This window comes from Duganella sp. Dugasp56 (assembly GCF_047304105.1).
Taxonomy (GTDB): domain Bacteria; phylum Pseudomonadota; class Gammaproteobacteria; order Burkholderiales; family Burkholderiaceae_D; genus Rugamonas; species Rugamonas hordei.
This window is the reverse complement of the sequence record NZ_JBGLYQ010000016.1, coordinates 57,375-114,267: the sequence shown is the minus strand read 5'-3', so window position 1 is coordinate 114,267 and position 56,893 is coordinate 57,375. Positions and strand designations below refer to the sequence as shown.

The 56,893-nt window shown below is 64.8% G+C and carries 47 protein-coding genes and 2 pseudogenes (2 of these 49 only partly in view); 22 read left to right on the top strand and 27 right to left on the bottom strand.

The annotated features are described in order from the left end of the window. Together ACCD07_RS13445 and kbl are read right to left on the bottom strand one after the other, a co-directional pair. Positions 1-55, bottom strand: partial view of an NAD-dependent epimerase/dehydratase family protein gene (locus ACCD07_RS13445; protein WP_176650592.1) — the start only. The gene continues 914 nt to the left of window position 1, outside the view; the window shows 55 of its 969 coding nt (coding positions 1-55); it begins with the start codon at positions 53-55; its stop codon lies beyond the left edge, outside the window. Positions 56-81: 26 nt separating this feature from the next. Further along, a complete protein-coding gene (kbl, locus tag ACCD07_RS13440) occupies positions 82-1,287 on the bottom strand; it encodes a glycine C-acetyltransferase (protein ID WP_353398393.1) in 1,206 nt (401 codons plus the stop codon). A gap of 170 nt (positions 1,288-1,457) precedes the next feature. Between kbl and ACCD07_RS13435 the strand changes: the two genes are divergently transcribed. Next, positions 1,458-2,033, top strand: a complete 576-nt coding sequence (locus tag ACCD07_RS13435) for a helix-turn-helix domain-containing protein (RefSeq protein WP_176650590.1) — start codon at positions 1,458-1,460, stop codon at positions 2,031-2,033. 4 nt (positions 2,034-2,037) lie between these two features. Here ACCD07_RS13435 and ACCD07_RS13430 read toward each other — a convergent pair whose 3' ends face one another. From ACCD07_RS13430 to ACCD07_RS13410, 5 genes are all read right to left on the bottom strand, one after another. Further along, positions 2,038-3,240: an ammonium transporter gene (locus ACCD07_RS13430; protein WP_353398390.1), complete on the bottom strand. Its 1,203-nt coding sequence runs from the start codon at positions 3,238-3,240 to the stop codon at positions 2,038-2,040. 169 nt (positions 3,241-3,409) lie between these two features. Continuing rightward, entirely contained in the window at positions 3,410-5,923 is a 2,514-nt protein-coding gene (locus ACCD07_RS13425) for a zinc-dependent metalloprotease (RefSeq protein ID WP_413447606.1), read from the bottom strand. Next, entirely contained in the window at positions 5,920-8,091 is a 2,172-nt protein-coding gene (locus ACCD07_RS13420; RefSeq protein ID WP_413447605.1) for a prolyl oligopeptidase family serine peptidase, read from the bottom strand. Before ACCD07_RS13420 ends, ACCD07_RS13425 begins: the two co-directional genes overlap by 4 nt. Before the next feature lie 92 nt (positions 8,092-8,183). Beyond that, complete coding sequence (locus ACCD07_RS13415) at positions 8,184-10,592, bottom strand: putative bifunctional diguanylate cyclase/phosphodiesterase (protein WP_413447604.1); 2,409 nt, start codon at positions 10,590-10,592, stop codon at positions 8,184-8,186. Positions 10,593-10,606: 14 nt separating this feature from the next. Further along, entirely contained in the window at positions 10,607-11,248 is a 642-nt protein-coding gene (locus ACCD07_RS13410) for a methylamine utilization protein (protein WP_413447603.1), read from the bottom strand. A 238-nt stretch (positions 11,249-11,486) separates the two neighbouring features. On the opposite strand from ACCD07_RS13410, the gene ACCD07_RS13405 reads away from it, so the two are divergent. Continuing rightward, positions 11,487-13,238, top strand: a complete 1,752-nt coding sequence (locus ACCD07_RS13405; RefSeq protein WP_413447622.1) for a GGDEF domain-containing protein — start codon at positions 11,487-11,489, stop codon at positions 13,236-13,238. 10 nt (positions 13,239-13,248) lie between these two features. Here the strand turns inward: ACCD07_RS13405 and ACCD07_RS13400 are convergent, their stop codons facing one another. From ACCD07_RS13400 to ACCD07_RS13370, 7 genes are all read right to left on the bottom strand, one after another. Beyond that, the gene (locus tag ACCD07_RS13400) at positions 13,249-14,634 is read right to left on the bottom strand and encodes a tetratricopeptide repeat protein (protein WP_413447602.1); all 1,386 of its coding nucleotides are present in this window, start codon (positions 14,632-14,634) and stop codon (positions 13,249-13,251) included. A gap of 128 nt (positions 14,635-14,762) precedes the next feature. After that, complete coding sequence (locus ACCD07_RS13395) at positions 14,763-15,545, bottom strand: metal ABC transporter permease (protein ID WP_413447601.1); 783 nt, start codon at positions 15,543-15,545, stop codon at positions 14,763-14,765. After that, positions 15,542-16,450 carry a metal ABC transporter substrate-binding protein gene (locus ACCD07_RS13390; protein WP_413447600.1) on the bottom strand — a complete coding sequence of 303 codons (909 nt, stop codon included), beginning with the start codon at positions 16,448-16,450 and terminating at the stop codon, positions 15,542-15,544. The genes ACCD07_RS13395 and ACCD07_RS13390 overlap by 4 nt, the downstream gene beginning before the upstream one ends. 10 nt (positions 16,451-16,460) lie before the next feature. Then, positions 16,461-17,924 (bottom strand): hypothetical protein, encoded by a 1,464-nt coding sequence (locus ACCD07_RS13385; protein ID WP_413447599.1) that lies wholly within the window; start codon positions 17,922-17,924, stop codon positions 16,461-16,463. 74 nt (positions 17,925-17,998) lie between these two features. Next, positions 17,999-18,355 (bottom strand): hypothetical protein, encoded by a 357-nt coding sequence (locus ACCD07_RS13380; RefSeq protein ID WP_353398368.1) that lies wholly within the window; start codon positions 18,353-18,355, stop codon positions 17,999-18,001. A gap of 55 nt (positions 18,356-18,410) precedes the next feature. Then, on the bottom strand, positions 18,411-19,031 hold the full coding sequence (locus ACCD07_RS13375) for a PolC-type DNA polymerase III (RefSeq protein ID WP_353398365.1): 621 nt from the start codon (positions 19,029-19,031) through the stop codon (positions 18,411-18,413). A gap of 9 nt (positions 19,032-19,040) precedes the next feature. Beyond that, on the bottom strand, positions 19,041-20,291 hold the full coding sequence (locus tag ACCD07_RS13370; protein WP_413447598.1) for an Hsp70 family protein: 1,251 nt from the start codon (positions 20,289-20,291) through the stop codon (positions 19,041-19,043). 199 nt (positions 20,292-20,490) lie between these two features. Between ACCD07_RS13370 and ACCD07_RS13365 the strand changes: the two genes are divergently transcribed. The 6 genes from ACCD07_RS13365 to ACCD07_RS13340 all read left to right on the top strand — a co-directional run bounded on the left by ACCD07_RS13365 (position 20,491) and on the right by ACCD07_RS13340 (position 27,772). Continuing rightward, on the top strand, positions 20,491-21,609 hold the full coding sequence (locus ACCD07_RS13365; RefSeq protein ID WP_176650578.1) for a LacI family DNA-binding transcriptional regulator: 1,119 nt from the start codon (positions 20,491-20,493) through the stop codon (positions 21,607-21,609). Then, on the top strand, positions 21,606-23,789 hold the full coding sequence (locus tag ACCD07_RS13360; RefSeq protein WP_413447597.1) for a UvrD-helicase domain-containing protein: 2,184 nt from the start codon (positions 21,606-21,608) through the stop codon (positions 23,787-23,789). Before ACCD07_RS13365 ends, ACCD07_RS13360 begins: the two co-directional genes overlap by 4 nt. 116 nt (positions 23,790-23,905) lie before the next feature. Next, a complete protein-coding gene (locus ACCD07_RS13355; protein WP_353398359.1) occupies positions 23,906-24,433 on the top strand; it encodes an OmpA family protein in 528 nt (175 codons plus the stop codon). 60 nt (positions 24,434-24,493) lie between these two features. Next, on the top strand, positions 24,494-25,819 hold the full coding sequence (locus tag ACCD07_RS13350) for a chloride channel protein (RefSeq protein WP_413447596.1): 1,326 nt from the start codon (positions 24,494-24,496) through the stop codon (positions 25,817-25,819). Between the two features lie 62 nt (positions 25,820-25,881). After that, the gene (locus ACCD07_RS13345; protein WP_353398353.1) at positions 25,882-27,321 is read left to right on the top strand and encodes a catalase; all 1,440 of its coding nucleotides are present in this window, start codon (positions 25,882-25,884) and stop codon (positions 27,319-27,321) included. Between the two features lie 223 nt (positions 27,322-27,544). Then, positions 27,545-27,772: a hypothetical protein gene (locus ACCD07_RS13340; RefSeq protein WP_176650573.1), complete on the top strand. Its 228-nt coding sequence runs from the start codon at positions 27,545-27,547 to the stop codon at positions 27,770-27,772. Between the two features lie 14 nt (positions 27,773-27,786). Here the strand turns inward: ACCD07_RS13340 and ACCD07_RS13335 are convergent, their stop codons facing one another. Continuing rightward, the gene (locus ACCD07_RS13335) at positions 27,787-28,539 is read right to left on the bottom strand and encodes a Crp/Fnr family transcriptional regulator (RefSeq protein ID WP_413447595.1); all 753 of its coding nucleotides are present in this window, start codon (positions 28,537-28,539) and stop codon (positions 27,787-27,789) included. 274 nt (positions 28,540-28,813) lie between these two features. Between ACCD07_RS13335 and ACCD07_RS13330 the strand changes: the two genes are divergently transcribed. Then, positions 28,814-29,653 carry a transposase gene (locus ACCD07_RS13330; protein ID WP_413447594.1) on the top strand — a complete coding sequence of 280 codons (840 nt, stop codon included), beginning with the start codon at positions 28,814-28,816 and terminating at the stop codon, positions 29,651-29,653. A 50-nt stretch (positions 29,654-29,703) separates the two neighbouring features. Here ACCD07_RS13330 and ACCD07_RS13325 read toward each other — a convergent pair whose 3' ends face one another. Further along, positions 29,704-31,776 carry a TonB-dependent receptor family protein gene (locus tag ACCD07_RS13325; RefSeq protein ID WP_413447593.1) on the bottom strand — a complete coding sequence of 691 codons (2,073 nt, stop codon included), beginning with the start codon at positions 31,774-31,776 and terminating at the stop codon, positions 29,704-29,706. 85 nt (positions 31,777-31,861) lie between these two features. Between ACCD07_RS13325 and ACCD07_RS13320 the strand changes: the two genes are divergently transcribed. The 3 genes from ACCD07_RS13320 to hmpA all read left to right on the top strand — a co-directional run bounded on the left by ACCD07_RS13320 (position 31,862) and on the right by hmpA (position 35,852). Continuing rightward, positions 31,862-32,218, top strand: coding sequence for a DUF2946 domain-containing protein (locus ACCD07_RS13320; protein WP_353398341.1), 357 nt, complete (start codon positions 31,862-31,864; stop codon positions 32,216-32,218). Positions 32,219-32,298: 80 nt separating this feature from the next. Further along, a complete protein-coding gene (locus tag ACCD07_RS13315; RefSeq protein ID WP_413447592.1) occupies positions 32,299-34,569 on the top strand; it encodes a TonB-dependent receptor in 2,271 nt (756 codons plus the stop codon). Positions 34,570-34,670: 101 nt separating this feature from the next. Beyond that, complete coding sequence (gene hmpA, locus ACCD07_RS13310) at positions 34,671-35,852, top strand: NO-inducible flavohemoprotein (RefSeq protein ID WP_413447621.1); 1,182 nt, start codon at positions 34,671-34,673, stop codon at positions 35,850-35,852. Here the strand turns inward: hmpA and ACCD07_RS13305 are convergent. Further along, positions 35,770-37,566, bottom strand: coding sequence for a putative bifunctional diguanylate cyclase/phosphodiesterase (locus ACCD07_RS13305; RefSeq protein WP_413447591.1), 1,797 nt, complete (start codon positions 37,564-37,566; stop codon positions 35,770-35,772). The genes hmpA and ACCD07_RS13305 overlap by 83 nt on opposite strands. 139 nt (positions 37,567-37,705) lie before the next feature. Between ACCD07_RS13305 and ACCD07_RS13300 the strand changes: the two genes are divergently transcribed. Further along, a complete protein-coding gene (locus ACCD07_RS13300; protein ID WP_413447590.1) occupies positions 37,706-38,416 on the top strand; it encodes a Crp/Fnr family transcriptional regulator in 711 nt (236 codons plus the stop codon). Beyond that, positions 38,413-39,048 carry a Crp/Fnr family transcriptional regulator gene (locus tag ACCD07_RS13295; protein WP_176650565.1) on the top strand — a complete coding sequence of 212 codons (636 nt, stop codon included), beginning with the start codon at positions 38,413-38,415 and terminating at the stop codon, positions 39,046-39,048. The genes ACCD07_RS13300 and ACCD07_RS13295 overlap by 4 nt, the downstream gene beginning before the upstream one ends. Here ACCD07_RS13295 and ACCD07_RS13290 read toward each other — a convergent pair. Both ACCD07_RS13290 and ACCD07_RS13285 read right to left on the bottom strand, forming a co-directional pair. Continuing rightward, a complete protein-coding gene (locus ACCD07_RS13290; protein WP_176650564.1) occupies positions 39,040-39,252 on the bottom strand; it encodes a 2-hydroxymuconate tautomerase family protein in 213 nt (70 codons plus the stop codon). The genes ACCD07_RS13295 and ACCD07_RS13290 overlap by 9 nt on opposite strands. A gap of 10 nt (positions 39,253-39,262) precedes the next feature. Beyond that, positions 39,263-39,994 (bottom strand): SDR family NAD(P)-dependent oxidoreductase, encoded by a 732-nt coding sequence (locus tag ACCD07_RS13285; protein ID WP_413447589.1) that lies wholly within the window; start codon positions 39,992-39,994, stop codon positions 39,263-39,265. Positions 39,995-40,125: 131 nt separating this feature from the next. Here ACCD07_RS13285 and ACCD07_RS13280 point away from each other — a divergent pair, with 131 nt between their 5' ends. After that, positions 40,126-41,040, top strand: a complete 915-nt coding sequence (locus ACCD07_RS13280) for a LysR family transcriptional regulator (protein ID WP_176650562.1) — start codon at positions 40,126-40,128, stop codon at positions 41,038-41,040. On the opposite strand, the gene ACCD07_RS13275 is transcribed toward ACCD07_RS13280, so the two are convergent. Further along, positions 40,952-42,019: a LysR family transcriptional regulator gene (locus tag ACCD07_RS13275; RefSeq protein WP_413447588.1), complete on the bottom strand. Its 1,068-nt coding sequence runs from the start codon at positions 42,017-42,019 to the stop codon at positions 40,952-40,954. The genes ACCD07_RS13280 and ACCD07_RS13275 overlap by 89 nt on opposite strands. Positions 42,020-42,048: 29 nt before the next feature. Here ACCD07_RS13275 and ACCD07_RS13270 point away from each other — a divergent pair, with 29 nt between their 5' ends. Then, positions 42,049-42,432 carry an NmrA family NAD(P)-binding protein gene (locus tag ACCD07_RS13270; protein ID WP_413447587.1) on the top strand — a complete coding sequence of 128 codons (384 nt, stop codon included), beginning with the start codon at positions 42,049-42,051 and terminating at the stop codon, positions 42,430-42,432. Beyond that, positions 42,429-42,944: an NmrA family NAD(P)-binding protein gene (locus ACCD07_RS13265; protein WP_413447586.1), complete on the top strand. Its 516-nt coding sequence runs from the start codon at positions 42,429-42,431 to the stop codon at positions 42,942-42,944. The genes ACCD07_RS13270 and ACCD07_RS13265 overlap by 4 nt, the downstream gene beginning before the upstream one ends. Before the next feature lie 43 nt (positions 42,945-42,987). On the opposite strand, the gene ACCD07_RS13260 is transcribed toward ACCD07_RS13265, so the two are convergent. The 4 genes and pseudogenes from ACCD07_RS13260 to ACCD07_RS13245 all read right to left on the bottom strand — a co-directional run bounded on the left by ACCD07_RS13260 (position 42,988) and on the right by ACCD07_RS13245 (position 45,611). Next, positions 42,988-43,818 carry an alpha/beta hydrolase family protein gene (locus ACCD07_RS13260; protein ID WP_413447585.1) on the bottom strand — a complete coding sequence of 277 codons (831 nt, stop codon included), beginning with the start codon at positions 43,816-43,818 and terminating at the stop codon, positions 42,988-42,990. Between the two features lie 81 nt (positions 43,819-43,899). After that, positions 43,900-44,222 (bottom strand): annotated as a pseudogene (locus ACCD07_RS13255) (monooxygenase family protein). 74 nt (positions 44,223-44,296) lie between these two features. Then, the gene (locus tag ACCD07_RS13250) at positions 44,297-44,722 is read right to left on the bottom strand and encodes a GNAT family N-acetyltransferase (protein ID WP_176650559.1); all 426 of its coding nucleotides are present in this window, start codon (positions 44,720-44,722) and stop codon (positions 44,297-44,299) included. A gap of 28 nt (positions 44,723-44,750) precedes the next feature. Beyond that, positions 44,751-45,611 (bottom strand): LysR family transcriptional regulator, encoded by an 861-nt coding sequence (locus ACCD07_RS13245; protein ID WP_176650558.1) that lies wholly within the window; start codon positions 45,609-45,611, stop codon positions 44,751-44,753. Between the two features lie 78 nt (positions 45,612-45,689). Here ACCD07_RS13245 and ACCD07_RS13240 point away from each other — a divergent pair, with 78 nt between their 5' ends. Continuing rightward, complete coding sequence (locus ACCD07_RS13240) at positions 45,690-47,111, top strand: MFS transporter (RefSeq protein WP_413447584.1); 1,422 nt, start codon at positions 45,690-45,692, stop codon at positions 47,109-47,111. Between the two features lie 22 nt (positions 47,112-47,133). Here the strand turns inward: ACCD07_RS13240 and ACCD07_RS13235 are convergent. Further along, positions 47,134-48,576: pseudogene (locus ACCD07_RS13235) on the bottom strand (RecQ family ATP-dependent DNA helicase); the annotation flags it as partial. A gap of 135 nt (positions 48,577-48,711) precedes the next feature. On the opposite strand from ACCD07_RS13235, the gene ACCD07_RS13230 reads away from it, so the two are divergent. The 4 genes from ACCD07_RS13230 to ACCD07_RS13215 all read left to right on the top strand — a co-directional run bounded on the left by ACCD07_RS13230 (position 48,712) and on the right by ACCD07_RS13215 (position 55,008). Continuing rightward, positions 48,712-49,062, top strand: a complete 351-nt coding sequence (locus tag ACCD07_RS13230) for a PilZ domain-containing protein (RefSeq protein ID WP_413447583.1) — start codon at positions 48,712-48,714, stop codon at positions 49,060-49,062. A gap of 102 nt (positions 49,063-49,164) precedes the next feature. Next, positions 49,165-52,371: an efflux RND transporter permease subunit gene (locus tag ACCD07_RS13225; protein WP_413447582.1), complete on the top strand. Its 3,207-nt coding sequence runs from the start codon at positions 49,165-49,167 to the stop codon at positions 52,369-52,371. A gap of 1 nt (position 52,372) precedes the next feature. Then, entirely contained in the window at positions 52,373-53,626 is a 1,254-nt protein-coding gene (locus ACCD07_RS13220) for an efflux RND transporter periplasmic adaptor subunit (RefSeq protein ID WP_413447581.1), read from the top strand. Beyond that, positions 53,623-55,008 (top strand): efflux transporter outer membrane subunit, encoded by a 1,386-nt coding sequence (locus ACCD07_RS13215; protein ID WP_413447580.1) that lies wholly within the window; start codon positions 53,623-53,625, stop codon positions 55,006-55,008. The genes ACCD07_RS13220 and ACCD07_RS13215 overlap by 4 nt, the downstream gene beginning before the upstream one ends. A 19-nt stretch (positions 55,009-55,027) precedes the next feature. Here ACCD07_RS13215 and ACCD07_RS13210 read toward each other — a convergent pair whose 3' ends face one another. Both ACCD07_RS13210 and ACCD07_RS13205 read right to left on the bottom strand, forming a co-directional pair. Continuing rightward, positions 55,028-56,440, bottom strand: a complete 1,413-nt coding sequence (locus ACCD07_RS13210; RefSeq protein ID WP_413447579.1) for a PA domain-containing protein — start codon at positions 56,438-56,440, stop codon at positions 55,028-55,030. Further along, a protein-coding gene (locus tag ACCD07_RS13205; protein ID WP_413447578.1) for a choice-of-anchor J domain-containing protein crosses the window boundary here: on the bottom strand, positions 56,437-56,893 show its 3' end. It continues 656 nt past the right edge of the window; the window shows 457 of its 1,113 coding nt (coding positions 657-1,113); its start codon lies beyond the right edge, outside the window — the gene reads right to left on this strand; the stop codon is at positions 56,437-56,439. The genes ACCD07_RS13210 and ACCD07_RS13205 overlap by 4 nt, the downstream gene beginning before the upstream one ends.

Below are 56,893 nucleotides of genomic sequence, written 5' to 3'. Positions count from 1 at the left end.
GTTCACTGCCGATCTGGCCGTTGGCGCCGATAACGAGGATGCGTTGTTGTTCCATTTTTATGTTCCTGACGATTTTCATGTTTAGTTTTTCAGCAGGCCCAGTTCTTGGCCCGCCTGTTCGAATGCTTTGAGCACGGTATCCAGCTGTTCGCGGGTGTGAGCCGCCGACAGTTGGACACGGACGCGCGCCTGGCCCATCGGGACCACCGGGTAGAAGAAGCCGCTGAGCAGAACGCCCAGCTCATACATTCGTGCCGCGAATTTCTGCGCGACGGGCGCATCGAACAACATGACAGGAACTACAGGGTGCGTACCGGGCTTGATGGTGAAGCCGATACGCTCGATCTCCTTGCGGAAGTAAGCGGTGTTTTCATGCAGGCGGTCGCGCAGCTCGGTCGATTGCGACAGCTGCTGCAGCACCGCCAGCGAAGCGCCGGCGATCGACGGCGCCAGCGTGTTGGAGAACAGGTAGGGACGCGATTTCTGGCGCAGCATGTCGATCACTTCCTTGCGCGCCGAGGTGAAGCCGCCCATCGCGCCGCCCAGCGCCTTGCCCAGCGTGCCGGTGATGATGTCGATGCGGCCCATGACGTTGTGGTGCTCGTGCGTGCCGCGGCCGGTCGCGCCCATGAAGCCGGAGGCGTGGCATTCGTCGATCATCACCAGCGCGCCGTACTTGTCGGCCAGGTCACAGATCTTGTCCAGCTGGGCGATGGTGCCGTCCATCGAGAACACGCCGTCGGTGACGATGACCTTGTGGCGCTTGTCGGACGCCGCCTGCAGCTGCACTTCCAGGTCGGCCATGTCGTTGTGGGCGTAGCGGAAGCGCGCGGCCTTGCACAGGCGGATGCCGTCGATGATCGAGGCGTGGTTCAGCGCGTCGGAGATGATGGCGTCGTTTTCATCGAACAGCGGTTCGAACACGCCGCCGTTGGCGTCGAAGGCCGCCGCGTACAGGATGGTGTCCTCGGTGCCGAGGAACTTCGAGATCGCCTGCTCCAGCTGCTTGTGCACGGTCTGCGTGCCGCAGATGAAACGTACCGACGACAGGCCGTAGCCGTATTTCTCGGTCGCGTCGATCGCGGCCTGGGCCACCCACTCCTGGCCGGACAGTCCGAGGTAGTTGTTGGCGCACATATTAATCAAGGTGCGGCCATCCTCGCCCACCACTTCCGAGCCCTGGCGCGACGCCAGCACACGCTCGGGCTTGTACAGGCCCTGCTCGCGCAGCTGGTCGAGGTTTTGCTGCAGGCCGCTGAAGAAGGAGGTTTTGGCTTGGATGGTCATGATAGTCCTTGTGTGTGGTACGATTTCACCGCGTTTACACTGCCTTATGCGAAATCCGTTATTTCGAACTCAAATTCAATATATCGAATATTACAGAGAACCAGTGAACTCTGCAAGCCGCGCACCAGCGGCGATTCAATTGAAATTTAGTCCATCTGCCGAATAAAACAATGAAAACACCTGTTTCGACAAACGCCCCACCGGAAGTCGGCGCCGCCCTGCAGCGGCTGCGCCTGGCGCGCGGCCTGACCCTGGAAGACCTGTCCCGGATCGCGGGGGTCTCCAAGTCGATGCTGTCGCAGATCGAGCGCGAGAAGGCCAACCCGACCATCGCCATCACCTGGCGGCTGGCCAATGCGCTAGGGGTGCAGATCGGGGAACTGCTGGCAACGGCCGAGCGGGAGACGGAGACCGTCCGCGTGATCGAGGCGCACGAAATTCCTACCCTGCCCGGCCATCACGCCGGCTACGTGCTGCGCATCCTGGGCCCGCTGGAACTGGCGAGCAAATATGAGTGGTATGAACTGACGCTGGTGCCGGGCGGCGAACTGGCCTCGCAGGGACATGATCCTGGCGCGCAGGAACACCTGACGCTGCTGCACGGTTCGGTGGAAGTGGAAGTGGGGCCCGACAAGAAGAAGGTCAAGCTGGGCAGCACGGCGCGCTACCCGGGTGACCAGCAGCACATCATCCGCAACGTCGGCAAGACCGAGGCGAAGGCGCTGCTGGTGGTGATACACCGTTAATTGGTTACCAATTCGACTCCCGCTCCGGAGTCGATGTGATGCGGTGGATCGACAGGTCGGCGCCCTGGAACTCCTCCTCCGGATCGAGACGCAGGCCGAGCGTGGCTTTCAGCAGGCCGTAGATGGCGAAGCCGCCGATCAGGGCGATCGCCACGCCGAGCAAGGTGCCGCCCAGCTGCGCCGCCAGCGACACGCCGCCGATGCCGCCCAGGGCTTTCTGGCCGAAGATGCCCGCCGCGATACCGCCCCAGGCGCCGCACAGGCCGTGCAGCGGCCACACGCCCAGCACGTCGTCAATCTTCCATTTGTTCTGCGCCAGCGTGAACATCCAGACGAACACGCCGCCGGCGATGGCGCCGGTGGCCAGCGCGCCCAGCGGGTGCATCAGGTCCGAGCCGGCGCACACCGCCACCAGGCCGGCCAGCGGCCCGTTGTAGGCGAAGCCGGGATCGTTCTTGCCCATCAACAGCGCGACCAGCGTGCCGCCGACCATCGCCATCAGCGAATTGACGGCCACCAGGCCGTTCATCTTGTCCAGCGCCTGCGCGCTCATGACGTTGAAGCCGAACCAGCCCACCGTCAGAATCCACGCGCCCAGCGCCAGGAACGGAATCGACGACGGCGGATGGGCGGCGATGGCGCCGTTTTTCATATAGCGTCCACGGCGGGCGCCCAGCAGCAGCACGGCCGGCAGCGCGACCCAGCCGCCGACGGCGTGCACCACCACCGAACCGGCGAAATCATGGAACTCGGCGCCGAAGGCCGAGGCCAGCCATTGCTGCACGCCGAAGCGGTGGTTCCAGACGACGCCTTCAAAGAATGGGTAGACAAAGCCGACCAGCAGCGCGGTGGCGATCAGCTGCGGATGGAAGCGCGCCCGCTCGGCGATGCCGCCCGAGATAATCGCAGGAATCGCCGCCGCAAAGGTCAGCAGGAAGAAGAACTTGACCAGCTCATAGCCGTTTTTGGCAGCCAGCACGTCGGCCGAGGAGAAGAAATTGACGCCATAGGCGATGCTGTAGCCGACAAAAAAGTACGCAATCGTCGACACCGCAAAATCCACCAGGATCTTGACCAGCGCGTTGACCTGGTTTTTCTTGCGCACCGTGCCCAGCTCCAGAAACGCGAAGCCGGCGTGCATGGCCAAAATCATGATGGCGCCGAGCAAAATGAACAATGCGTCGGCGCCGTCTTTGTATCCACCCATCAAGATTACTCCCCAAAATAATGCAAAAGTTAAAAACGAATATGAGTAAAAGCAATATTCGTTCCACTTTGGTGCACATTTTAAGTGACTGATTTCGCTGGGTTTTATTTTGGTGAATACTTCGCACCATCGTCGTGCGCACCGAAAGATGGCATCATTTTGGTGCAGATCAGATCGGAGCTCCCGGAGGCACAGCAGGCAAGGCCCGCAGTTTGACGCTGCGCGGATCGGCCAGATAGCCGGCGATCAGCTCGGCCGCCTGCTTGCGGCTGTCGGCCGTGACACCTTTGCCGGGATTCTTTTGCAGCCACTGCGCCAGCTCGCGCACCGATTGCCGCACCTCCGCCGCCACCTGCGGATGCAGTTTGCCGCCGTCCAGCAGGTTCAGCATGGCGTCGGCCAGCACCCAGTCGGCCGCCAACTGCACCGCTTCGCCGCCGACGACCGAGGCGGGAACCGGCTCGCGCTTCCAGGTTTTTTGCAGCAACAGCGACAGCACTTCCTGCACGCCGGGTTGCTGGGCGTCGCGCGCATGCTGCCAGGCGACGCGGTTGATGCGGCTGGCGTCCAGCAGGAAGCCGGCCGTTTGCGCGGCGCCCGCCTCGGCGATCGAGAAGGCGTCGAACACCGAACCCATATTGGTGGCGAAGTATTCGCGGCTGCGTTCATGGCCCATCGCCGGCGGCGTCAGGACATCCAGCACGCCGGCCGGCAGCGCCAGGTATTCGGCGCGCAGGCTGTCGGCCAGGCGGTTCAAAGCCTGGCGCTGAATCGCCGCGGGCGTGGCCTTGATGCCGGCCTTGGCCAGGCCGGCCTTGACGTCGCCCGCGCTGGTGTAATCGAAATCTCCGCCGCCGATCAGGCGCGCCACCGCTTCGCCCTGGTAGCGCTGCAGCAGGTAGACCGGGACCAGCCGCGCTTCCAGCTCGCCGATCTGGCGGGCGTCCGGCAGCACATCCACCGAGAAGGTTTGCAGCGCGCGCTGGCGTACGGCGCCCAGCTGGTCCCAGGTCTTGATCGAGTCCGGGCCGAAGTCCCACAACAGGCCGTCGGGATGGCTGGAGCCAGGCGAGCGGTCGTCCTGGTCGCTGGAATACAACATGCCGGCGCCGCGCGCATCGGCGCGCAACTTGGCCAGCGCCGACTGCTCCTGAGTGCCTCCACCAAAGTCGCCGTAGATGTATTTGACGATGTAGTCGTCCCACGGTCCGACGCCGACGCCATAGGCATCGGCCAGATCGACATTGCCCCTGGCGTCAAGCTTCAGTATCGGATGGGGGTAATCCATCACCGAGCCGTTGCCGTTGCCCATGCGGCTGGCCGCGAAATTATGGGCGAAGCCCAGCGTGTGTCCCACTTCATGCGCGGCCAGCTGGCGCAGGCGGGCCAGCGCCATTTCCTCGGCCAGCTTCTGCTTGTCGGCCGGAGCGTTCTTGCCGTACGGGGCAAGCAGGCTTTCGGCGATCAGGATGTCCTGGCGCACGCGCTGCGAACCCAGCGTGACGGCGCCGCGGATAATCTGTCCGGTACGCGGATCGGCCAGCGCGTTCCCGTAGGACCAGCCGCGCGTGGCGCGGTGCACCCAGTGGATGACGTTGTAGCGGATGTCCATAGCGTCGACGCCCTCGGGCAACAGCTCGACGCGGTAGGCGTCCTTGAAGCCGGCCTTCTCGAAGGCGCTGGCCCACCACGAGGCGCCGGCGATCAATGCCGAGCGCACGGGCTCCGGCGCGCCGCGGTCGACGTAGTAGACGATGGGCTTCTTGACGGTGCTCACCGCCGACGACGGATCGGTCTTTTCAAGGCGGTGCCGTACTTGCCAGTGAACGTCGATGCTGCTGGCGAGCGGCGTGGCGAAGTCGTAGTAGCTGGTGTCGAAGCCACCGGAATATGGATGGTAGGCGCGTGGCTGCCAGCCGCCGGCTTTTTCACCCACCTCGGGCAGGCGCACCATGCTGATGCGCTGGCGCAGCGACAGGCTGGCGGGATCGGCGCCAACCTGGCGCACATACTCGGCCTGTCCGGGACCGGCAAAGGTCAGCAGCGACTCCAGTTCGACGTTGTCCGGGAAGGCCTTGGCCTCTTCCGCCAGCACAGCGCTACGCGTGGCATCTACCTGGTAGGCGCCCTGCTTGGCGGCCGTCAGGCGCGCGGCGACGCCGTGGCGGTCGGCCAGCAGGAAGCTGGAGAAGTCGACCAGATGATGTTCACTGTCGGCGGCGAGTATGTCGCCGGACCACAGAACAGCGCTGGCAAAGGATTCCTGCACAGCGGCGCGTTCGTCCTTATCCGGCGAAGCGGCGATGAAGTTGGTGTTTTCCTGGACCAGGAACAGCCTGGCGCCACGTTTTTCAAAGTGCGCCATGCGCATCTCGCCCGGCTGGCCGCGATCGAGGCCGACGTCGTTCGAGCCCAGTGCGTAAGGCAAGGAACTCAGTAGCAGGAAGGGCTGGTTCAACGCGGCCACCGACAGCAGCACCCTGCCCTTGTCGGTATCGCGCCAGACGTCGATGAAGCCCGGCTGCGATTGCATGCCGCGCGTGACATCGGCGATCTGCCTGGCAGCCGACGCCGGCGCCGTGGACGAAACGGCCGAAGGCGAAGCGGCGGCGCCAACCACCGGCGCCGCGCCCGACATCAGAATGGCGAGCAGCAGCGGCCCGGCGGCTGGCGCGGCCCTCACTGCTGGCCCGCCGCTTTGGAGCCTTCCGCGGCGCCGTCCATCTTCAGCGCGCGGCTCAGGAAGCCCCAGCGGTCCGCCACTTCCTCGATCTGCTTGGTGGTCGGCTTGCCGGCGCCGTGGCCGGCCTTGCTGTCGATACGGATCAGGATGGGCGCGCCGCCCGGCGCCTGATCGGCCTGCGCGGTCGCGGCGAACTTGAAGCTGTGGGCCGGTACCACGCGGTCGTCATGATCGGCGGTGGTGATCATGGTCGCCGGATAGCAGGTGCCCTTCTTCAGGTTGTGCAGCGGCGAGTACTTGACCAGCGCCTTGAATTCGTCGGCGTTGTCGGACGAGCCGTAGTCCGAAGTCCAGGCCCAGCCGATGGTGAACTTGTGGAAGCGCAGCATGTCCATCACGCCGACCTGCGGGATCGCCGCCGCGAACAATTCGGGCCGCTGCGTCATCGCCGCACCGACCAGCAGGCCGCCGTTGCTGCCGCCGCCGATGGACAGCTTGGCCGGCGACGTGACCTTGTGCTCGATCAGCCATTCGGCCGCGCCGATGAAATCGTCGAACACATTCTGCTTCTGCAGCTTGGTGCCGGCCGCATGCCACGATTCGCCGTACTCGCCGCCGCCGCGCAGGTTGGCCATCACGTAGACGCCGCCCATTTCCAGCCACGCCAGGTTGGCGACCGAGAACGACGGCGTCAGCGAGATATTGAAACCGCCGTAGCCGTACAAGTAAGTAGGATTGCTGCCGTCCAGCTTCAGACCCTTCTTCGACACGATGAACATCGGCACCTTGGTGCCATCGCGGCTGGTGAAGAATTCCTGGCGTGTCTCAAACAAAGCCGGGTCGAAGTCCACCTTCGGCTGGCGGTACACGCTGCTCTTATTGGCCTTGAGGTCGTAGCGGTAGATGGTCGACGGCGTGGTGAAGCTGGTGTACGAGTAGAAGGTTTCGGTATCGGCGCGCTTGCCGTTGAAGCCTCCGGCCGAGCCGAGGCCCGGCAGTTCGATATCGTGCAGCGGCTTGCCTTTGAGGTCGAACACCTTGACCAGGCTGTGCGCATCGCTCAGGTAATCAACCAGCAGCTGGTTGTTGACGATGGATGCGGACACCATCGTGTTACCGCTCTCGGGCACGATCTGCTTCCAGTTCAACACGCCCGGCTTGCGGGTGTCGATGCTGACGATGCGGCCGCGCGGCGCGTTGCGCTCGGTGCGGAACCAGAACACGGAACCGTCGTTGCCGATGAAGTTATAGGCCGCGTCGAAGTCCTCCAGCAGCGGCACCACCTTGGCGTCCTTGCGCGACAGCTCCTTGTAGTAGACGCGGTTCTTGTTCTCCGTGCCCTGCGACGCGGTGATCACCAGGTATTTGCCATCCTCGCTCACTTCGGCGCCGAAGCCCCAGTCCTTGTGGTCCGGCCGGTCGTAGACCAGCGTATCCGCGCTTTGCGGCGTGCCGACCTTGTGGAAGTACAGCTTCTGGAAGTAGTTGACGTCGGCCAGCTTGGTCGCTTCCTTCGGCTCGTCGTAGCGGCTGTAGAAGAAGCCGGAACCGTCGTGTAGCCATGCGGTGCTGGAGAACTTGACCCACTTGATGATGTCGTCGGTGTCCTTGCCGCTGTCGATGTCGCGCACCCTGATCTCGTTCCAGTCGGAGCCGGATGCCGCGGTGCTGTAGGCCAGGTAACGCCCGTTCGGGCTGACGGCCAGGCCGGCCAGCGCCACGGTGCCGTCGGCGGCCAGCGTGTTCGGATCGAGCAGCATGCGCGGCACGTCGGCCAGCGTCTTCATCGTGTACAGCACCGACTGATTCTGCAGCCCGTCGTTACGGCTGTAGAAATAGCGGCCGCCTTCCTTGAACGGCACGCTGAAGCGCTCGAAGTTCCACAGCTTGGTCAGGCGCGACTTGATCGCGTCGCGGCCCGGGATCTGCGACAGGTAGCCCTGCGTCAGCTTGTTCTGCGCCTCGACCCAGGCGTGGGTCTCGTCGCTGTTGGCGTCTTCCAGCCAGCGGTAGGGATCGGCGATGGTGGTGCCGTGGTAGTTGTCCTGCTGGTCCACGGTGCGGGTGATCGGGTAGTTCAGCGTTGCGCCGGGGGCCGGGCAGGTTTGCGCCAGGGCGGAGGCTTGCGACAATATCAGGGAGGCCAATAGCGATAAACGTCGTTGCATGTGTGATCCGTATCAAAGTAAGGTTCAGGAACACAGATCATAACGTGAAGTTTAGCAAATTTGAAACGTTAGGCCGGAAGCCAGGACATTTTTTATTTGGCGTAGCTGACGTCGTCGGTGGCGATGGCGGCCGGCGCCTGCCACGTCTCCAGCCAGGAAATGAGCTGGTCGCCGGGGATCGGACGGCTCATGAAGTAGCCCTGCCCCTGGTCGCACCCCAGTTCGGCCAGCAGGCGCCATACGGCTTCGCTCTCGATGCCCTCGGCCACCACGCGCAGGCCCATGTTGTGACCGAGGTCGATGGTCGAGCGCACGATCTTGGTGTCGCCGATGTCGTTCTCCATGTTCAGCACGAAGGACTTGTCGATCTTCAGTTCATTGACCGGCAGCCGCTTCAGATACGCCAGCGACGAATAGCCGGTGCCGAAATCGTCGATCGACAGGTCCACGCCCATCGCGCTCAGGCGCTCCAGCGTGTTCTGGGCGCGCACCGGATCGTCCATGATCGCGCTCTCGGTGATCTCCAGGCAGAACGAGCCGGGAGCGAGCTTGTGGCGCTCCAGCAGGTCGGCAAACTTGGCCGGCAGGTCCTGGTCCAGCAAGTCGCGCGTCGACAGGTTGACCGACACCTTCAGCGGATAGCCCTTGGCCGCCAGCTCCTGGCACAGCTCCGCCGACTTCTCCATCACCCAGCGCGTCAGCACGCGGATAAAGCCGGTCTGCTCGGCGAACGGAATGAACTCGTCGGGGAACACGTTGCCGCGCTCGGGATGCACCCAGCGCACCAGCGACTCCATGCCCACCACTTTGCCGGTATCGAGCATGATCTTCGGCTGCACGTGCAGGCGGAACTCGTTGCGCTCGATGGCGTTGCGCAGTTCCGTCAGCAGCGACAGGCTCTTCTCGCTGGACTTGTCCATCGCCACGTCGTAGACCACGGCGCCGTCGTTGCGCTGCTTGGCCGCGTACATCGCCACCTCGGCCATGCTCAGCAAGGCGACGCCGTCGCTGCCGTGGGCCGGATAGCCGGCGATGCCCAGGCCCGCGCCGATGTCGACCGTCTGGTCTTCCAGCGACAGCGGCGTCTCCAGCGTCTGCAGGATCTCGGCGGCCATGCGCTGGGCCGAATCGAGGTCGGAGGCCGGCAGCAGCACGGCGAATTCGTCGCCGCCCAGCCGCGCCACCTGCGCCGACGACTGGCGCCGGTTCGCCAGCAGCAGTTGCAGGCGGCCCGCCACCTGGCGCAACAGCGCATCGCCGAAGTTGTGGCCCATGACGTCGTTGACATGCTTGAAGCGGTCCAGGTCCATCATCAGCACGAACACCGCTTCATCGCGCTTGCCCGCGTCGGCCAGCGCGTCGTTCAACAGCAGCAGGAACTGGGCGCGGTTCGGCAACCCGGTCAGCGTGTCCCAATACGCCAGCCGGCGGATTTCCTGTTCTCGCTTGGCGATCCCCTCGCGCATCGCGTCGAAGGCATGCGCCAGCGCGCCGATTTCGTCTTCGCGGCTGGTGTCGATCTGGCCCTTGTAGTCGCCCTGCTCCAGACGCTTGGCGGTTTCCGCCAGTGAGCTGATCGGCTGGGCGATGCGCTTGGCGGTGAACACGATGGCCAGCGCCGAGACGGCGATGCCGGCCAGCGTCAGGCCGATCAGCCAGTGTTCGAGGCGGGTGTATTCGGCGGTCGCCTCGTCGATGGAGCGCGCCAGCAGCACGCTGGCGGCTTGGCCGTTGTCGCTGCCGATCGACAGCAGGCGCGCGCTGTACTGGCTGCTCTCGACCGTCATGTCGAATGGCCCTTCCGGCGTGGACGGCAAGGCTTGCAGCTGGTCGACCACGGTTTGCGCCGACGCGCCGAGGAAGGTCGAGCCCACGGCCATCCAGCGCCCTTGCGGGTCGCGCGTCAGCACGGTGGTGTGCAGCGAGCTGACTTCGCGCATGTCGGTGGCCAGCTGGCGGTCGATCGGGAAGGTCATCACGATCCAGCCGATGGTGATCGGCGCCTTGACCGGCATGACGACGATCTGGTACGGCCGGCGGTCGACGATGGCGATGCCGTTGGCGCCGTCGGAGGCTTCGGCGGCGTCGAGCATGCTGTCGACCAGTTTTTCCAGCCCGGCCGACTGGCTGTTGTTGGTCGATACGCTGATCTTGCGCTCGGCGCTGATCAGCATCGTCAGCGAAGCCTTGATGCGGCGCCCGCTGTTGGCCAGCGCCGACTCGATGGTGGCGCGGTCGCTCTCGTCGTTGTTGCCGATGGCGGCCACGAAGGCGGTGTCGCGCGCCAGCAGGCGGGCGCCGAAGCGCAGGCTTTGCGCGTTCTGGTCCAGCAGCCGGCGGAACACCTTGGCGCCGTTGCTGAGTTCGCTACCGATGCTGAGCCGGGCGTTGTTGTCGATGCCGCGCTGGATCACCAGCAGGCCGGCCACCTGCACGGCGATGATCAACACCAGGAACAGCGTGACGATCCGGCTTTCCAGGCTGCGAAAACGAATGCGCATGCTCAGGCCATCCCTCAGTAATTGGACGAGGATGCGTCTTCGGCCGACGCCGCCTTCATCGGCAGCTTGAACACCGCGGTCGCCAGGCTGTCGCCCGCCTTCACCGTCAGCGGCTGTTCGGGGGTGGCGCCGCCGACCGTGTTGTAGTGCCAGGCCTTGACCACGTATTTGCCGGCGGGCAGCTCGATGCGGACCGCGCCGGCGCCGTCGGTCTTGGCGAAGTACGGCGTGTCGACCACCTTGACGTAAGCCAGCATCTTGTCATGGATGTTACAACCGAGCACAACCGTGCCTGCCTTGTCGAACACCTGGGGCGCGGCCGACTGGCCGGAATACAGCTTCTGGTCGAACTTATGGGCAGGCGAGAAGGAATAGATGTGGTGGCGCACCTTGTCGTTGTTCGGGAAGAATACCTTGCTGCCGGTCTGCACCACGCTGACCAGGGGCAGGAACTTCAGGCCCTTCTGCTCGATCTCCGCCGTGGCGGGCGCCTTGCCGGCCGCCGGACCACCTTCGGGCTCGACATAAATCACGGTGTCGGGCAAGGCTTTGCCGGCCGCGTCCTGCACCTGCACGGTGAGACCGCTGGCGCCGGCGCCGGCGGCGCTCCAGGCCAGCAGGCAGAACAACAGGGATCGACGGACACAACGACGCATGGGGAGCCTGAACTTTATTTATGACAAGCACATATTGTACCGATTGTAGCGACCGGGGGTAGCGTCGGAGCAATAGATTTGTTTCTATACGTCATCATGCGGTCACAAAAGCGCGCTACGATCTGCCGGTTGAAGCCTATTGAGCACCGCCATCGTGAATTCCGTTCTCGGCCGCAAACCGGCGCAAGGCGCTACCGTCAGTTATCTCAAGCCCCTGGCAGAGGATGACGACGCCGTGCTGCGCGCGCATCTGCACGACATCCTCGCGCGGCGCCAGCTGAGCGCGCTGTTCCAGCCCATTGTACACATGCAGAGCGGCGAAATCATCGCCTACGAGGGCTTGATACGGGGGCCGTCCGACAGCCCGCTGCACTCGCCGATGAACTTGTTCAAGGTGGCGCGCGTCAACGGCCTGACGGTGCAGGTCGAGCACCTGTGCCGCAAGGTGGTGCTGGAACGCTTTGCCGAACTCAAGCTGCCGGGCAAGCTGTTCCTCAACGTCAGCCCGGAATGCCTGCTGCAGCGCGACGCGCGGCATGGCGAGACGCTGGAATACATCCACCAGATCGGCATCCACCCGGACCGAGTGATCATCGAGCTGACCGAAAACCAGCCGACCTACGACTACGACCTGATGCGCGAGGCGGTGCTGCATTACCGCAACATGGGCTTCCAGATCGCCATCGACGACCTTGGCGAAGGCTTTTCCAGCCTGCGGCTGTGGTCGGAACTGCGGCCCGAGTATGTCAAGATCGACATGCATTTTATTCAAGGCATCAACAACGACCCGGTCAAGCTGCAGTTCGTGCGCTCGATCCAGGAAATTGCCGACAAGTCCGACACGCTGGTCATCGCCGAGGGCATCGAGACCCAGGCCGAGCTGCTGGTGCTGCGCGACGTCGGCGTCGCCTTCGGCCAGGGCTACCACCTGGGCCGGCCCAACGCGCAACCGGCCCGCACCGCGCCGGCCGAGGTGGTCAAGGCGCTGGCGCGCAACGGCGTGGCGGTCTATCCGCAGCGCGGCGCCGAAAAAAACACGGCCAGCATCTACAAGCTGCTCAACCAGGTCGATGCCGTACCGTCCTCCATGAACAACAACGACGTCTACGAAATCTTCGTCAAGCAGCCCAAGCTGCTGATCATCCCGGTGGTCGACGACGGCGAGCCGCTGGGGTTGATCAGCCGCTTCGACATGATCGACCACTTCGCCCGTCCCTACCAGCGCGAGCTGTACGGCAAGAAATCGTGCAAGCAGTTCATGGACCGCAAGCCGCTGATCGCCGACAAGGACACCAGCCTGCAGGACCTGAGCTTCCGCATGGTGCAGGCCGACGCCCACCACCTGTTCAACGGCTTCATCATCACCGACCAGGGCCGCTACCTGGGCATGGGCACCGGCCACGACCTGATGCGCGAGATCACGCAGATGCAGATCAACGCCGCGCGCTACGCCAATCCGCTGACCCAGCTGCCGGGCAACGTGCCGATCAACGAGCACATCGACCGCCTGCTGGAAAGCGGCACGCGGTTCTGGGTCTGCTATTTCGACCTGGACCACTTCAAGCCTTTCAACGACGTCTACGGCTACCGCCGCGGCGACGACGTGATCCAGCTGACCGGCCAGTTGCTCAGCGAGCGCTGCGACGCCAACCGCGACTTCGTCGGCCATATCGGCGGCGACGATTTCATGGTGCTGTTCCAGAGCGAGGATTGGGAGGAACGCTGCCAGGCCGTGCTGGAGCAGTTCGGGCATAGCGTGCTGGACTTCTACAGCCTCGAGGACCGCGAACGCGGCGGCTATCTCAGCGAAGACCGCCAGGGCAAGAAAGTGTTTTATTCGCTGATGAGCTTGTCCGTCGGCGCGATCCGCGTCGAGCCGCGCCAGTACTACACCCACCACCAGATCGCCACTGCGGCGGCGGAATCCAAGAAGCAGGCCAAGAAGATACACGGCAACAGCCTGTTCATCGACCGCCGGCAAGGCGCCTGACAGGCAAAGGCTATAGCGGCCGCGTCAGCTTGCAGTGGGCGGCGCGCCATTCCCGCGCCTGTTCCTGCGCCGCCGCCATCGCTTGCGGCGTCATGCCCAGTTCGGATTTCTTGCGATTGCTGGCGGCGGCCAGCTCGCTGGCGTCGGCCGCCAGCAACAGCCACATGCACGCCTGCTGCACGTCGCGCGGCACGCCGCGGCCGCTGCCGTACATGCCGCCCAGGTTGAACTGCGCCATCGCGTGGCCCTGCTCGGCGGCCTTGCCATACCATTCCGCCGCCTGCCGGTCGTCCTGCGCCACGCCCAGCCCGTTGGCATACATCACGCCCAGGTTGTTTTGCGCGCTGGCGTCGCCCTGCTCCGCCGCGCTGCGGTACCACGTCACCGCGCGCGCCTCGTCCTTGGCCACGCCGTGGCCGTTCGCATACATCACGCCGACATTGAACTGCGCATTCGGCGCCCCCTGCTCGGCGGCCATGCGGTACCACTCCAGCGCGCGCCGCTCGTCGCGCGCCACGCCGCGTCCGCGCGCGTACATGCCGCCGAGGTTGTACTGGGCCAGCACATGGCCGGACTCGGCCGCGCGGCGGTACCACGAAAACGCCAGCTCGTCGTCGCGGTCCACGCCCTTGCCGTTGGCCAGCATGATGCCCAGGTTGAACTGCGCGTCGGCGTCTTCCTGCTCGGCCGCGCGCTGCAGCCAGGCATAGGCGCGCAGCTGGTCGGCCGCCACCCCCAGCCCCTCGGCGTAAGCCACGCCGACCAGCCGCTGCGCGACGGGGTCGCCCTGCGCGGCGGCCTGGCGGAACCAAGCCAGCGCCTGCGCATCGTTGCGCGCCACGCCGTGGCCATGCTTGTACATCAAACCGAGATTGAGTTGTGCGCTGGGATCGTTTTGCAGCGCGGCCTTGCGGAACCAGGCCAGCGCCAGCGGAAAGTTGCGCCGCACGCCCATGCCGTGCACGTAGGCTTCGCCGAGCAAGGTCTGGGCGCTGGCCGCCCCCTGCTCGGACGCGCGGTAAAACCACGACAAGGCGGTTTCATCGTTGCGGGACACGCCGCGTCCCTTCTTGTACATCTGCCCCAGGTTTTGCTGGGCCGAAACGTCGCCCTGCTGGGCGGCGGCGCGAAACCAGCGCACCGCCTCGCGGTCGTCGCTGGTGACGCCGCGGCCGTTGTAGTACATCACCCCCAGATGGTTCTGGGCGAACGCCAGGCCCCGGTGCGCGGCCTTGAACATCCAGTAGAAAGCGCGGCCCTCGTCGCGCGCGATGCCGTCGCCTTTTTTGTAGAGCAGCCCCAGATTGAACTGGGCGTACGCATCGCCGCGCTCGGCGGCTTCGCGATACCACAAATAGGTGTCGTACCCTTCCCTCGCCGAGCTCTGATTTTTCATGGCACACCTCAGTCCAACGCTGTCACAATGTTGGTTAAAGTGTAAAACGCACCCCGTTTCGTGGTTTGAGCGCGCTCAAATGCGTCATGATAAAATGTTATCGTTTTCAGTGATGACTCAGTGACGACTCAGTGATGATTGCTGCGTTGCCGGCCATTGGGCTTCGGACCCGCCGCGTACACCCCAATCGCCAGCACCGTCAGGCACCAGACGATCAGGGCCCCCGAAGGCAGATCGTACAGCGTCGACAGCACCAGGCCGCTGGCATAGCCGGCGGCGCCGATCAGGTAAGCCAGCACTAGTCGTTTCTTGCCGGAATAATGGCGCACCGCCAGGCCGGGCACGATCAAGCTGGTGAACACCAGATAGACGCCCACCAGTTGTACCGAAGCTGTGACAGCGAGCGCGAAGATCAGGTAAAAGCCGAGCCGGCTCAAACGGTCGCGCAGGAAATACAGCAGCGCGCAGATAACCACCGTGCCGATGGCCGGCACCAGCAGCTGATCGTAGCGCACCCACAGGATCTGGCCGGCCAGCAAGTCCTGCAAATGCTCGCCGCCGTGCGGATTATGCGCCACCAGCAGCAAGCCGGCGGTCGCGGCCAGGATGAACATCACGCCGATCTGCGCTTCCTGCACTTCCGGCCAGCGCTTCTCGGTCCAGGTCAGCAGCAAGGCGCCCAGCACCGCCGCCGCGGCCGCCGCGCCCTGCACCGCCCAGCCCTGCGGATCGAGCTCGGCCACGCCGGCGATGATCACGCCCAGCGCGGCGATCTGCGCGATCGCCAGGTCGATAAACACGATGCCGCGCTTGAGCACCTGCGCGCCCAGCGGCACGTGCGTGGTCAGCACCAGCAGGCCCGCCAGCAGCGCCGGCAGGATGATCATCAGGTCCAGTGTTTCAGCGTTCATTTATTCGCATCCAGCAAGCGTTGTACAGTCGAGTCGAACAGGCCGAACAAATCCTTGCTCTTGTCGTCGCCGCCCACGGAGAACGGCAGCACCACCGCCGGAATCCTGGCGTGCTCGGACAGCCACTGCGAAGCGCGGCCGTCCTGGTAGGCGGCGCGTATCACCATCTTGGCCGGCGCGCGCTGCAGCTGGTTGAGCAACTCCGACAGGTGCGCCGCGCTCGGCTCGACGCCCGGCTTGGGCTCCAGCGTGCCCACCTGGCGCAGGCCCAGCCAGCTCATCAGGTACTCCATGTTCTTGTGGTGCTCGACCACGGCCACGCCCTTCAGCGGCGCGGCCTGTTTTTCCCACTTCAGCATGGCGGCGTCCCAGCGCGCCGAGAAATCCTTCTGCCGCGCCTGGTAGTAGGCGGCGTTGGCGGGATCGAGCTCGGCCAGGCGCTTGGCCAGCGCCACCGCCACCAGCGCGATGTTGTGCGGGTTTTGCTGGATGTGCGGATTGCCGGCGGCGTGGACGTCGCCCTCGCTGCGGTCGACCTTGCTCGGCACGTCGAGGCGCTGCACGAACGCGCCGGCCTCGAAGTTGCCCGGCTGGCCGGCGGCGATCTTGCTGTTGCCCGACTGCTGGACCAGCACCGGCAACCAGCCCACTTCCAGCTCCAGCCCGGTGCACACCAGCAGGTTGGCGTTGCGGGTGCGCGCGATCAGGCTCGGACGGGCCTCGACGCGGTGCGGATCCTGCAGCGCGTTGGTGGCGCTGGACACCTTGACCTTGTCGCCGCCCAGCTCATTGGTCAGCGCTTCCCATTCCGGCTCGCAGGCCAGCACGTTGAGGGCGGCGTGCGCCGACGTGGCAGCCACGCAGGCTGCGGCGGCCAACAGCAGTTGTTTGAGTGTGTGTTTCATTGCCTGCTCCTTAGAACGAGTGGGCAGCATGCGTGCCCAGGCTCATGATGTATTGAAGGAAAATCTGGTTGTCGGTGACGCCGGGACGCGACTTGTCGCGCGCCAGTTGCAGGCGCAGGCGCGAGAACTCGGACGGGCTGTAGTCGATCATGAAGCTGGTGCGCGACGGGTCGTACGCCTCCAGGACAGGCAGACTGGCCCAGCCCAGCACGCCGCTGTCGATCAGGCCGATGCGCTGCGAGCCGGACGACAGCCGGTCGTAACGCAGGCCGGCGCGCCAGGTCGGCATGAACTGGTAGACGCTTTGCAGGTACCAGCCGGACTGCGTGCTGCGGTAGCTGCCGTTGGCGGCCTCGGCGGTGTCGACCGCGTAGTCCAGCGTGCCGGTTTCCTTGCGGCGGAAGTATTCGCCCTGCAGCTTGAAGTTGGTGTTGGTCGGATTGCCGTTGGGCGCCCATTTGTAGATGGCGTCGGCGATCCACATATTGGTCTTGCCGCTGAAGCTGTTGGTCAGGCCCTGGTCTTCATAGGCGCGCTGCTCGGCGCCGGTATGCAGATAGGACACGCCGGCGCGGTAGCTGGCCGCATCGCCGATGTCGTCGCCGATGTGGGCGAACACGCTGACGGCGCCGGCGCCGTTCTTGTCGCGGTCGTTGCCGGGGAAGCCGCTGCCGCTGCCGGCCTCGACGCCGATTTCCAGGAACTGGTCGATCGGCGCCAGCCACTTGGCTTGCACGCCGTCCGGCTTGTACTGGCCGCCGAGGAAGGCCTGGTAGGCCAGCGGCGCGTCGACGAAGTCCCAGGTGTGGGCGTGCTGGCTGTTCAGGTAGCCGATGGAGGACAGGAAGCGGCCGGCCTTGATGTTCAGGCCGTTTTCCATGGCGCGGGTCTGGACGAAGGCTTCTTCCACCGATACCTCGTTGTCGCCGCTCAGCGAGAAGGTCAGCTGGCCGGCGAATTGCGGATCGATGTTGGCGGCCATGGTCAGCTCGGATTCGCCCAGGCTGAAGCCGCGCTTGCCCGGACCGACCTCGCCGCCGCTGGGCGCGAAGCCTTGCAGACGGTACTGGGTCGGATCCTGTTTCAGGTTTTGCAACGTGCCGCCGAGGATCATCGAGATGTTCGGGTTGAACAGGTTGCTTGGCGCATTGGCGCCGCCGACGGCCGACGGCACTGCCGGCGTTTCAACGTAAGGCGCGGCGGCCACGGCATCGGCCGGCGGGGTCGTCGCCGGAGCGGCGGCCGAAGCGACGGCCGGCGCAGCCAGCTGCGCCTTGGCGGCTGCCGCATCCGATTGCGCCTGCTGCAGACGCTGCTCCAGCGCCTGCAGGCGGGCCTCGTAGGCGTCCTTCATCTGGCGGATCTCGGCGCGGATCTCGGCCAGTTCCTTTTGTTCTTTTTTATCGGCGGCATGCACTTGTGGTGCTGCCACGGCGGCGCTCAGGGCCGCCACGATTACGCTGTGCTTCAACATGTTGATTCCTGTAGAGAGATACGACGAACCGCCGCCTGCTCTGGATGCAGCGGCAACGGATCCAACGGACGCAATCAGGACAGGACGGGCGGAGCTCGGGACAGGAAGCCGCAAACGGTGCGCTGGCAATCCAGCGCCGCGGGCGTGGAGGCGATGGCGGCCGACGCATCGTTGTCGGCCAGCGGGAAGGAATAGAAACGGGTGTCGGCGGCGGAGCCGATCTGCGCGAACGCCAGGCATTGGGCGCAGCTGTGATCGAGGCCCAGCTTGGTGATGCCGCCGGTGTCGTCAGCCGCCTGGTCGCTTGCCTGGGCGGCAAGCTGCACCGAACCCGCCGCCGCATGCGACAGCGCGTGCGAGAACCCCATCTGCTGGGAAAACACCAGCAGAAGCGACAGCAGCACGTGGCAAAGGTTGCGGCGTATGTTCACAAAATACCAACAAACGGTTAATCGGTGCCGGTATTGTAATGCGAGTGACGCTTGGTCACCGCACTTTTTGTTTTTCCAGGAACTGGTGGACCTTGGCGGCCGCCAGCTTGTTGATCGACACCAACAAAGCCGGATCGACACCGGCGATGCCATAGGTGGCGCCGATATGTTTGCCGATATGAATCAGCACCTGCGCCGCCACTTCGGCGTCGGACTCGGCCCGGTGGGCCGCGCTGGCAAAGCGGATGCCCAGCTGTCCCGACAGATTGCCCAGCTTGTAGCTGGCCAGGTTGGGAAACACGCGGCGCGACAGTTTCAGCGAACACACCAGCGATTGATAGCCCGGCGTCAAGCCCAGCCGGGCCGCCTCGGCGCGCAGGAACTTGTCGTCGAAGCTGGCGTTGTGGGCGGACAGCGTGTCGCCGCCGATGAAGTCCAGCAGCTCCGGCACCACTTTCGATACCGGCGGCGCGCCGTCGACCATCGCCTGCGTGATGCCGGTCAGGCCGGTGATAAACGAAGGGATGCGCACATTGCAGTTGATCAGCGAGACATAGCGCTCCACCACCTTGCCGTCGACGATGCGCAGCGCCGCCACTTCGGTGATGCGGTCGCCCATGTCGGGCGACAGGCCGGTGGTTTCAAAGTCGAGCATGACGATGGACTGGTTCAGCATCTCGTCACCTCAGCCGAACTTGCGCACGGCGTCCAGCGCCAGGCCGGCGCCGATGCTGCCGAACAAATCGCCCTCGACCTTGCGCGCGGCCGGCACCAGCGCCGCGATGCGTTCGCGCAGCATGCGCACGCCGCTCGAGCCGCCGGTGAAGAATACGGTGTCGACATCGGCCGGCGCCACGCCTGCATCGCGCAGCAGGCTGAGCACGGTGTTCTCGACCGATCCGACCAGGTGGCCGATCGACTCGTCGAACGCGGCGCGGTCCAGCTCCAGCGTGACGGCCGGCGACAGACGGTCCAGCTCCAGCTGCACGCGGGCGGCGTCGGACAAGGCGATCTTGCCCTCCTCCACCTTCATCGCCAGCCAGTGGCCGGCGCGCTCGTCGATCAGCCTTTGCAGGCGGCCCAGCTTTTCCTGCGCGGCCGAATCGCGCAGCAGGTCGGACAGCTGGGTCCACATCTTCTTGGTGTAGGCCTGGTTGATCGTGTGCCAGGTCGCCAGGTTGAAGTAGTAGCTCGACGGCACCTCGCTGTTGTTGCGCAGGCGGCTGCCGTAGCCCAGCAGCGGCATCACCGACGACAGGCTCAGGTATTTATCGAAGTCGGTGCCGCCGATGTGGACGCCGCCGTTGGCCAGGATGTCGTCGCGCCGCTCGGTTTTCTTCGCGCGCTCGGGCGACAGGCGCACCAGCGAAAAGTCCGAGGTGCCGCCGCCGATGTCGGCGATCAGCACCAGTTCCTCGCGGGCGATCTGCGACTCGTAGTCGAAGGCGGCGGCGATCGGTTCGAACTGGAAGGCGATGTCCTTGAAGCCGACCGAACGGGCCACCTCGGCCAGCGTGTCCTCGGCCAGCTGGTCGTTGTCGCTGCTGTCGTCGATGAAATGGACCGGACGGCCGAACACGGCCGACGTGAACTGGCGGCCGGCCGACTGTTCGGCGCGGTGCTTGAGCTCGCCGATGAACTGGGCCAGCAGCGCGCGGAACGGCAGCGCGCGGCCGCCGACCTCGGTCTGGCCGTCGATCAGGCTGGTGCCGAGCAAACTCTTCATCGAACGCATCAGGCGTCCCTCGTAGCCGGCCAGGTATTCGGCCAGCGCCGCGCGGCCGAAGGTGACTTCCTCGTCCTCCGCGTTGAAGAACACGACCGACGGCAAGGTGGTCTTGCCACCTTCCAGCCCGAGCATCACGGGGTGGCCGGGACGCACCCAGCCCACGGTGGAATTTGACGTGCCAAAATCGACGCCGCAAGCTATGGCCATGTCAAATCCTTCAGATCGTAAAGGGGCGGTATCTTATCAGAAATTGCCGCGAAATCCCACCTTCGGGTAAAAATTGCATGGTGGCCACAACTAGCCGAATATTTCTTGAAAGAAAAACGATATTTGTTGCTATCGGACAAGTTTTTGATTATGCTCGACGGATTGAGACCTGCACAAGCAGCCACCCCGCATAAAAACAATGACCAAGACCAAGCCGACACTCGAAGTCAGCGCGACTGAACACAAAGCCACCATCGCCCGCGAAGCCCGCCGCGTCACCTCGTACGACGTGGCGCTGGTGGCCGGCGTATCGCAATCCGCGGTATCGCGCTGCTTCAAGCCGGGCGCCAGCGTCTCCAAGACCACCTACGCCCGCGTGATGAAGGCCGCCGCGCTGCTGGACTACATCCCCAACGCCGCCGCCCGCAGCCTGATCACGCGCCGCTCGAACATGGTGGCGGTGCTGATCACCAACCAGGCCAACCTGTACTATCCCGAACTGCTCGCCGAGCTGAGCCAGAACCTGACCACGCGCGGCAAGCGCGTGCTGCTGTTCACCTTGGAACGCGAGAGCGACGTCGACCGCGTGCTGGCCGACGTCTGGCAATTCCAGGTCGACGGCGTCATCGCCGCCGCCCGCCTCAGCGGCGACCACATCGCCGAATTCGAGCGGCGCGGCATGCCGCTGGTGCTGTTCAACCGCACGCTGCGCGACGAAAGCGTCAACACCGTCACCTGCGACCACCTGGAAGCGGGCCGCATGCTGGTCTCGCGCCTGGCCGCCGCCGGCCACCGCCGCTTCGGCATCATCGCCGGCACCGAGGATTCCACCGTCGCCAGCGAGCGCCGCCGCGGCGCCTGCGAGCGGCTGGCCGAACTGGGCCTGCCGCCGCCGGTCGTGGTGCCGGGCGAATACGACTACAAGAGCGGCGCCGCCGGCCTCAAGGCCATCATCGAGCAGATGGGCGGCGTGCCGGACGCCATCATCTGCGGCAGCGACGTGATGGCCATCGGCTGCCTCGACTGCGCCCGCCACCAGCTGGGCATCGCCGTGCCGGAGCAGATGTCGGTGGCCGGCTTCGACGCGGTCGAGCCGTCGAACTGGCTCAGCTACAACCTGACCACGCTGCGCCAGCCGATGCAAAAGATGGCCGCCGCCGCCGCCAACCTGCTGTGCGCCGTCATCGACAGCCGGGAAACCGAGATCGAACGGCGCGTGTTCAGCGCCCAGTTCATCGAGGGGGCGACCGCGCGCCTGCAGCCATTGCAGCCACCGGTGTCCGCCATCCCCGCGCCGCTCGCTATAATGTGCGGATGAGCGCTGTCCAAACCAATAATCCTCCCCGTTTCACCCCGCATGGCCTGATCCCCACCGCAGAGCAGACCGCGATCCAGCTGGCCCAGAACAAGGTGGTGCTGGTGGACGCCAACGCCGGCGCCGCCAAGACCACCACGCTGGCGCTGCGCATCGGCGAGGCGCTGGCGCGCAAGCTGGCGCCGGAACAGATCCTGGCGCTGACCTTCACGCCCGAGGCGCGCGACGTCATGCGCCAGCGGCTGCTCGACGTCGGCGTGCCGGCGGCGCTGGCCGCGCGCGTGGCGGTGCAGACCTTCGAGGATTTCGCGGCCCAACAGCTGGACCGCATCGACGGCGACTCGCTGCGCCAGTGTGCCGAGGCGCGCCAGCTCAAGGCCTACGCGCTGGAGGCGGTCGACCGCGTCGGCGAGCGCTACGCCGGCGGCCTCGATGGCCTGGAGCCGCAAACCCACAGCATCGCGCTGGCCCAGTTTCTCGACCTGCAGCTGCAATTGAAGGCGACGATGGCGCTGGCCACCGACGTGGAATTCATCGGGGTGGAGGAAGCGGCCGAGTTGCTGGGCGTGCCGCTGACCGACTACCTGACCACCATCGAATACGAAACGCTGCGGCTGGACGGCGGCGCCGGCGCGGTGTTCCGCGGCCCGTTCGACGCCACCTACGACCTGGCCTGCAACCTGGACGGCGGCCCGCGCCTGGCCGAGCACTTTCCCGACTACCGGCTGGTGCTGTGCGACGAGCTGCACGACCTGAACGAGGCCGCCTTCCGCATCCTCGACGCGCTGGTCGCCAGGCCGCAATGCTTCTTCGTCGGCGCCGGCGACAAGGACCAGGTGATCCACGCCAGGCTGGGCGCCAGCGAGCAGTACCTGAACCGCCGCTTCGCGCAGAGCTATCCGAAGCTGGTGCGCTATCCGCTCACCTACAGCTACCGCCACGGCCCGCACCTGGCCTACGCCATGGCCGAATTCAAGCAAAAGGCGGTGGAATCGAGCCTGCCGCTGCGCACCGAGATCCGCCAGGCCCACTACGACGACGCCGCCGGCTGCGCGCTGCAGGCCATCGCCGCGATCAAGCAGTGGAAGGCCGACGGCCATCCGCTGGACGGCTGCGCCATCCTGATACGCGACCGCCACCAGTCGATGGCCATCGAGAACGCGCTGATCGAAGCGGACATCGACTACCGCACGCCGGCCATGGCCGGCTACCTGCAGCGCGACGAGATGCTGTTCCTGCGCGGCCTGCTGGCGATCGCGCTGAAGGACTTCGCCGCCGTCAAGTCCGAACAGGTGCGCGGCGCGATTGTCGACGCCATGCTGGCCTTCAGCGAAATGCGCTTCACGGCGCGCCGCATCGACAACTTCAAGGCACAAATCGTCAAGGATCCGGCGCTGCTGGGCGAGTTGTTCCTGATCGAGGACGAGCGCCGCGACGACGAGGAAACCAGCTACCGCGACGTCGCCAGCCAGGCCACCAAGCAGGCGGTGATCGCCACCATCGCCTGGCTGTCCACGGTCGACCAGGCCACGCCGGCGGCCGACGTGCTGCGCGAAGTGTGCGAGCGGGTCAAGCTGGTGGCGACGGCGCGGCGCATCTTTGTGCGGCCCTACGAAGCGGGCGTGGTCAACAAATCGGTGGCGGGACTGCTGGAATCGGCCGCCGCCTCGGGCCAGACGCTGCGCGAGTTCTGGGCCGCGATGAACGCCCGCGAAGCCTTCATCCGCCGCAAGCGCGAACGCAAGGCGGTGCTGATCGAATGCGTGGCCAACGCCAAGGGCAAGGAATTCGACCACGTGATCCTGCCCTTTTTGCAGTCCGACGAATTCCCGCACCCGACCCAGCCCAAGGCCGACGAGGAAAACCTGTTCTACGTCGGCGCCACCCGCGCCCGCGCGCGCCTGACCTTGCTCTCGCCCACCGACGCGGCGCGGCGCAGCGCCTTCATCGCCCAGATGCGGCTGCCGAAATCGGCCGCCGCCGCCGACGGCGCCGTGGCCCGCAACCAGTCGCAGAAAGCCGCCGCGCCCGCCGCCGCGCCGTCGCGCCACTACCTGAGCGCCACCTTCCACGAGAAGGACCAGGTCAAGGCGCTGGGCGCGCAATTCGACATCGCCCGCCGCGCCTGGTATGTCGAAGCGGGCAAGGATCTGGCGCCATTCGCTCCCTGGCTGAAAAAATAATGCATTGAGTCAATTCTTCTCAGGGAAACCCTTATATAATACCGCTCGCGGCTGGCTGTACAGCCTCATACCCATGCAGTTCCCTACAAAAACTGAAACCATTCGGGAGTTTTTCCATGAAAGCACAACAAAAAATCTTGCTGGCAGCCTGCGCACTGGCCGTCCTGAGCGCCTGCAGCACCCCAGCCCCTGTCGTTGCCCCGGCACCGGCACCTGCGCCGGTCGCTCCAGCACCAGTCGCTCCAGCCCCAGCACCAGTGGCCGCTCCGGTTGCCGTGGTTCTGCCAGCCTACCTGGACCCGAACAGTTCGATCTACAAGAACCGCAGCGTGTTCTTCGACTTCGACAAGTACACCGTCAAGCCGGAATTCAGCGCGCTGGTCGCCGATCACGGCAAATTCCTGTCGGCCAATCCTAACGTGTCGATCAAGGTCGAAGGCAACACCGACGAACGCGGCGGCACCGAGTACAACCTGGCCCTGGGCCAGAAGCGCGCCCAAGCCGTCATCACCGCCCTGAAAGTACAAGGCGTGAAAGACAGCCAGATGGAAGCCGTCAGCTTCGGTAAAGAAAAAGCCACCGGCAGCGACGACGCAGCCCGCGCACAAAACCGCCGCGCAGACATCGTCTACCCAAGCAAGTAATCGCCCTTCAAAACGCCCGGCCCAAGCCGGGCGTTTTTACTTTCAGGTTCTGCAGCGCAGATGAAACACCCGCACAATATCCGCCGGGCCTTCCACAAAGAATTCAGCGACTGGCGCGTCTGGAGCTCGCGCGGCCTGGTGGTGGCGTTCGCCGCCGCCGCCGGCCTGACCGTGGTCGGCTTCACCTGGCTGGCCGAGCAGGCATTCGATCTGTTCGAGGCCTTGTGCCGCCTGGCCTGGTGGGCTCCGCTGCTGTGGACGCCATTGTCGACGGCCGGCATCGTCTGGCTGACGCGCCGCTATGCCGCCGGCGCCGGCGGTTCCGGCATACCGCAAGTCATGGCCGGCCTGGAACCTTCGACACCGACCGAGCAACTCGGCCTGTTTGCCTCGTTGCGGCTGAGTGTCGCCAAGATCCTGTTGACCGCCGGCGGCTTCCTGGCCGGCCTGTCGATCGGCCGCGAAGGACCGTCGGTGCAGGTGGCGGCCGGCGTCATGCTCAGTGCGCGGCGCTGGCTGCCCGAGCGGACCACCGTCACCGCGCACGGCCTGCTGGTGGCCGGCGGCGCGGCAGGCATCGCCGCCGCCTTCAACACGCCGCTGGCCGGCGTCATGTTCGCCATCGAAGAACTCTCCCGCACACCGGAACAGCGCAGCAGCGGCCTGCTGATGGCCGCCATCGTGCTGGCCGGCCTGATGGCGGTCTCCGTCAACGGCAACGCCACCTATTTCGGCATCATCCACGCGGCCGGCATCGACCTGTCGCTATTGCTGCCGGGGTTGCTGGTGGCCCTGCTGAGCGGACTGGCCGGCGGACTGTTCTCGCGCCTGCTGATCGCCTCGCTCAGCGGCACCGCCACCGACCGCTTCAGCCGCTGGCGCGGCCGTTGGCCCATATGGTTCGCCGCCGGCTGCGGCCTGGCGGTGGCGGGCCTGGGCCTGCTGACCGGCGGTGCCGTCATCGGCAGCGGCTATGGCCATACGCACGACATGCTGGCCGGCCACGATCACACGCCGGCGATGTTCTTCTCCTTCAAATTCATCGCCACCTGGCTGACCGCCTGGTCCGGCGTCCCGGCCGGCATCTTCGCGCCGTCGCTGGCCATCGGCGCCGCGCTGGGCAACGACGTCGCCCAGTTGCTGAATTATCCGCACGCGAGCGCGCTGATCGCGCTGGGCATGGTCGGTTTCCTGGCGGCGGCAACCCAGGCGCCGCTGACCTCCTTCATCATCGTCATGGAAATGGTGGACGGCCATGCCATGGTGCTTAGCCTGATGGCCTGCGCGATGGTGGCGCGCACCGTCTCCCATGTCCTCGGTCCGCCGTTGTACGCCAACCTGGCCCTGGTGCAGCTGCAACGATTGCCGGGGGCGCGCTCCCTCTAAAGAGAGCGGCGCCTCAAGCATAAGTTCGGTAAGCTGAAAGTTTCCATAACCTGGGAGCTTCCATGAAAAACCTCACCACCGCGGCCGGCGCGCCCGTCGTCGACAACCAGAACACCCAGACCGCCGGCCCGCACGGCCCGGTCCTGCTGCAGGACGTATGGCACCTGGAAAAGCTGGCCCACTTCGCGCGCGAGGTGATACCCGAGCGCCGCATGCACGCCAAGGGCTCCGGCGCCTTCGGCACCTTCACCGTCACCCACGACATCACCAAATACACGCGCGCCGCGCTGTTCTCCGAGGTCGGCAAGAAGACCGATATCTTCATGCGCTTCTCCACCGTGGCCGGCGAACGCGGCGCGGCCGACGCCGAACGCGATATCCGCGGCTTCGCCGTCAAGTTCTATACCGAGCAAGGCAACTGGGACGTGGTGGGCAACAACACGCCGGTGTTCTTCTTCCGCGATCCGCTCAAGTTCCCGGACCTGAACCACGTCGTCAAGCGCGACCCGAAAACCAATCTGCGCAGCGCGGAGAACAACTGGGACTTCTGGACGCTGCTACCGGAAGCGCTGCACCAGATCACCATCGTCATGAGCGACCGCGGCATCCCGAAAGGCTACCGCCACATGCACGGCTTCGGCAGCCATACCTTCAGCTTCATCAGCCCGAACAACGAGCGTTTCTGGGTCAAGTTCCACTTCGTCTGCCAGCAGGGCATCGCCAACTTCAGCGACGCCGAGGCGACCGAGGTGGTGGGCCGCGACCGTGAAAGCTCGCAGCGCGACCTGTTCGACGCCATCGAAGCCAAGGACTTCCCGCGCTGGAAACTGGCGGTGCAGATCATGCCGGAAAACGAAGCCTCCAAGGTGCCCTACAACCCGTTCGACCTGACCAAGGTCTGGCCGCACAAGGACTACCCGCTGATCGACGTCGGCGTGCTGGAACTGAACCGCAATCCGGAAAATTATTTTGCGGAGGTCGAGCAATCGGCGTTCTCGCCGGCCAACGTGGTGCCGGGCGTGAGCTTCTCGCCGGACAAGATGCTGCAATCGCGCCTGTTCTCGTACGGCGACGCGGCGCGCTACCGGCTCGGCGTGAACCATCACGCGATCCCGGTCAACGCGCCGAAATGCCCGTTCCACAGCTACCACCGCGACGGCGCCATGCGCACCGACGGCAACCACGGCGCCGGCACCTCGTATGAGCCGAACAGCCGCGGCGAGTGGCTGCAGCAGCCACAGTTCGCCGAACCGCCGCTGTCGCTGGAAGGCGCGGCCGCGCACTGGGACCACCGCGTCGACACCGACTACTATTCGCAGCCGGGCAATCTGTTCCGCCTGCTGACGGCGGAGAAGAAGCAGCTACTGTTCGAGAACACGGCGCGCGCGATCCATGGCGTGTCGAAGCCGGTGCAGGAGCGCCATATCTTCAACTGCACCCAGGCCGATCCGGCCTACGGCGCCGGCGTGGCCGCCGCCATCGCCGCACTTGCAGGCAAATAAACAATATTATTGAACTGGAAATTATCGGCAAAATGAGGCGGCTTGTCGCCTCATTTCCGCCGTGACAGACGCAACAGTTGATGCAAAAACACAACAATGGCCGCATTTTACGCGGCCATGCCTGACTTCTGATGCGCATGGGTGAACTGGCGCACATTCAAATGGCGGCGAGCCGGTCAAAATGGCATCGCATACTGCCCAACCTAGCCATTCCGTGACCGCCATGACTACTCTGATATCTGCCACCTACGCCCTGCAAAGACAGAAAATCGCCGTGGAGAGAACGCTGTATGCGCGTTCGGCGGAGGAATCCCAGTTGGCGGCCCGCTGGGCCAGCGCCTGGCATAAACTGGTGCAGCGCAAGCTCGACCAGGCCGAGGCGATCCGTCCCCTGCCACGCATGGACTACGCCGGCTTCAGCATCCAGCCGGCGTCCCGCGTCCTGCACTAACCCTGCATTGACCATCAAGCCGCGTATCGCATGGCCTTGCCGGCGGCGCCGTGTGCCGACTGGTAGCAGCTGCCGGCGCGGCATTCCATCATGTCGCGGTCCAGTACGGTGACGCAGCCGCGGCGATACTCGATCAAGCCTTCCTCAGCCAGTTTGCCGGCCGCGCCCGTGATGCTTTCACGGCGCACGCCGAGCATATTGGCGATCAATTCCTGCGTCACCTTCAGCTCGTTGGACTGGGAGCGGTCGAGGCGCTCCAGCAGCCAGCGGCACAGCTTCTGTTCGATGGTGGTATGGCGGCTGCCGGCGACGTTCTGGGCCAGCTGGGCGAACATGGCGCTGGTGTAGCGCATCAGCTGCTGGGCCAGGGGGCCGCCGCTGTAGAAGGCCGCGCGCAGCACGTTGGTGCGCAGGCGGTAGCCGTAGCCGGCGCACTGGACGACGGCCGAGTAGCTGGCGCGTTCGGTGGGATACAGCGCCACGCCGACCACACCCTCGCTGCCGACGACGGCGATCTCGGTGGTGGCGCCGTCTTCCATCACATACTGCAGCGAGACGATGGCGTTGGTGGGGAAGTAGGTGTATTCGACCTGGTCGCCGTAGTCGAACAAGTGCTTGCCTGCCGGCAAAGTCACCAATTCCAGGTCGGCAAACAACGCCAGCAAATCGTCGCGGGACAGCGCGCGCAGCAAGTCGTTCTGCTGGGCGCCGATCAGGCTGATGGACTGCGAAGGAGCTGCCTTGGTGCTGATATTGATGTTGTTCATTTTATGCCTCGATGTCTGGTTGATCCTTCGAATGATGTCGTGTGGATCGCATGTAGACACTATAGGCAGCGGCCCTGACTGCAGGTATAGGACCACCTTGCAGCCCTATGTAGGCTATGAACATTGCAAAATGTCATCTTTGTCCTACGCCCAAATCCGGGGTCAGATCTGACATTTGGACACGAACTCGGCTGTAATCGGCATCTGCTGAGCTAGTTGAGCAAAAGCTGAGGCTTCTCAATCTTTACTGGCTCAGGTCGATTAGTGTCGCAGCATGGCACGCCCCCTCCGACTACAGTTTGCCGGCGCTCTTTACCATGTCACCGCACGTGGAGACCGTAAAGCGTCGATCTATCTCGACGACACCGACCGTCTCGTCTGGCTGCAGCATATTGGCGACGTATGTGAGCAGTTCAATTTTGTGGTCCATGGATACTGCCAGATGGGGAATCACTATCACATCCTGCTCGAAACCGCAGATGGCAATTTATCGCGCGGCATGCAGCAACTGAATGGCGTGTATTCGCAATACTTCAACCGCAGGCACAGTTTGGTTGGCCATGTTTTTCAGGGTCGATACAAAGCCATCCTGGTGCAAAAGGAAACCTACCTGCTGGAGTTGGCGCGATACATCGTTCTGAATCCAGTCCGCGCAAATTTGGTCGCAGCCCCGGAAGATTGGCCGTGGAGCAGTTACCGTCTGACGACAGGATCCACACCGCCGCCGACATGGCTGCAGACCGACTGGTTGCTGGCCAACTTCGACGCAAACCGAGCGGATGCCATCGTGAAGTACAAGAAGTTCGTATTGGAGGGCGGCGGCGCGGAGAGTCCACTCAAGCAGACATCAAACCAGCTCATACTTGGCGACGCGGATTTTGTTAGGCGGCTTCAGCCGTCACAGGACATCGCGACACTTGACTATATCTCCAGACAGCAACGCGGCAATCTTGCACAGCCACTGACCACCTATCAAAAGAACTATGCAGACCGCAACGAGGCCATGGCCCGCGCCTACGCCAGCACTGCATACACCATCGCCGAGATAGCACGGCACTTCAACGTGTCGGTAAAAACGGCGAGTCGTGCGATCCGGGCGTGGAAAGGCTCTTAGTCAGGGCAGTACGGTAGAGTCCGTGTCCAAATGTCAGATCTGACCCCGGATTAATAGCTGGCGCGAAGTTGCAGGTAGGCCATGCGCGGGGCGCCTACCATGCGGCCGGCGTTGCCGTCGACGTTGCGGGTGTAGTAGCGCTTGTCGGTGATGTTGTTGATGCCGGCCATCAGTTCATAGCCAGGCTTGCCCGGCAGCTTCCAGCCCAGCTGGGCGTTCCACAGGCGGAATCCGGGGATCTGGCCCACGCTGGCGTTCGCCGCCTCGGCCACCGTGTTGGCGGTGTCGGAATATTGCTTGCTCTGGTGGGTGCTCGACAGGTTCGCCGTCCACGCGCCGACGCGGTAGCGCGCGCCCACCGTGTCCGTGTTGCGCGAGTAGAACGGCACGTCCAGGCCGGCCGTCGTCCCCGAATCCTGCACCGCTTTGGTGTACGTGTAGTTGGCGTAGACGTTCAGGCCCGCCAGCGCGCCCGCTTCGTCAAAGCCGTAGTCCACCGCCGTTTCGATGCCGTCGTGCTTGGTCGCGCCGATGTTGCGGAACACCGCCGGCGTCGTGCCCGGCACTTGCAGGATCTGGTTGTCGAATTTCAGCCTGAAGGCCGTGACCTCGGCGCTAAGCGTTGAAGTCTTCCAGCGCGCGCCCAGCTCGGCCGTCCTGGCCAGCTCGGGGATCAGCGGGTTGGCCGACGTCTGCGAATTGAGCTGGGTGTTCTGCACCGGCCCGAACGAGGTCGTGTAGTTGGCGAACACCGTCAGCGCCCGGCTCATCAGGTAAGCCACGTTCAGCGACGGCAAGGCCTTGTTGTTGTCGGTCGCGAAGACAGATCTGGCCGTCAGATCGTTGCGCTCCGACTTGATGTGCTCGTATCGCAACCCCGGCGTGATGCGCCAGGCACCAACCGCGATGCGGTCGTCGACATACGCCGCATGCGCGTCGGTGCTGTTGAGGAAGGTCGACGTCGCGCCGTTCGCGCCGGTCGATACGGTCTGGATGTAGTTGTTGTCGTCGCCCCGCTCACGCAGGTAGCGGTAGCCGACCGTCACGTCGTGCGTCATGCCGGCGGCGGCGAAGCGCTGCGTGGCGCGCGGCTCGATGCCCAGCACTTCGTAGTTGCGCGGCTGCCAGGTCAGCTGCGTCCTGGCGGCGTTGATCAACGAGCTCTGGCGGAAACTCTCGTTATAGTAGGCCTTGATCTCCACTTCCTGCGTGGCCGACAAGGTGTTCAGGTAGCCGACGTCCATGCCGTTGCGATTGCCGCTCCAGAAGTCGGTCGGGCGCGTGTTCTGGAAGGGATTGGCGTTGTACTCTTTCACCGCCAGCCCGCCCGGCGTGCGCGAATTCACCTCGAAGTAGGACAGCTTGCCGTACACCTCGCTGTGCGGATTGATCTGGTAGCGGAACTTGAGCGCGACGTCGTTGACCTTTTCATCGCTGGCCACGCGCCAGTCAGTGCCGTCCATGCCGGAATACAGCAGCGCCACGCCAAACCCGTTCTCCATTTGCGCGCCGGCAAACGCGCTGTACTGGCGGTTCTGCCCGCCGCCGCTGTACTCGTTGTAGCGCAGCGACGCATCGGTGACGACGCCCGGCGCGTCCGGAATCGAGCGGCTGCGGAAGTTGATGATGCCGCCGACGTTTTGCGGACCGTAGCGCACCGCGCCGCCGCCGCGCACCACGTCGATCGATTCGATGTTGTTGAGGCTGACCGGCGCGAACGACAGCTGCGGCTGGCCGTACGGCGCCACCGCCAGCGGGATACCGTCCAGCAGCACCGTCGAACGCGGCGAATAGCGGCCGGTCAGGCCGCGCACGCCGATGTTGAGCGAGATCGAGCTGCCGGCGGTGCCGGAGTTGTCGGTCGACTGCACGCCCGGGATGCGGCGCATGACGTCGCCGATGTCGGCGGCGCCGGTGGCATCGATATCGTCCTTCTTCAACACGGTGCGCGCGCCGGCGAAATTCTTCACGCTGTTCTGCAAGCCGGAACCGAGCCAGCTGCCCGACACCTGGATCGACTCAATGGGCGCGTCAGCCTGCTGCGCGTGCAGCAACGGCGCCGCCAGCAAGGATACGGCGACGGCGATCAGGGTGCGTTGAAACGGCAGGGTATGCAAGGACATATGGGCAGGCCAGAGAGCTACGAGGTTCCAAATGATAACACTTCTCATTCGCAAATGTAAGGGCGGCCTGAGATATAATGCCGCCATGCTGAAAAGTCTGAAACGTCAAACGCTGCACATCTGGATCGCCATGCTGGCCGTCCTGTTCAGCGCCATTGCGCCGACGATTTCGCATGCGCTGACGCCATCGACGCCCTACGGCTATGCCGACATCTGCTCGGTCGACCCGGCCAAAAAAGCGCCGTCTCCGCCGATGCACGGCATGGAGCACTGTCCGTATTGCGCCACCCACGGCGGCTCACTGGCGCTGCTGCCGCCAACGGCGACCGGCCTGGCCGTCATCGCCGGCCATGACTTTTATCCGCCGCTGTTCTACAGCGCGCCGCAACCGCTGCACAACTGGACCGCCGCCCATCCGCGCGGCCCGCCCGCCATTTCCTGACCGTTAGCCGTACACAATCGCGCCGCCCGCCGACCATAGAGATCGCGCGCGGCCGCTGTCATCGAACCATCAGGAACACCATGAAACCGACCATGTCTCCACTGGCGCTGGCGCTGCTTGCCGCCTTCTCGTCCGCCGTCTGCGCGCAGGACGCACCGATCCACCAACTGGGCACCGTGACCATTTCCGGCAACCGCCCTACTTCGCTTCCAACCCAGATCCCGACCACCATCGAAGGCATCACCAAGGAAGAAGTCGAACGCACCATCAACGCCACCGACGCCGAAGACGCGCTGAAATACCTTCCCAGCCTGCTGGTGCGCAAGCGCTACATCGGCGACTACAACCACGCCGTGCTGTCCACCCGCGCCTCCGGCACCGGCAACAGCGCGCGCTCGATGGTGTACGCCGACGGCATCCTGCTGTCCAACTACCTCGGCAACGGCGCCACGTTCGCGCCCCGCTGGGGCATGGTCAGCCCGGAGCAGATCGAGCGCGTCGATGTGCTGTATGGCCCCTTCTCCGCCGCCTACGGCGGCAACTCGGTCGGCGCGGTGGTCGACTACGTCACCCGCATGCCGACCAAATTCGAAGCCCACGCCAAGCTGACGCTGACGCACCAGCCCTTCGACCTGTATCGCACCAGCGACAGCTACCAGGGCAAGCAAGGCAGCTTCTCGCTCGGCGACCGCCAAGGCGGCTGGTCGTGGTACGTGGACCTCAACCGCACCGACAGCGACGGCCAGCCGCTGACCTTCCCTACCCGTCTGCTCGGCGCCGGCACGCCGGGATCGACCGGCACGCCCGTCACCGGCGCCGTCGCCGGCCAAGACCGCGCCAACAAGGATTGGCTGATACTCGGCGCCGCCACGCAGTACCACACGGTGCAGGACCAGTTCAAGGCCAAGCTGGCCTACGACTTCTCGCCAAGGCTGCGCGCCAGCTACACCTTCGGCCTGTGGCGCAACGACTCCGAAGGCCGTCCATCCAGCTACCTGCGCGACGGCGGCGGCCTGGCCGTCTACGGCGGCACCGTCAACATCGGCGGCCGCAGCTACGCGCTGGGCGCGACAGACTTCAACCTGTCCAACGAAAACCTTCAGCACTTCATGCACGGCCTGACACTCAAGTCCAGCACCAGGGGCGTGTTCGACTGGGAGCTGGCCGCCAGCCTGTACGACTACGACAAGGACATCCTGCGCGCCGCCACCACCGCACTGCCGGCGGCGTCGGCCGGCGGCGCGGGACGCATCGTCAACCAGGGCGGCACCGGCTGGAACACCTTGTCGGCAAAGGGCGTATGGCGTCCGGACGCAGCACACGTGGCGGAATTCGGCTATCAGCGCGAAGCCTACAAACTCGCCAGCATCGAGAACGCCACCGGCGACTGGATCGCCGGCGCGCCCGGCGCGCGCAATGCCGCCTTCACCGGCAAGAGCGAGACCAACAGCCTGTACGCGCAGGACAGCTGGAAGTTCGCGCCGTCGTGGAAGACGGTGCTCGGCCTGCGCTACGAACACTGGCACGCCCATGACGGCGCCATCTCCAACGCCACCAGGACCGCGCCGTATCCGGAGCGCAGCGAGAACCATTTGTCGCCGAAAGCCGCACTGGCCTACCAGGCGAATGAGGACTGGGTGCTGAAAGCCTCGCTGGGCCGCGCGGTGCGCATGCCGACCGTGTCCGAGCTGTACCAGGGCGGCGTCAACGCAGCCGGCCATACCACCAACAATGATCCGAACCTGAAGCCGGAAAAATCGTGGACCTCGGAACTGACGGCCGAACGCAAACTCGCCGCCGGCCTGCTGCGCCTGACCGCCTTCGGCGAGCGTACCAGCGACGCGCTGTACTCGCAGACCAACGTGCTGGTCACGCCCAACGTCAACAATATCCAGAACGTCGACCGCATCCGCACCAAGGGACTGGAGGCGGCCTACACGGCGGACGACGTCTGGCTGCGCGGCCTGGGCCTCAGTTCCAGCCTGACCTGGACCGATTCCAAAATCGTCCGCAATGACAAGTTCCCGGCCAGCGTGGGCAAATGGCAGCCGCGCATTCCCGAGTGGCGCGCCACCGGCGTGGCCAACTACGCGGCCACGGACAAGCTCTCCCTGACGCTGGCGGCGCGCTACAGCGGCAGCCAGTATTCGACGCTGGACAACACGGACGTCAACGGCTTCACCTACCAGGGCGCCAGCAAATACTTCACTACCGATGTCCGCGCGCGCTACCGCATCAGCCAGCAATGGAGCCTGGCGCTGGGGATCGATAACCTGAACAACTACAAATACTGGAACTTCCACCCGTATCCGCAACGGACCTACGTGGCGGAACTGAAGTTCGATCTCTAAGGCTGCTCCCGCAAGCGCATTGATTTTCATTGCGCTTGTTGTTGCGCTTAAAGATTCATATGATATACTTGTTTATGTCGAAACCACACATGGACCATAAAATGCTCAGCACCGAACAAAAAGCCATCATCAGCGCCACCGTCCCCATCCTGGAACAAGGCGGCGAAGCCCTGACCCGACATTTCTACCTGACGCTGTTCCGCGACTTCCCACAGGTTCTACCCCTGTTCAACCAGGCCAACCAGCAGGACGGCAACCAGCAGCGCGCGCTGGCCAACGCGGTGCTGATGTACGCGAAGAATATCGACCGCCTGGAGCAACTCGGTCCGCTGGTATCGACCATCATCAACAAGCACGTCTCGCTGCGGATCCAGCGCGAGCACTATCCGATGGTCGGCGCCTCGCTGCTGAAGGCGATCCGCGAAGTGCTGGGCGCGGAGACGGCGACCGATGCGGTGATCGATGCCTGGGCTGCCGCCTACGGCCAACTGGCCGACATCCTGGCCGGTGCCGAGCAAAGCATCTACGAAGAGCAGGCTGCGGCGGAAGGCGGCTGGAGCGGCGCGCGCGAGTTCAAGATCGTATCGAAGACGGTGGAAAGCGACGAGATCACCTCCTTCGTCATGGAGCCGATCGACGGCGGCAAGGTGATGGCGCATCAGCCGGGCCAGTACATCGGCCTGCTGGCGACGGTCGACGGCGAGGAAGCGCGCCGCCAGTATTCGCTGTCCGCCGCCAGCAACGGCAGCAGCTATCGCATCAGCGTCAAGCGCGAACCGGGCGGCAAGGTGTCGAACTTCCTGCACGATCACGTGGGCGTCGGCGACAGCCTGCAGCTGTTCCCGCCGTCGGGCGATTTCCTGCTGAACGCCGGCGACAAGCCACTGGTGCTGATCAGCGGCGGCGTCGGCATCACGCCGACCCTGGCCATGCTGACGGCGGCGCTGGCCACCGGCCGCAAGATCCATTTCATCCACGCCGCGCGCCACGCCGGCGTGCACGCCTTCCGCGATCACATCGACGCGCTGGCGGCGGCGCACCCGCAACTGCAGCGTTTCTACTGCTACGAAGCGGCCAACGACGCCGGCCCGCAGCCGCACGCCACCGGCTATCTGAACCAGCAGCAGCTGGGTGCCTGGCTGCCGGAAACGCGCGACGTGGACGCCTACTTCCTCGGACCGACGCCATTCATGAAGGCCATCAAGTCGCACCTGCGGGACCTGGGCGTGCCGCCGTCGCAAACCTTCTACGAGTTCTTCGGCCCGGCCGAAGCGCTGGGCTGATGCAATCCGGCGCGGCCAACGCCTCCAGCTCGGATGCCGGTACCGGCCTGCCATACAAATAGCCCTGGTACCGCAGGCAGCCCATCTGCTCCAGCAGCTCGCGTTGCGCCGATGTCTCGACGCCCTCGGCGATCACATCCAGCTGCAGGCTGCGCGCCATCGCGATGATGGTGCGCACGATGGCCTGGTCGCTGGCGTCGCTGGCCAGGTCGCGCACGAACGACTGGTCTATCTTCAACTGGTTAAGCGGCAGGCGCTTCAGGTACTGCAGCGATGAATAGCCGGTGCCGAAATCGTCCAGCGCAAAGCGCACACCCATCTCCTTCAGCCGCCGCATGGCGGTGATGGTGTGCTCTATTTTTTCCAGCAGCATGCCTTCGGTCAGCTCCAGTTTGAGCTTGCGCGGGTCGATGCCGCAGCGTTCGACCGCCGAACGCACGTCGTCGCAAAAACCCGGCTGATGGAATTGCAGCGCGCTGACATTGATCGCCAGGATCATGTGCTCCATCCCGGGAACCGACTGCCATGTCCGCAACTGGGCGCACGCCGTCTCCAGCACCCAATGCCCGACCGGCAGTATCAGGCCGGTCTCCTCGGCCAGCGGGATGAAGCTGGCCGGCGAGACCAGCGAGCCGTCCTCGCGCACCCAGCGTATCAAGGCCTCGGCGCCGAGGGGCATGCCCAGCTGATCGACCTGCACCTGGTAGTACAGCTTGAACTGGCCCAGGTCGATCGCGCGCCGCAGATCCGTTTCCAGCTGCGCCCGTGCGCTGACGCGGTCCTGCATCTGCTGGTCGAAGAAGCGCATCGCATTGCGGCCGGCCTGCTTGGCCTGGTACATGGCGATATCCGCCTGCTTCAGCAATTCGACCGGCGACGGCGGTTCGCCGTTGTGGAACAAGGCGACGCCGATACTGCATGTGCTGTGGATTTGATGTTCGCCCAGCGTGTACGGGAGGTTGAGCGAAGCCTGCACCTTGGCGCCCAAAGCTTCGGCTTCGCCCACCGCTTCCCGCGCATTGCCGCTCAAGCCTTCCGCCAGCACGACGAATTCGTCGCCGCCGAGCCGGGCCACGGTGTCCCCCTTGCGCAAACCTGCTTGCAAGCGATCCGCCGCCTGCTGCAGCAACTGGTCGCCGACGTTGTGGCCAAGCGTGTCGTTGAGCGCCTTGAAGTTGTCCAGGTCGATGAACATCAACGCGCCGTACTGGTCATGCAGCGCGCCGCCGGCCAGCATCTGGCGCAAGCGCTCCAGCAGCATGCGGCGGTTGGGCAGATGCGTCAACGGGTCATAAAATGCCAGGCTGCGGATTTCATCATTGGCGGCCTTGCTCAGCGTGATATCGGCCAGCGACGCGACGTAGTTGCAAACCGCGCCGGCGTCGTCGCGTACGGCTGCGATGCTCAGGTATTCAGGATACACCTCGCCGTTCTTGCGACGGTTCCATATCTCGCCCGCCCAGCGGCCATCGCGGGCGATCGCCGCCCACATGGCTTGGTAGAAGTCGGGCGCGTGGCGGCCGGAGTTCAACAGGCCCGGCGTCTTGCCGGCCACCTCGTCGGCATCGTAACCGGTGATGCGGGTGAACTCCTGGTTCACCTTCAAGATGCGGCCGTGCGCATCGGTCACCATCATCCCTTGCGACGCCTCGAAGGCCACGGCGGCGATGCGCAACTCTGCGCGCAGGGCATCATGTGCGGCGGTCTGGTTCATGGCTCAATTCCTAAATAGCATTACTTGTGATCAGTTGCCAAAGAGTACTGATATTCATCAAGAAAAAATTTGATTCACATCAAGGATTTTGCGCTTCGACACTTCTACCATGCAAGCAAATAACACCGGAGTGGACGACATGAACAAATCCAACGGAGGCAGCTCCTGCGCCAGTTGCGCGCACCATGGCTTGTGCCAGGGCATCGCGGATGGCGATCCGGCAGACAGCCCGCATATCCGCATCGACCGCCACACCATTCTTTATCAGGCCGGCGATGCGGCCGGCGGCCACATTTACAATATCCGTTCGGGAAGCTTCAAGATCCTGCGCGCGGCGCCGCAATGCGCGCCGCAAATCGTCGGCTTCGCGGTGGCATCGGAATTCATCGGACTGGAAACGCTGGGACGGCGGCAGCACGCCAACACCGTCGTCGCGCTTGAAGATAGTGAAGTGTGCCGCATCCGCTGGAGCCGCCACGCGACGCTGCGCCCCAGCCTGCACAATCTGCTGAGCCACGAGATCGGGCGCGAACAGCGCGCCACGCTGATGCTGCGCGATACCCGGGCCGAACAACGCATGGCCGACCTGCTGCTGTCGTTGTCGCAACGGCAGACAGGCAACGGCGGCGACGCAGTCCGGTTCCGCCTGCCGATGTCGCGCTGCGATATCGCCAGCTACCTGGGCGTGACGCCCGAATGCGTCAGCCGGCTGCTGCTGGATTTCAAACGGCGCGCGCTGCTGCAGCTGTGTCGCCGCGACGTCACGCTGCTCGATGCGCCCGCGCTGCACCGGCTGGCGGATGTCCGGGCACCGGGACATCCTCAGATCGAAGGGCGGGCAGCGGCATGATCATGGACATTGTGCACAACCAGCTTGGCAGGCCGCTGCAGCTGCAACGCGGCGCCCACCTGTTCCAGATGAACGACGCCACCCGCGATGAAATCTACTTCATCCGCATCGGCCATATCAAGCTGTACCAGCAGTGCCGCGACGGCGTCCGTCGCATCGTCGACTTCCTGCAGCCGGGCGACTGGGTCGGCATCGAAGCGCTCGGACAGCAGCAACGCCAGACATCGGCACTGGCGCTCACCGGCTGCCACATCGACGCCGTCCCCTATCACCAGCTGTCGGCGCTGATGCGGCAACAGCCGGGCGCCGCCGACCGCTTCAGCACCATGCTGAGCGCGGAGATCGACCACCAGCAATTGACCGCATCCATCCTGCGCAGCGCCAGCGCCAGCCAGCGCGTCGCATTGTTCCTGCTGCAGCGCGCAGGTCCCGCGCCGCTGCCGCCGAAACCGGAAGGCCATATTCCACTGCCGATGTCGCGCGAGGAGATCAGCGATTATCTCGGCCTGACCGCCGCCACCGTCAGCCGCACGCTCAGCGCCATGCGCCGGCGTGGCTGGGTGGAGTTGCGCGAGCGCGGCTTCGTCATACTTCAACGGGCCGCGCTCGAACAGATGGCGGCATCACTCTGAGGCTTTGGCGCGCTTGCGGCGCGTGGTGATGTTCTCGCGGTTCAGGCCCCAGTTGTCGGTCTCCACCTCGTCGATGATGACGAAGGTGGTCGCCGGGTCCTTGTTCAGCACCTCGCTCAACAGGTCGGTGACGCCTTCGATCAGCTTCAGTTTCTGCGCCGACGTCACGCCCTCATTGGTCACACGGATATTCACGTAAGGCATGGCCGTCTCCTTACCAGGTGCCGGCGGTGGCGCCGCCGTCTACCGGCAATACCACGCCGCTGGTGAAGCTCGACTCGGTCAGGTACAGCACCGCGTCCACGATGTCCTGCGTGCTGCCCATCTCGCCGCTCGGCGACAGTCCCTTCAGGAAGGACTGCGTGCCTTCGTCGGTGCCGTGCATCGGCGTGCTGATGATGCCGGGCGCCACCGCGTTGACCTTGACGTTGGCGCCGGCCAGTTCCAGCGCCAGGCCGCGCGTGGCATGATTCAGCCCGCCCTTGATCAGGATCGGCAGCAGCGCAGGCACTTTGGACGTCGGCTGTATCGCCAGGCTGGCGGTGATGGTGACGATATGGCCTTGCTTGTTGGCGCTCATGTGCTTGGCCGCTTCCTGCGATGGATAGAAGAAGCCCATCAGGTTGGTGCTGACGATGCCTTCGACATCGGCCTGCGAGTAATCGGCGATCGGCTTGGCGACGAAGATGCCCGCGTTGTTGATCAGGATGTCGACCTTGCCGTAAGCGGCGATGGCACGCTCGAACAGGGCCTTGGCCGTCGCCGGTTCGGCGATGTCGCCGGCCACCGGCAGGAAGTTGGCCGGGTTGCCCAGCTTGGCGGCGGCCGTTTGCAGGCGGTCCAGCGTGCGGGCGTTGCCGACGACGTTGTAGCCGCGTTTCAGGTAAGCCTCGGCGATGGAAAAGCCGATGCCGCTCGATGCGCCAGTGACGATAACAGTTTTCATTTTGATGCTCCTTGAAGTTTCGTGGGTAGCGTTCTCGACGCCATGGAACTCACTATACTTTTGAGCAGCACGTTGATAAAGACAGCGGAATGCAAGATAATTGATACACCATGTAATCAATTGAGGCCGATATGAAGCGCTATTTCGACGATGTCCTGCTGGGGAGCATAGAGTTGTTCTGCTTCGCGGCGGAACTGGGCAGCTTCACCGCCGCCGCCACCGCCGCCGGCGTGACGCCGGCCGCGGTCAGCCGCTCGATCGCCCGGCTGGAGGAGCGGCTCGGCGTGCGCCTGTTCGTGCGCACCACGCGCCAGATCCGCCTGACGGACGGCGGCCGCCTCTACTTCGAGCAATGCCGCCAGGCGCTGTCGCAGCTGACCGACGCCGAACGCCAGGTCACCGGCGGCCAAGCCAAGCCGGCCGGCGCACTACGCATCAGCGCGCCGACGCCATACGCCCACTACCGCCTGCTGCCCTTGCTGGGCGAGTTCCGCCGCCGCTATCCGGAGGTCACGCTGGATATCCACGTCAGCAACCGCAACATCGATTTCGCCGACGAAGGCTACGACCTGGCGATACGCGGCCGCTCGCCGGCCGATTCCAACCTGATCGCGCGCAAGCTGGAGGATGCGGAGCTGGTGCTGGTGGCGTCGCCCGCCTACCTGAAGCGCGCCGGCAAGCCGAAAAAGCTGGAGGACCTGCAGAACCACGAGTGCATACAGTTCGATTTGCCCAGCACCGGCAAGCGCATCCCCTGGCCCTTCATGGTGGACGGCGCGCAGGTCGACGTGCCGACCGGCGGCGGCTTATGCTGTTCGGAAGATGTGCTGGGCATCGTCACGCTGGCGCGCGCCGGCGCGGGGCTGGTACAGACCTACCGCTTCATCGTCGAGCAGGACCTGGCGCGCGGCGACCTGGTGGAGCTGCTGCCGCAGCACGGCGGCACGTCGCGGCCCTTTATCCTGCTGTATCCGCACGCCCGCCATCTGTCGCTGCGGGTGCGGACCTTTGTCGACTTCCTGATTGAGAAGCTGCCACGCTCCTGAGTGAACCATGGGCAGCACAACTGAACGCCGCGACGACGTCGACAAGCTGTTGCCTGACCCACATATGGGCGGGGTCTCGATGGTAGCGCTGGTGCCAGATCATCGCCGGCGACAAGGGCGCAACCTGTAGCGGCAGGTCCAGGAGTGCGAGCGGGAGCCTTTCCGCAAGCAGGCGTGCCAAACGACTTGGTAGCGTGAGTATCATGTCACTGTCGGCCACCAACATCGCGCCGGCAAGAAAGTGGGGAACTCGCAGCGCGACGTGGCGAGTGAGCCCCAGTGCCGAGAGCGCAACGTCGACCGCGCTCTCTCCCACCCCAGAAATGGTCACGGCAACGTGACGCAAGGTCACATAGCGCTCCAGACTGAGTCCGTCCGCCAAACCGGGGTGCTCGGGCCTCACCACGCATACCAGGCTGTCGGCGTAGAGGTCGCGTCGATGAAGACTGCCGGGCAGTGTATTGAAGATACCCAGTGCGAGATCAGCGCCCCCTTGTTCGATAAGCCGCACGTTGTCCCCGGCAGGTTGCGCGATATGGAGACTTAGCTCAGGCGCATGGCGCCCGAAGCGGGCGATCAAGCCAGCAAGGACCGTCAGGCTCAGGTGGTCGTGAGCTGCGATCGTGAAGCGCCCCGTGGCGGAGGCGGGATCGAAGACGGTTGGCGCGATGATCCCTCGGGCATCGTCCAACAGCTTGGCTACCGGGCCCGCCAGCGCTTCACCGCGGGGAGTTAGTTCCAGACCGAACTTGCCGCGGACAAGCAGGCGATCACCCAGCATCGTGCGCAGTCGCCCAAGCGCGCGGCTGGCGGCCGGTTGGCTCAAGCCCAGGCGGAGACCCGCCTGGGTGACGCTTCGCTCCCGAACCAGTGCTTCGAACAGTTTTAACAGATTGAGGTCGACCGTAGATAAATCCACTTGGTGCATGTTGACTATGACTTTCATGCCATTGGTGTATGTCGAGCGATCATGCACCATTCAGTTTCATCTGAAAAGGAGATTTTTATATGACTGCTTCCTGCCCCCTTCCTTACGTAATATTCGGCGTGACCGGGCGTACCGGGGCCGCTGCCGCCGACGCGCTGCTGCGTTCCGGCCATCCTGTGCGCGTCGTGGTGCGCGACCCAGTCAAGGGCCGAGCGTGGGCCGAACGCGGCGCGGAGGTTGTCGTGGCCGACCTGACGGACCTGGCCTCGATGACCAAGGCGCTCAGCCGGGTCCAGGGCGCCTATGTCGTCAGCCCCCAGCAATACAATCGGGAAGACCTGTTCGAGTGGGCAGAATTGATTGCCGATACCACGGCGCGCGCCGCGGTGGCGGCTGACGTGCCCAGACTGGTGGCGCTTTCCTCGGTGGGTGCCGAGACGGCGGAACAGGATGGATCGGGATGAACCGCATGTTCGAGCGGCGTTTGGGCGAAACCGGTGTTTCCACCACCTTCCTGCGCGCGGCATATTTCATGGAGAACTGGATGCCGATGATCGGACAGGCCATGCGCAGCGGCACTCTGCCGACCTTTCTGGCACCACCACAGCGTCCTCTCCCGATGGTGGCCACAGCCGATGTCGGTAGCACCGCCGCTGCATTGTTGCTGGAGAAAAGGACAGGGACCGCAATCGTCACTCTCTCGGGGCCGAAAGACTACGCTCCCGATGATGTCGCCGCCATTATCTCAATCGCGCTCCGGATGCCTGTCGGCGTGGCGGTTCTGCCAGAAACAGAGTGGCCCGAAGCGCTGGCGGATGCCGGTTTCTCAAAGGCCGCCCTTGCTGGCTTCGTCGAAATGACCCGCGGCCTCAATTGCTCGCATATCGACATCAAGAGCGATCCCACCTCGGTCGAATGGGCAGGGACGACGACGCTCGAGCAAGTCGTCGCAGAGCTGGCGCGGCCTCACAATTAGATAATCAGCGGCCTGCGGATCTGGCCCAAACGCTCAAGTGACTTCAAATACAATTCTTGTCGATAAAGTCCCAGACATCCGGGAACCAGGTTGAGCTTCCCCGATAGGCAAAGCTATGGCCCTCGGCAGCCGAGTTTCCAAAAGCCGGATAGGTTTTTACCTCGACTCGTTTGCCGGCTTGCCTCCGCTCAGAGGACAGCACTTCATTGGGAGCGAGATTAAAATCATTGGCTGCCTGGAAAAATAGCATCGGGCTGCTTGCGGTGCGCACGGCAGCCTTCATGACTTCCTGAAGTTCGGGTGACTCATCCCAGCTCTCGGCGCCGCCGGATGCCACGACCGCAGCGCAGTATGGGACTTTTGCAGCGCCAAGCACGGTTTCGACGCCGCCGAAGGAATTGCCGGCAACGGCAATCCGGGTTGGCTGCACAAAGCTTTGCAACTTGAGCCAGGCCAACGCGGACAGTTGGTCCTCCAGTTGTTCCGTGCTGAGCAGGCGCGTCATCGTCGCGGAGGCCTCCTGGAGACCGCCACGTCGCCGCGCCGCCTTGATTTCATCGAGGATGTACGGCCCTGCGTCCGCGCTCAGCCCCTGCCCACGGCGATACGGCATGAAGAAAATCCACCCTTTGCTCGCAAACAGCGGGCCGATGATCTTGCTCGCCTGGCTGTTAAGCATGCCGCCTGCACTTCCATGATTGTATAGGACCGCGGGAAAGGGGCCGCTGCCCGTAGGCTTGAATATCTCCCCGCCGAGTTCACGCCCTCCGCTTTGAAAGTGAACTATCTGCGGAACGGCTGGTAATGTTTCAGCTATTCCATTGCCCATGTTAAACAGGGAGAAAAATATAATAGCTAGAATTTTACGATTCATTTAACTCTCTATCATTGGACAAAAGTGCGTACCTGGGAAAAACACTAAAGACAGCTGCTGGCCGAGCACGGCCAAAGATAGTCAGGATTTGCGCCCAGTCGCCGCTTCCAGACTGCCGGCACGGCCCAGCCCAAAGGCAGGCATGTTGACATAGACGCTCTCGTAGGCCCCGGCAGCTACGGCGAAGGTTTCGTGCCAGATGCCGACCGCTCCATCAGTACCGACGGACTGATTGAACGCCTTCCACGCCGGCAGATGCGCCGCAGCTCGCTAATCATGCGTGGCATCGCGGCGGCGACTGGCCACCACTTGTGCACCTTCCATGGCTGATTAAGACGCATGCCGATGAGGAAAACGACAAAGTCGCCGTCGATTGTTGCGGTGAGCCGATCACGGTGAATCATGCTACTCCTTACAAACTAGTTTAATGGTCCGCTCCTTATCGTCGGGCATTTTTTGCTGCGATTTTCGCCATGTGCTACAGCTTCTTAGTCATGAACACGCGGCTGATGCCTTCCCGCTCGGAAGCTATTTCGCCAAAACTTAGCCATCCATTTTTTTCATAAAATCCGGGCGCCTGGAAGCTGATCGTGTAAAGCACCGCCGAACTGCAACCCCGCTGGCGGGCCTCCTCTTCGAACGCCCCAAGGATTTTTGTTCCTAATCCGGAACCCCGCAGAGAACTCGGCAGGTGAAACAGGTCCAAAAAAGCAAGCCCAAGAGAAGTCCTTCCAACCGCGCCCCCCAATACTTCGTTGCTATCGGAATCTCTCACGATGACGCATAAGGGGCGTCGGTCACTCAAGCCCGCGACCTGTTCGTTAAACTCATCCAGACCTTTGCCAATAACTCTTGCAAACTCAGGTTCTGCACTATCGCTGATAACGATTACATTCTTCTTCAAAGGTTTCCTTTCTTTTGAGGGGCTTTGCCTAGGCCCCCAAGATCTCTGCAAACGCCGCCCGCGCCGGATGGTGCAGCACGTCCTTGCGCCACACTAGCATGGTTTCGACGTGGGCGATCGCCGGCGGCAGCTGGTGCTGGCGCACCGACCTGGCCAGCTTGCGCTGCTCCACCAGTTCCTTCGGCATCAACGCCACGCCCATGCCGGCCGCCACGCAGCCGATGATGGCCTCGAAGGTGCCGAACTCCGACACCCGCGCCGGCACCACGCCCGCTTCCGCGAACCATGACTCTAAACGGCGCCTGTAGGTACAGCCGCTACGGAACACCAGCAGGTTGCGGCGCGCAACCTCGTACGGCGACGTCACCGGCGCATGCGTGTGACAGGTGATCAGCACCAGCTCCTCCTCGAACACCGGCCGCCGCTCCAGTTCGGGATGCGGCACCGGCCCGGCCACCAGCGCCACGTCCAGCCGGTGCTTCAGCACGCCGTCCAGCAGCTGATCGGTGGGCGCGGTATCGAGCACCAGGTCGACCCCGGGATGCTTGCGGTTGAAAGCGGCCAGCACCTGCGGCAGGCGCGCCGCGGCGGTGGTCTCCATGGAGCCGATGCGCAACTGGCCGGACGGCTTTTGATCCGGCTGCACCGCCGCCTGCGCCTCGTCCGCCAGCTGCAGCAGGCGGTCGGCGTAGGCCAGCAGGCGCGAACCCTCGGTGGTGATCTGCAGCTTGCGGCCGGAGCGGTGGAACAGCGCCACGCCCAGCGACTCCTCCAGCTGCGTCAGCCGCGCCGACACATTCGACTGCACGCGGTTGAGCCGTGAAGCGGCCAAGGTCACGCTGCCCTCCTCGGCCACCGCTTTAAAGATGCGCAAGGCGGAGAGTTCCATATTCGATTCTTAAAAAGAGATAGATATCTTCATTATTATTCATTTTTTAAAATAGTCAAAGACTTCTATAGTGAAGCCATGAAAACCTCGCACACTCCCTCCCTGGCCATCCTGCTCGCTTGCAGCTTCGCCTTTATCATCGTCCAGCTGGACGTCACCATCGTCAACGTCGCCTTGCCGCAGATCGGGCATGAGCTGGGCGCCGGCGTCACCGACCTGCAGTGGGTGGTGGACGCCTACACGCTGGGCTTCGCCGTATTCCTGCTGTCGGCCGGCGCGCTGGGCGACAAGTTCGGCTCGCGCCGCACCTTCATGACCGGCTTCGCGCTGTTCACCGCCGCCTCGGTGGCCTGCGCCATGGCGCCGACCGCGATGGTGCTGAACGTCGCCCGCGCGCTGCAGGGCATCGGCGCCGCGCTGCTGGTACCGAGTTCGCTGGCCATCCTGAACGCCGCCTACGCGGACGACAAGGCGATGCTGGGCAAGGCCATCGCCTGGTGGACGGCCGCCGGCGGCGTGTCGATCGCCGTCGGGCCGGTGCTGGGCGGCTTGCTGATGTCGCTGCCCGGCTTCGGCTGGCGCAGCATCTTCTGGGTCAATATCCCGATCTGCGTCGCCGGCTTCTGGCTCACCGGCCGCGTGGTGCCGGCGGCGGCCGGCCGCGATCCTCACCGCAGCCTGGACGTCCAGGGCCAGCTGCTGGCGATCGTCATGCTGACCAGTTTCATCGGCGCCGTCATCGAATTTGAATCGCTGGGCTGGCAGCACTGGCTGGTGCGCGGCGGCATGCTGCTGGCCGCCGTCGCCGCCGCGCTGTTTGTCTGGGTCGAGGCGCGCGGCAAGTCGCCCATGCTGCCATTGGGGCTGTTCCGCGGAGCGCCGTTCTCGGGCGCCGTGCTGTTCGGGGTATTGATGAATTTCTCGTACTACGGCGTGATCTTTGTGCTCAGCTTCTACCTGCAAAAGGTGCGCGGCTTCGGCGTGCTGCACGCGGGACTGGTGTTCCTGCCGCTGACCGGGACCTTCATTTTCGCCAACATCACCAGCGGCTGGATGCAGGCGCGTACCGGCGTGCGCACGCCGATGATATTGGGCGCCATGATCGGCGCGTCGGGCTACACGCTGCTGGGCTTGATCGGCATCTCGGACGACGCCAGCTTCCTGCAGATGCTGCCCGGACTGGCCCTGATCCCGGCCGGCATGGGCCTGGCCGTGCCGGCGATGACCACCTCCATCCTGTCCGGCGTCGAGCGGCGCCAGGCCGGCACCGCGTCGGCGGTGCTGAACACGGCGCGCCAGGTGGGCGGCGCGATGGGCGTGGCGATCTTCGGCGCGCTGGTCAGCTCGGGCAGCAGCCTCGAAGTCCTTAGCGGAATCCGGGGGGCGATGCTGGTATCGGGCGGCTTGCTGCTGCTGGCCGCACTGCTGGCGTTTGCTTGTGTGCGCCGGCCGGCTCCAGTGGCGGTGAAGGTTCCAGCTGCAGCGGACTGTCCTGGATAGAGGGCGGCGACAGGCAGTTGTCGCAGCGGCAGCAGCGTTCGAAATCGTCCGGACGGTCGCCGAAATAATCGAGCAGCAGCTTCCAGCGGCAGTAGCCGCTCTGCGCGTAGGACACCATCTGCTCCAGCCCCGCGCGGTCCCGCTCGTGCTTGTCCGCATACACCTGCGCCATGCGCTCGAACTGCGCCGCTTTCGGCGTGCCGGGCGCCAGCACATAAGCCATCTTGCGGTTGCGCTTCAACAGCTTGCCGTCCTTGAGCATCTTCAGGCAGATTTTCAGCTGGCTGGCCGGCGTTTGATCGACCAGCGACTTGAGTTCCGCCTCCGAGAACGGGGGCTGGCCCAGCGCCACCGCCGCTTCGTACACGGCCCGCAGCTCCAGCGCGGACGGATAGTGCTTGACCAGGAAGTACTGCTGCAGGCGCTTGTCCGCGTGGTAGTACAGCAGCGTGCACTCGGCATCGAGGCCGTCGCGCCCTGCGCGGCCCGACTCCTGGTAGTAGGCCTCCAGATTGGCCGGCACCTGCAGGTGGATGACGAAACGGGTATCGCTCTTGTCGATGCCCATGCCGAAGGCGTTGGTCGCCACCATCACGCGGCGTTCGCCGCTCATGAACAGGTTCTGGTTTTCAGCGCGCTCGGAGGCGCGCAGCTTGCCGTGGTAAAGCGTGACGCTTTCGCCGGCATCGAGCAGCAGCTGGTGCATTTCCTCGGCCGCCTTGACGGTGGCCGCGTAGACGATGCCCACGCCCTCGCTGTCGCGCACCAGTTGCAGCGCGGCGGCGTATTTTTCATCCGGGTTGGTGACCTGCTTGACACGGTAATGCAGGTTGGCGCGATAGATGCCGGTGTTGACGACCTCCATGCGCGGCCGCCCCAGCTGGTTGCGAATGTCGGCGATCACGTCGTCGGTGGCGGTCGCGGTCAGCGCCAGCAGCGGCGGCCGGCCCAGCGCATCGAGCGCGGCGCCGATCTCCAGGTAGGCCGGACGGAAATCGTGCCCCCACTGCGAGATGCAGTGCGCCTCGTCTACCACCACCAGGGCGATGCGGCTTTGCCTGAGCAGCGCCAGGAAATCCGCCGTTACCAGCCGCTCCGGCGTGCAGAAGATGACGTCCTTGTCGGCCTGCCCGATGGCGTCCAGCGCCGCCAGTTCGTCGCTGCGCGACAGGCTGCTGTTGATCTGGGCGGCGCTGGCGATGCCGCCGTCCTCCAGCTTTTCGGCTTGGTCCTTCATCAGCGAGATCAGCGGCGACACCACCACCGTCGCCCCCTCCAGCAGGCAGGCCGGCAGCTGGTAGCACAGCGACTTGCCGCTACCGGTGGGCATCACGGCCAGCGTGTCGCGGCCGGCCAGCACGCTGTCGATCACGCGACGCTGGCCGTCGCGCAGCGTCTCCATGCCGAACACTTCGCCCAGGATCTTCTTGATGCGTCTTTGCTGCTGTTTTTGCTCCGCCGCCATGACATTCTCCGTTTTCAGCCAATTTTCAGGTGCCTGGCCTCAGCGTAAATAAGCTCCGGCGGGCGGTATGTGCGACAACGCACCGCCGCAGCCTATGCACTCGCCTATGCCCCGCGAATCTGTCATACTGTAGCCATGGACCCAAGAAGAGAACATGTGCGCCGGTTGCTGCAGGTGGATGCCCATGTCAGTGACATGGACGGACGAAACACGGCCGTCGTGCAGATCATCGATATATCGCGCATGGGCGTGGCCTTCGTCAGCGACCACCAGCTGCCGCTTAATAACGGCTACGTGCTGGACTTTTGCTTCCCCGGCAGCGCAATCCAGAACAAGGTCACGCTGACCGTGCTGCACAGCGCCTTGGTCGGCACCCACGGCCGCTATCGCAACGGCGCGCGTTTCTTGAGCATCCCCGACGTCGCCGCCGACCTCATCGTCGATTACGTGACCGCCGCCCCCGTGCCCGACGCCACCTGCATGTAACGCACTGTATTCAAAGTATCTCTGAGTTCCAAGCCGCTAGCCGCGCGCCGGCTCGTGCTATGATTTTCCGCTAAAGTCACTGTAGACCCGGAAAATTTCAGCATGTGGATCGTTCAAATCGCCTTGCGGCGGCCCTACACCTTTATCGTGATGGCGCTGCTGATACTGTTGTCCACGCCTCTGGTCCTGACCAAGATGGCGACCGATATTTTCCCCGAGATTAATATCCCCGTCGTCAGCGTGATCTGGCAGTACGGCGGCCTGTCGGCGCAGGAGATGGGACAGCGGGTCGCCTCCTCCACCGAACGCAGCCTGACCACCACTGTCAACGACATCGAGCATATCGAGTCGCAATCGCTGGCCGGTTCCTCCGTCATCAAGATCTTCTTCCAGCCGGAAGCGAACATCCAGACCGCGCTGGCGCAGGTGGTGGCGATCTCGCAGTCCCAGTTGCGCCAGCTGCCGCCGGGGATGCAGCCGCCGCTGATCATCAAGTATTCCGCCTCCAGCATTCCGGTGATCCAGCTCGGCCTCTCCAGCCCGGCCATGACCGAGCAGGCGATGTTCGACACCGCCGTCAACTTCCTGCGGCCGCAGCTGGTCACGATACCCGGCGCCGCCGTGCCCTACCCTTACGGCGGCAAGTCGCGCCTGGTCTCGGTCGACCTGGACACCAGGGCGCTGCAGGCCAAGGGCCTGACGCCGACCGACGTGGTGGCCGCCGTCAGCGCGCAGAACCTGATCCTGCCGTCCGGCACCGCCAAGATCGGCGGCACCGAATTCAACGTCAGCATGAACGCGTCGCCGGACACCATCGCCGGTCTGAACCAGATTCCGGTGCTGAGCAAGAACGGCAGCATCACCTATCTGTCCGAGGTGGCGCGGGTGCGCGACGGCTTCTCGCCGCAGACCAATATCGTGCGCCAGAACGGAGAGCGCGGCGTGCTGCTGTCGGTGCTGAAGAACGGCGGCTCGTCGACGCTGGACATCGTCAACACGCTCAAGGCGCTGCTGCCGCAGGCCATGCAGTCGCTGCCCAAGGAACTGAAGATCACGCCGCTGTTCGACCAGTCGCTGTTCGTCAAGGCCGCCATCAGCGGCGTCATACGCGAGGCCATCATCGCCGCCGCGCTGACCGCCGCCATGATCCTGCTCTTCCTCGGCAACTGGCGCAGCACCTGCATCATCGCCGTGTCGATTCCGCTGTCCATCCTGTCGTCGATCCTGGTGCTGTACATGCTGGGCGAGACCATCAACATCATGACCCTGGGCGGCCTGGCGCTGGCGGTCGGCATCCTGGTGGACGACGCCACCGTCACCATCGAGAACATCGAGCGCCATCTGCACCAGGGATCGGACCTGCACAAGGCCATCATGGAAGGCGCCGGCGAGATCGCCGTGCCGGCGCTGGTGTCGACACTGTGCATCTGCATCGTGTTCGTGCCGATGTTCTTCCTGACCGGCGTGGCGCGCTACTTGTTCGTGCCGCTGGCCGAAGCGGTGGTGTTCGCGATGATCGCCTCCTACATCCTGTCGCGCACCCTGGTGCCGACCATGGTCATGATGATGATGGATCACGCACCCAAGTCAGCGGACAACAAGCCGAACATGATGCAGCGCGTGTACCTGCGCTTCGACGCGGCCTTCGAGCGCTTCCGCGGCGGCTACATCGTCATCCTGTCTTCGCTGCTGACGCACCGCAAGCGCTTCGGCGGCGCCTTCCTGCTGTTCTGCGTGCTGTCGCTGGGACTGGTGTTCGCCATCGGCCGCGACTTTTTCCCCAGCGTCGATTCGGGCCAGATCCGGCTGCACATGCGCATGCCGACCGGCACCCGCATCGAGGAGACCGCGCGCGTGACCGATCAAGTGGAAAAAGTCATCCGCGAAGTGATCCCGAAAGAGGAACTGCAAACCATCCTCGACAACCTCGGCACGCCGTACAGCAGCATCAACCTCTCGTACAGCAACGCCGGCACCATCGGCACGCTGGACGCGGAGATATTGATGTCGCTGCACGAGGACCACCATCCGTCGCAGATCTATATCGACAAGCTGCGGCGCGAGCTGCCCAAGCGCTTCCCCGGCGTGGAGTTCTTCTTCCAGCCGGCCGACATCGTCACGCAGATCCTCAACTTCGGCCAGCCGGCGGCAGTCGACATCCAGGTCGCCGGCAAGGACCTGGCCAGCAACTACGAAGTCGCCTCGCAGCTGATGAAGCAGATCAAGCAGGTGCACGGCACGGTCGACGTCCACATCCAGCAGCGCATGGACCTGCCGACCCTGGGCCTGAAAATGGACCGCAGCCAGATGAAGCAACTGGGCCTGAACCCGATCGACGTCGCGCAGAACCTCTTGGTGACCCTGTCCGGCAGCGGCGTGACGCAGCCGGCCTTCTGGCTCAACCCGAGCAACGGCGTGGTGTACAGCGTGGCGGTGCAGTCGCCGCAATACCTGATCGACGACCTGGACGCGCTGCTGCGCACGCCGGTGCGCGGCGCCGGCACGCCGGGCGCGGCGGGCGACGGCACCGGCGCCACCCAGCAGCTCAGCAGCCTGGTGAGCGTGGCGCCGACCACCCAGCCGGCCATCATCTCGCACTACAACCTGACGCCGGTGATCGACATTTTCGTCAGCGTCGAGGGCCGCGACCTGGGCGCGACGGCGGGCGACATCCAGAAGCTGGTCGACGAGATGCGCACCAAGCTGCCGCGCGGCAGCAAGATCGACGTGCGCGGCCAGGTAGAGACCATGCATACCTCCTTCGTCGGCCTGGGTGTCGGCCTGCTGATGGCGATCGTGCTGGTCTACCTGCTGATCGTCGTCAACTTCCAGTCGTGGGTCGATCCGTTCATCATCATCACGGCGCTGCCGGCGGCGCTGGCTGGCATCGTCTGGATGCTGTTCCTGACCGGGACCACGCTCAGCGTGCCCGCGCTGACAGGCGCCATCATGACCATGGGCGTGGCCACCGCCAACTCGATCCTGATGGTGTCGTTCGCGCGCCAGCGCCTGAACGACGGACTGCCGCCGCTGTCGGCCGCGCTGGAAGCGGGCGCCACCCGCATCCGGCCAGTGCTGATGACGGCGCTGGCGATGATCATCGGCATGGTGCCGATGGCGATCGGCATGGGCGAAGGCGCGGAACAGAACGCGCCGCTGGGCCGCGCCGTGATCGGCGGCCTGCTGTTCGCCACCGTCTCCACGCTGCTGTTTGTGCCTATCGTCTTTGCCGGCGTCCACCGCTACCTCGAACACCGGGCCGCGCGCCGCGCGCCCTCCATGCCTGCCGTCGCAGAAGGGAATACCTGATATGTCCGAACAACGTCACGCCGCACTTGGCATCCACAGCGCGCCGGAGGATGGCGCGCATGAACACCGCCATCCGCATCGGGGACCGGTGCTGAAGCGCGCCAAGCTGGTCGGCCTGGTCGCGCTGGCGCTGCTGCTGGCCGGCGGTGCCCTGACGCTGGTGCAGCGCGGCTTCCACGCCAGCGCGCTGGCCGCCGCCACCACGGAATTGAACCAGCAGTACGTCGTCACCACCAACGCCAAGGCGGCAAAAGGCGGCCAGCCGCTGTCGCTGCCGGGCACGCTGCAGGGCATGATCGAATCGCCGATCTACGCGCGCAGCAGCGGCTACGTGCTGCGCTGGACCAAGGACATCGGCAGCCGCGTCAACAAGGGCGAGGTGCTGGCCGAAATCGATACGCCGGAAGTGGACCAGCAACTGTCGCAAGCGGTGGCGGCGCGCCAGCAGGCTGCGGCCAGCCTGGAACTGGCCAAGAGTTCGGCCGAGCGCTGGGAAGCCTTGCGCAAGAAGGACGCCGTCACGCAGCAGGAACTCAATGAGCGCAGCAGCGCCTACACGCAGGCCCAGGCCAACCTGGCGGCGGCGGACGCCAATGTGCGCCGCCTGCAAAAGACCGAGGAGTTCAAGCGCGTGCTGGCGCCGTTCTCCGGCGTGGTCACCAGCCGCAACGTCGAGGTCGGAGACCTGATCAACGGCGGCAACGGCGGCGCGGACCGTGCCCTCTTCCGCCTGGCGCAGATCGACCCGCTGCGGGTGTACGTGTATGTGCCGCAGACGTATGCGCAGCGAATCAAGGTCGGCGACAAGGTGACCGTCACGCAGGCCGAGCTGGCTGGCCAGCAGTTCAGCGGCACCGTGGTGCGCACCGCCGGCGCGATCGACGCCGCCACGCGCACCATGCAGATAGAAATCAACCTGCCGAACAAGGACAACGCGCTGCTGGCCGGCGCCTATGTGCAGGTGGCGCTGCCGTTGAGCGGCAGCTCGAATGCGCTGCTGGCGCCGTCGAACGTGCTGCTGTTCCGACCCGAGGGTCCGCGCGTGGCCGTGGTGGGCGCCGATGGCAAGGTCAAACTGAAGGCGGTCACGCTGGGACATGACCTGGGCAACAGCATCGAGCTTCTCAGCGGCGCCACGCCGGAGGACAAGCTGGTCGTCAATCCGGCGGATTCGCTGGCCGACGGCGACGTGGTGTCGGTGCGGCCGCCCAAGGCCGATGCCGGCGTTGGCGGCGCGCAGAAAGCGCAGCCATGAGATTGCAATACCGAACAGGCATCGCCCTCAGCCTCGCGCTGGCCGGATGCGCCGGCGCGCCCGTGTACGAGCAGCCCGCGCCGGTGGACATGCCGGCCATGTGGCAGTCCGCCGCCACCTTCCGCTCCGGTGCGCCCGCCGATGCTGAATTGAAGGGCAACTGGTGGACCGTCTTCGGCGACCGGCAACTGAACCAGCTGGCCGAACAAACGCTGTCGCGCAACCAGAGCCTGGCCGCGGCGGCCGCGCGGCTGGAGCAGGCCCGTGCGCAGGTGACGGTCAGCTCGGCCGGCCTGTTCCCGCAGGCGACGCTGCAGGCCGGCGCCGCGCGCCAGAAGACCGCCAGCACCCGGCAGGCGCTGGACCACTATCAGCTGGGCTTTGCCGTCAACTACGAGGCCGATCTGTTCGGCCGCGTGCGCAGCAGCGTGCAGAGCGCGCGCGCCGGCGCCGAACAGGCCGCGGCGGACTATGAAAACATGCGCCTGGTGCTGGCCTCCGAACTGGCCGCAGACTACTTCAACCTGCGCGAACTGGATGCCGAAATCGACGTACTCAACCAGGGTCTTGTGCTGCAGCAAAAAGCCTACGACTTCATCCAGGCGCGCCACGAACTGGGCGCCGCCACCGGCCTGGATCTGGCGCAACAGCAGTCGCTGCTGGACGCCAGCAAGACCCAGCTGGAACTGCTGCAAAGCCAGCGCTCGCAATACGAACATGCGATCGCCACGCTGACCGGTACGCCGGCGCCCTCCTTCAAGCTGGCGCCGGCCGTGGTGACGTTGTCGCCGCCGTCGCTGCCGGTCGGCGTGCCGTCCGACGTGCTGCAGCGCCGGCCGGACGTCGCCTCCGCCGAGCGCGCCGTGGCCGTCGCCAACGCCAACATCGGCGTCGCCCGCGCCGCCAATTTCCCGTCGCTGACGCTGCAACCGACCGGCGGCTGGGACAGCGGCGAAATGAGCAAGCTGCTGACCGCGCCCAACCTGATCTGGTCGCTGGGCGCGGCCGTCACGCAGTCGCTGTTCGACGCCGGCCGCAACGACGCCACTGTCGCCATCGCCAAGGCCGGTTACACCGGCGCCGTGGCCAACTACCGCCAGAGCGTGCTGGTGGCGATGCAGGAAGTCGAGGACGGCATGAGCAACCTGGCCACGCTGGGCCGCGCCCATGCGCTGTCCGAGGCCAGCGTGCGCAGCTCCCAGCGCGTGCTGGAGCTGGCCAACGACCGCTACACCGGCGGCGTCGAAACCTATTTCGACGTCATCACCGCGCAGCAGACGCTGCTCAACAACCAGCGCCTGGCGGTGCAGATACGCGGCAAGCAGATGGTCAGCTCGGTCTATCTGGTGAAGGCGCTTGGCGGCGGCTGGCTGAAACACTAGTCAGTCGCCCCAACGCCGGCTACCAGCCTATGTCCCTCAACAGCGGGAAGGTCAGGTCGCGCGGCGGTGCGACTTCATGCAGCAGGTCGCCGTTGATGGCCGGTTCCATCAGCAGGTTCGGGAAGGCGCTGGTGTCGTAGTGCGACACCGACGATCCCGGCTGGTCGGGATTCGGCGCGAACATCAGCACGCGGCCGGCGGCGTCGGTGCCGGCGCGCATCGCCAGGTTGACGCCCAGGTTGGCGAACACGCCCGAATGCAAACGCGTGCGCTTGGCCAGCGCGGCCTTGAGGCGCCGGCCGTCGTCCTGCGTGATGCGGACCGCCGGAATGACGATGCCCGGATCGGTGCCGCCCAGCCCCGCCGGCGGCGAACCGGGCGCGTTGTCGGCGATGACGACGGCGATGGCGCCGGCGTCCTGCGCGTTCCGCACCTTGACCACGAAGGTGCACGCGCCGCGATCGATCAGCGCGATCTTGCCCCGCACCGCGAGCGCGTTCGCCGGCGACAAGGGATTGCAGGCCAGCCCGAGGTCGGGCGCTGTATCGATCACCTGCATCACCTCGCCCGTGACGCCCGGACTGCCCAGCGGAGGACCGAAGCTGGCCGCACCGACCTGGTCCACCCCGGCGATGCTGGCCGGCGACAATATCGTCAGCACCGGCGCACCGGCCTGCAGCACCGTCCGCGCCGCCGCCGTGACGATGGGCCCGTTCCATACCAGGTGGCCGGAATTGGTGGCCGAGAACACGCGCTCCTCGTCGCTCATGTCCTTCCACAACTTGCCCAGGGTGGTATCGAGCAGGAAGTAGTCCCAGATGCTGGGAACGCCGGCCAGCTGTTCGCCGGTTTCGTCGTCGGTGTAGGTCTGGAAGCCCAGGCCGTGGCCGAACTCGTGCAGCAGCACCGTCACCAGGTCGACCAGCGGCCCGTGATTGTTGTCCAGGCCGAGGTAGAACGGGGTGCCGGTGAAGCAGCCGGGCTGACCGAGATTGACGTTGAACGTGGCGCGGATGTCGGGCGTGTCCGGCTCGACGTCCTCGCCGACCAGCTTGTCGGTCTCGGCCTTGCTGAACCAGGCGTTGGCGACCGGCGCGCCGGGAAAACCGGAGAACACGGCCAGCGCGCCCGCCGCGCCGAGCACGGCGCCGCCCTCGTCGCACGGCAGCGCATCCCAGGTGGCCAGGATGCGGATGGGCACGGCGCTGTCGAGCGTGGCGCCCCATTTGGCGGCCGCCGCCTGGAACACGTTCAGGCGCTGGGCGCCGAGCGTCGTGCCGAGGTTGCCGCCGACGGGAGCGGCCGGCGTGGTGTCATTGAAGCCGGCGCCGGCCGGATCGCCGTTGACGATGGTGATGGTGGCGGCGGCCCAGCTTGCCGACGAGAACAGCAGCGCCAATGCTGCAACGGAGGCGGATAAAAGGCGTTTCATTTGCGCTCTCCTTTCATCGCGGCCAGTGCCGCTTGTTCTCCTGGCACGCACTGCTCCGTCACGCCGCCGGCATCCCTGCTGGCGACGGCAAAGCTGGAGTACGGCTTGTCGCGCAGCACGCCGATGCCGCCTTGCGCTGGATGAATCATCTTCGGTCCGGCAGCGCGCGACCTGGCGGCAGGCTTCGCGGCCTGGACGGCCGCGTTCAGCGCGGCCGCCTGGGCTGCCGTCGGGGCGCCCAGCTTGCCGGTGGCGGGATCCTTGTAGGCCTTGAAACCGCCCTCTGGCGAGGGCGCGACGGCGGCGGACGGTTGCGCGACGACGGTCACGTTAGGAAAGCTCATGACGCCGTTGTCCATCGGCGCGGCCTGGGCGGCAAGCGCCGCCGCCGACAGGCCGGAGACGGCCAGCCAGTGTCGCGGCCGCAAGCGGCGCCGCACGCCGAACATCGCG

Excerpts from the sequence above, each read along its gene's own strand:
- kbl (WP_353398393.1), bottom strand. The coding sequence starts at position 1,287 with ATGACCATCCAAGCCAAAACCTCCTTCTTCAGCGGCCTGCAGCAAAAC.
- ACCD07_RS13435 (WP_176650590.1), top strand. The coding sequence starts at position 1,458 with ATGAAAACACCTGTTTCGACAAACGCCCCACCGGAAGTCGGCGCCGCC.
- ACCD07_RS13430 (WP_353398390.1), bottom strand. The coding sequence starts at position 3,240 with ATGGGTGGATACAAAGACGGCGCCGACGCATTGTTCATTTTGCTCGGC.
- ACCD07_RS13420 (WP_413447605.1), bottom strand. The coding sequence starts at position 8,091 with ATGCAACGACGTTTATCGCTATTGGCCTCCCTGATATTGTCGCAAGCC.
- ACCD07_RS13415 (WP_413447604.1), bottom strand. The coding sequence starts at position 10,592 with ATGCGCATTCGTTTTCGCAGCCTGGAAAGCCGGATCGTCACGCTGTTC.
- ACCD07_RS13410 (WP_413447603.1), bottom strand. The coding sequence starts at position 11,248 with ATGCGTCGTTGTGTCCGTCGATCCCTGTTGTTCTGCCTGCTGGCCTGG.
- ACCD07_RS13400 (WP_413447602.1), bottom strand. The coding sequence starts at position 14,634 with ATGAAAAATCAGAGCTCGGCGAGGGAAGGGTACGACACCTATTTGTGG.
- ACCD07_RS13395 (WP_413447601.1), bottom strand. The coding sequence starts at position 15,545 with ATGAACGCTGAAACACTGGACCTGATGATCATCCTGCCGGCGCTGCTG.
- ACCD07_RS13390 (WP_413447600.1), bottom strand. The coding sequence starts at position 16,450 with ATGAAACACACACTCAAACAACTGCTGTTGGCCGCCGCAGCCTGCGTG.
- ACCD07_RS13385 (WP_413447599.1), bottom strand. The coding sequence starts at position 17,924 with ATGTTGAAGCACAGCGTAATCGTGGCGGCCCTGAGCGCCGCCGTGGCA.
- ACCD07_RS13375 (WP_353398365.1), bottom strand. The coding sequence starts at position 19,031 with ATGCTGAACCAGTCCATCGTCATGCTCGACTTTGAAACCACCGGCCTG.
- ACCD07_RS13370 (WP_413447598.1), bottom strand. The coding sequence starts at position 20,291 with ATGGCCATAGCTTGCGGCGTCGATTTTGGCACGTCAAATTCCACCGTG.
- ACCD07_RS13365 (WP_176650578.1), top strand. The coding sequence starts at position 20,491 with ATGACCAAGACCAAGCCGACACTCGAAGTCAGCGCGACTGAACACAAA.
- ACCD07_RS13360 (WP_413447597.1), top strand. The coding sequence starts at position 21,606 with ATGAGCGCTGTCCAAACCAATAATCCTCCCCGTTTCACCCCGCATGGC.
- ACCD07_RS13355 (WP_353398359.1), top strand. The coding sequence starts at position 23,906 with ATGAAAGCACAACAAAAAATCTTGCTGGCAGCCTGCGCACTGGCCGTC.
- ACCD07_RS13350 (WP_413447596.1), top strand. The coding sequence starts at position 24,494 with ATGAAACACCCGCACAATATCCGCCGGGCCTTCCACAAAGAATTCAGC.
- ACCD07_RS13345 (WP_353398353.1), top strand. The coding sequence starts at position 25,882 with ATGAAAAACCTCACCACCGCGGCCGGCGCGCCCGTCGTCGACAACCAG.
- ACCD07_RS13340 (WP_176650573.1), top strand. The coding sequence starts at position 27,545 with ATGACTACTCTGATATCTGCCACCTACGCCCTGCAAAGACAGAAAATC.
- ACCD07_RS13335 (WP_413447595.1), bottom strand. The coding sequence starts at position 28,539 with ATGAACAACATCAATATCAGCACCAAGGCAGCTCCTTCGCAGTCCATC.
- ACCD07_RS13330 (WP_413447594.1), top strand. The coding sequence starts at position 28,814 with ATGGCACGCCCCCTCCGACTACAGTTTGCCGGCGCTCTTTACCATGTC.
- ACCD07_RS13325 (WP_413447593.1), bottom strand. The coding sequence starts at position 31,776 with ATGTCCTTGCATACCCTGCCGTTTCAACGCACCCTGATCGCCGTCGCC.
- ACCD07_RS13320 (WP_353398341.1), top strand. The coding sequence starts at position 31,862 with ATGCTGAAAAGTCTGAAACGTCAAACGCTGCACATCTGGATCGCCATG.
- ACCD07_RS13315 (WP_413447592.1), top strand. The coding sequence starts at position 32,299 with ATGAAACCGACCATGTCTCCACTGGCGCTGGCGCTGCTTGCCGCCTTC.
- hmpA (WP_413447621.1), top strand. The coding sequence starts at position 34,671 with ATGCTCAGCACCGAACAAAAAGCCATCATCAGCGCCACCGTCCCCATC.
- ACCD07_RS13305 (WP_413447591.1), bottom strand. The coding sequence starts at position 37,566 with ATGAACCAGACCGCCGCACATGATGCCCTGCGCGCAGAGTTGCGCATC.
- ACCD07_RS13300 (WP_413447590.1), top strand. The coding sequence starts at position 37,706 with ATGAACAAATCCAACGGAGGCAGCTCCTGCGCCAGTTGCGCGCACCAT.
- ACCD07_RS13295 (WP_176650565.1), top strand. The coding sequence starts at position 38,413 with ATGATCATGGACATTGTGCACAACCAGCTTGGCAGGCCGCTGCAGCTG.
- ACCD07_RS13290 (WP_176650564.1), bottom strand. The coding sequence starts at position 39,252 with ATGCCTTACGTGAATATCCGTGTGACCAATGAGGGCGTGACGTCGGCG.
- ACCD07_RS13285 (WP_413447589.1), bottom strand. The coding sequence starts at position 39,994 with ATGAAAACTGTTATCGTCACTGGCGCATCGAGCGGCATCGGCTTTTCC.
- ACCD07_RS13280 (WP_176650562.1), top strand. The coding sequence starts at position 40,126 with ATGAAGCGCTATTTCGACGATGTCCTGCTGGGGAGCATAGAGTTGTTC.
- ACCD07_RS13275 (WP_413447588.1), bottom strand. The coding sequence starts at position 42,019 with ATGGTGCATGATCGCTCGACATACACCAATGGCATGAAAGTCATAGTC.
- ACCD07_RS13270 (WP_413447587.1), top strand. The coding sequence starts at position 42,049 with ATGACTGCTTCCTGCCCCCTTCCTTACGTAATATTCGGCGTGACCGGG.
- ACCD07_RS13265 (WP_413447586.1), top strand. The coding sequence starts at position 42,429 with ATGAACCGCATGTTCGAGCGGCGTTTGGGCGAAACCGGTGTTTCCACC.
- ACCD07_RS13260 (WP_413447585.1), bottom strand. The coding sequence starts at position 43,818 with ATGAATCGTAAAATTCTAGCTATTATATTTTTCTCCCTGTTTAACATG.
- ACCD07_RS13245 (WP_176650558.1), bottom strand. The coding sequence starts at position 45,611 with ATGGAACTCTCCGCCTTGCGCATCTTTAAAGCGGTGGCCGAGGAGGGC.
- ACCD07_RS13240 (WP_413447584.1), top strand. The coding sequence starts at position 45,690 with ATGAAAACCTCGCACACTCCCTCCCTGGCCATCCTGCTCGCTTGCAGC.
- ACCD07_RS13230 (WP_413447583.1), top strand. The coding sequence starts at position 48,712 with ATGGACCCAAGAAGAGAACATGTGCGCCGGTTGCTGCAGGTGGATGCC.
- ACCD07_RS13225 (WP_413447582.1), top strand. The coding sequence starts at position 49,165 with ATGTGGATCGTTCAAATCGCCTTGCGGCGGCCCTACACCTTTATCGTG.
- ACCD07_RS13220 (WP_413447581.1), top strand. The coding sequence starts at position 52,373 with ATGTCCGAACAACGTCACGCCGCACTTGGCATCCACAGCGCGCCGGAG.
- ACCD07_RS13215 (WP_413447580.1), top strand. The coding sequence starts at position 53,623 with ATGAGATTGCAATACCGAACAGGCATCGCCCTCAGCCTCGCGCTGGCC.
- ACCD07_RS13210 (WP_413447579.1), bottom strand. The coding sequence starts at position 56,440 with ATGAAACGCCTTTTATCCGCCTCCGTTGCAGCATTGGCGCTGCTGTTC.